Below are 57,671 nucleotides of genomic sequence, written 5' to 3' on the forward strand. Positions count from 1 at the left end.
GGAGTTCGTCGTATGAAGATTTATCATCCTATTCGGGAAGCAACTATCACGAACGCTATCGAACATTTACCATCAACACAAATTCCAATGGAAAAGGAAGCTTCAAACTGAACATTCCTGATGAAGATCGCGGACGTTATCTCATTCACATTTCCGATCCAAAAAGCGGGCACGCTACAGGAAGAACTGCCTACTTCTACAAAAACTGGTGGCGTAGAAGCAACGATGGCAATTCCGAATCAGCTAAAATGTTGATTTTTGCAGCAGACAAAGAAACCTACAATGTTGGCGAACAAGCAACGATTACCTTTCCATCAGGAAAAGGCGGACGTGCGTTGGTCAGTGTTGAAAATGGTACAGAAGTATTGAGTACTAAATGGGTGAAAACATCTAAAGAACAAACAACCACCACAATTCCGATAACGAAAGAAATGGCACCGAATGTTTTTGTAAATATTTCGTTAGTTCAAAAACACGACAATGTTTCCAACGATTTGCCAATTCGTCTATATGGTGTCATTCCAATCATGGTGGAAAATCCAGTGACGATTCTGAAACCAAAAATTTCAGTGCCAGAAACACTTCGCCCAGAAGAATCCTTTACAGTAAAAGTTAGTGAAGAAAACAAAAAAGCCATGACCTACACCATTGCGGTAGTTGACGAAGGCTTGCTAGATTTAACGCGATTTAAAACTCCAAATCCTTGGGATTTATTCTATCAGCGTCAAGCGCTTGGTGTCCGCACTTGGGATATGTATGATGATATTATTGGCGCATTTAGTGGCGATATTGATCAAGTATTTGCCATTGGTGGTGGCGATGACGGAAATGGCGCGAAAAACAAAAAAGCCAATCGGTTCAAACCTGTGGTTAAATATTTAGGACCTTTCCAGCTAAACGCAGGACAAACGAAATCGCACAAAATTGACATGCCAAATTATGTGGGCGCGGTTCGTACGATGGTTGTTGCAGGAAATGCTAAAACAGAAGCTTATGGAAATGCTGAGCAATCTTCAAAGGTAAAAAAACCGTTAATGGTCATTGCAACTGCACCCAGAAAACTAAGTCCGGGCGAAAAAGTAACCTTACCTGTTACGGTATTTGCAATGGAAGATAAGGTGAAAAATGTATCGCTTTCGCTGAAATTACAAAACGGCATTTCAGTGGTGGGAAGCAATACAAAATCGATCAGCTTTAGCAAACCTGACGAGAAAATGGTGTATTTCGACTTGGATGTCGGCGAAATAAAAGGCATTCAAACCATTGAAGTTGTGGCGACAGGAAATGGCGAAAAAGCATCGTACAAAGTAGAATTGGATGTGGAAAACCCAAATCCGATTGCAAAGAAAATTCACGAAATAACCTTGCAAGCAAACGAAACCCAAACACTTAGTTTTGAAACCTTTGGAGTAGCAGGAAGCAACGCAGCTACGGTAGAGTTTTCGACCTTACCACCGATGGATTTTACAAAACGTTTGTCCTATTTGATTCGCTATCCGCATGGTTGTGTAGAGCAAACAACCTCGAGTGCATTTCCACAGTTGTATCTCGCAGATATTTTCGATCTGACGACGGAGAAAAAAGGAGACATCAATCGAAATATTGAAAAAGCCATCAAACGTTTGGCACATTTTCAACGTCCAAATGGAGGCATGAGCTATTGGATGGGTCAAAATTCAGTAGATGTCTGGGGAACCAATTATGCCGGTCATTTTATGATTGAAGCGGAGAAAAAAGGATATATTTTACCATTGACGTTCATGAACAAATGGATTTCATATCAGCAAAATACAGCGCGTACATGGCGGAATACTAGACGAAGCAGTGATGTAACACAAGCCTATCGCTTGTATACCTTGGCGTTGGCAGGCTATCCAGATTTGGCGTCAATGAACCGTTTGCGTGAAACCAATAATTTATCAAACGATGCCAAATGGCGATTGGCGGCGGCGTACGCATTGGCTTCACAAAAAGAAGCTGCTGAAGAAATTGCAAAATCTGCCAATATTAACTTTGCATCTTCGCCTGCTGAAGACTATTACACCTATGGCTCAATAGAAAGAAATCGTGCGATGGCAATGGAAACAATGGTGATTTTAAAAGATCCTAAAACCATCGAATTATCAAAAAGAATTGCCAAAGATTTATCGTCCAATCGTTGGATGAGCACACAAACGGCAGCCTATAGTTTGTTAGCAATGGGCAAAATGGTGACACAAAACGGTGGCAAAAATATCAAGATGCAATTCTCCATTAATGGAGAAAATCAACAAAATATTCAAACAACAAAAGCTATTGCACAGCGCGATTTGAATATCAAAAAAGGAACAAATAGTATTCAAGTAGAAAATAAAGAAGCCAATGTATTGTTTGTGCGTGTGTTGAATACAGGAAAGTTGCCTTTGGGTGAAGAATTGGCGGAGAAACGAAATTTAGACATTCGCGTACGCTATAAAGACAAAGCAGGAAATACGATCGATGTTTCGCAATTAACACAAGGAACGGATTTTATGGCGACGGTAACAGTTTCTAATGATCAACCTGAATTTGTTGGGAATATTGCCTTAACGGAGATTTTTCCATCAGGTTGGGAAATTGTCAATACGCGTTTTACAGATTACGGAAACACGCCTTCAAGTGAAGCCACTCATACCGATATTAGAGACGATCGCGTGAATTTCTATTTTGATTTGCAACGTGGAAAAGCCAAAACTTTTAATGTGTTGTTGAATGCTTCCTATTTAGGAAAGTATTATTTACCAGGCGTTCAAGCAGAAGCGATGTATGACAATGAGTTCTTTGTGCGAACGAAAGGGCAATGGATTGAAGTGGTGAAATAGTTTTAAAAGTAAAAAATATTAGCAAAGTTTAAGTATCTTAGCTATCATTAAATTTACTTCCTCCAACATTTCTATCTAAAGACAAGAAATATTTACAAACCGTATGTCAAAAATTAAAATAGGCTTCATAGTTGTCTTGGGAGTTCTTTCCTTTTCGGGAAATCCTACTCACACAATTTCTACTTCAACATCGGAAGAAATGATGGACCCGATAGCATATGTAATATGTGATGATGACGGTTTTGTTGATATCAATCTGTTAGATATTGAAACGGAAGTATTGGAAAATTTTGGCAACGGTGCTATTGAAGAAGCTGTCATTATTTCTACCTCCACAGGACGAATTATTCAATTGAATGATCTTTCGGGAACCATCACCATTGATGAGATTTGCAATTTAGGCAATCCATTATCAGATGTTGCAGTTGACGAAAACGAAGAAATTTACGCTACTGATTTTGGTTCTATATTTTCGGTAGATGGAACAAATTGTACTACAAGTTTACTTCCAAATATGGGCGCCATTATACCTACAAACTCTTTGTCGTTTGACACGCAAGGAAATTTATATTTTGGCGGTGCCAATAACAGTATTGTATACCGATATGATAGTGATGAAATGAGCGCACCCTATGTATGGCATAATTTCGGAAGCGGCGCACCAAGTGGCGATTTTGTAATTTTAGGAAATAGAATGTACATATCTTGGAACATTGGTTCTGGTGTGCGTTTGTATGAAGTAACGATTGATGCCAATTTTGATTATGTATCGCATGTAGATTTAGGAACCATTCTTCCAGATACGTTTGGACTTGCCAGTGAGCTAGGTCAATTGTACGGCGTTACGCAGTCAGAGTTGTATGAAATTGATTTGAATTCATTTACATTTACCACCATTGCCAACAATGATTTTATATTTGGTTCATGGTTTGGTGCCGCAGGATTGCACGAAGCGTTTAATTATGAAGCTACGTCACATATAAGCCTTACAGACGCAAATAATAATACCAATCCACTTTCCAGTCCGTGGACAAATACACAACAAGGTATGCAAACTATTTATGTGAGAGTTGTAAATACCATCACAGGAGTTGTGGAAGTTGTAGAAGTCAATATTACCATTACGAACAACATACCCGATATTACGATGCCATCAGAATTAGCCGTTTGTGATGACGGAACAAATAGTGCTACTTTTAATTTAACAGATGTTGAAACTGAGTTGCTTCAAAATGTGACCAATGCTGTAACGGTAACCTATCACAATTCAGAAAATGATGCGGAAACAAATAGCAATCCTGTAAATTCAAATTACACCACAACAGCAACTCAAGAAACTATTTTTGTGAGAGTAGACAATGTAAATGATGATTGTTTTGCGACGAGTCAATTTACAATTTCCGTAAATCCTTCACCCGTTATTGTCATGCCAAGCGAAGTTGTACAATGCGAAGTTCAAGATGATGGTATTGTTGATCTTACCCAAGTAGAAACCGAATTACTTCAAAATAACACCATTGCGGTCGCAACAACGTATCACACAAATCTCGCCGACGCCACCAATGGAACCAATGCAGTAAGTGAAAATTACCAAGCTTTTGTGGGACAAGAAACTATTTTTGTGCGTGTAGAAAGTATCGCCAATCCTGAGTGTTTTGAAACTACCGAATTTATCCTTACGTTGAACGAAAATCCAGTAATAGTAACGCCAAGTGACATTGTACAATGTGAAGATGAAAACAATGGCTTTTTTAATTTGACACAAGTAGAAGCCGAATTGCTTCAAAATAATACACTTTCACCTGTGATAATTTCGTATTACACAAGTCTCGCAGATGCTTCTATTGCTGTAAATCCAATCAATAGTAACTATCAAATTCCTCCTGGACAAATTCCTATATTTGTACGTGTAGAAAATACGGTCAACGCCGAATGTTTTGAAATTGCAAGCTTTTTTATTGTGCGCAGTGGAGATTTACAACTGACACCGCCGAGCAACATCACGCAATGTGAAAATAATAACATTTTTGATCTCACACAAGTAGAAGCGGAACTGTTACAAAACACCTCAATAGCTGTAACCGTTAGTTATCACAATAATCCTTCTGATGCCGCCACAGGAACAAATGCTGTAAATACAAATTATCCGCTAACTTCAGTTGGGCAAGAAACTATCTTTATCCGTATAGAAAATTCCGCAAATAATAACTGTTTTGAAACTTCTCAGTTTGACATTATTCTGAATGCAATTCCACAAATTACCACGCCAAGCGATCTCGTGCAATGTCCGAATGAGAATAACGGAATTTTTGATCTTACCCAAGTAGAAGCAGCGTTGCTGGCAAACGTTACGGAAACTGTAAATGTTACGCATCATCCTACGGAAATAGACGCTAATGACAATTTGAATGCGTTGAGCACAAATTTTGATCCAACAACCAATCAAGAAACCGTTTTTGTACGTGTGGAAAATACAAGTTCGAATTGTTTTGACGTGACTCAGTTTCAAGTCATCACGATAGAAAATATACCAATTACACCGCCAAGCAATATCACACGTTGTGAAGATGAAAACTCCCTATTGTTCAATCTTACGCAAGTAGAAACAGAACTATTACAAAACGTAACACAAAACGTTGTCGTTTCTTATCATGCTTCTGCGGTTGATGCCAACACAAATACGGACGCGCTCAACACAGATTACATACTAACTTCTACGCAAGCTACAATTTACATTCGCATAGAAGATACGGACACCGCTTGTGTTGAAATAACGCAGTTTGCTATTGAAATTTTGGCAAATCCCGAAGTTGAATCATTAGTAAACTCACCAAGCGCACGCTTATTGACCGATTGTTATATTGATGCGAATACGGATGGTTTTTTCAATTTAAATGATAGTTATCCGCTCATCATTAGCAATGCAAGTGCCAATTATACCGTTGATTTTTTCCTTACGGAAGAAGATGCCGAACAAGAAATCAATACGATTGATGCTATTTTTTACGCTACAAACGACATACAAGAAATTTTTGCCACCGTGACCAATACGAATGGTTGTAAAAGTATTACCAACTTTTTTGTAGATCCTAATTGTTATACCACCGTAGTAGATATTACAAACATTTATTTTCCTGCATACTTTACACCAAACAACGATTTGACAAACGATATGTGGAATGTGGAAGGAATTTCAATAGCAGTACAGCAAACTTCCATCATGTATATTTTTGATCGGTATGGAAAATTGCTCTTTTACTTTAGACCAGGACAAATAAATGGTTGGGACGGAACATACCGAGGAAGATTGATGCCAAGCAACGACTATTGGTACAAATTTGAAATGGCAGATGGAAAAACCTTTTCGGGAAATTTTTCTTTAGTTCGATAATATGAATTCAGATTTTACTCCATACTACGCCGTCATTTTTACCTCAACACAAACTGACATGTTAGAAGGGTATGTGGAAATGGCGCAACAAATGGAAGCATTAGCCAAACAACAAACTGGATTCATCGGTATTGACAGTGCTCGAAACGCTGTGGGGATTACCGTGAGTTATTGGGAAACTTTGGAAGCCATTCAACAATGGAAACAACATACAGATCATCTTATGGCACAACAAAAAGGCATAAAAAAATGGTATGCGCATTACAATGTGAAAATCTGCAAAGTAGAACGTGAGTATGATTTTATAAAGAAATGATACGCTTATAAATAATTTTAAACGCTTATACAATAATTTTGAATATTTCATCTTTTTTCTTAACCTTCGTAAAAACAATTAAAACCGATTTATGAACCAAAAACTATTTTTTTTAATATTATTATTTTTTACTTCATTGCTAGCTGCACAAGAAACTCCTGTTTCCGCAGCAAATGAAAGTACTGGAAGCAACGGAAGTGTTACCTATTCGGTAGGTTTGATTTCTGTGGAAACCATAGAAAGTACAGACGGAAGCGTAAGTCAAGGAATACAAATTCCGTTAGAAGTAACACAATTACTCAGTATTAATGATCCACAGTTCAACAATGTGAATGTGCAGGTATTTCCAAATCCTACCACGGATATTGTGAAATTAAACGTTGGAAACCATCAAAATTTAAGTTTTCAAATGTATGATATCAATGGAAAACTAATTCAAAAACAAACCAATATTTCTTCGCAACAGATTTCTTTGGGCGCTTTTAAAAGTGGTATCTATCTCTTGAAGGTTCTTCGAGCGAATACAGAAATTAAAACATTCAAAATTGTCAAAAAATAACAAATGAAAAAAACACTACTTTCACTCATAACCTTATTCATTACGATTTCTGCTTTTGCACAATCACCTGAATTGATCAATTACCAAGCTGTGGTAAGAAATGCGGAAGGAGACTTAATTTCGGAAACGAGTGTTGGACTTCGAATGAGTATTTTGCAAACAACTGCAACAGGAACTTCGGTATACACAGAAACCCATTCAGTAACGACAAACACCAGCGGATTGTTCGCAATTATGATTGGTGGCGGCACAAGTTCAGATGATTTTTCTGCGATTGACTGGAGTGCTGGACCGTATTTTATCAAAACGGAAACCGACATCACGGGCGGCACCAACTATACAACTGTTGGCACCAGTCAATTGTTAAGTGTTCCGTATGCGTTGTATGCAAAAAACGGCACAAAATTTACAGAAACTAATGAAGGTTTGGAATACGATGGTGGAAATATCACGCTCACACAACCTGGCGCCACCATTAAATTAACTTCACCAGACGGAACTGTGTACGAATTAGGCATCAATGACAACGGACAATTATCAGTACCAACCTCAAATGCGCCTTCCACTTCGCCTACCAACTTTTACTTGTACGGAAGTTTTAACAATTGGGATGCTTCCACAGCATTGCAATTTGGGAATAATATTGCTCCGTATTCTAATTATATAGGTTTAAAATATTTTCAAGCGGGTGAAGAAATCAAGTTTTTAGCTGCTCAAAACGAAAGTATTGTGTTTGGAGGAGATGGATTCTCTAACGGTACGTTAATTGAAAATGGAAACGCTATTACCATTCCTAGTAATGGTTTGTATCGAATTAGGATTTACTTTACGGGGAATCATTTTGATTACATAATAGAATCAATAAATATTACATTCAATTCAGATTCCTTATCGTATGGCACAGATGGTTCTGGAGAATTTTTCTTCTTTCTATTTCTTCCAGCAAATGACGTGCAAAACAGTGTCAATATTGGAGGTTTTTTTTACGGAGATAACTTAAATGATCAATCTTTAGACGTAAATGGCCCTGCTATTTTTGGCCCTGCTGCTGCATTTGCACTAAAAGTCGTCGTAAACTTCAATGCGTCTATGCTTTACGAATTTCTCTTTTGACGGCAATATTTTCATGACGAATCAACACATAAACTAACATTAATTTAATAAGTAGTATTTAGAACCAAGTTAAAAATGAAAAAAACAATATTTACACTTCTTACTTTTTTGGTCACCTTAACCACATTCGCGCAAGCGCCAGAATTAGTAAACTACCAAGCTATCATTAGAAACTCAGATGGAAACCTTGTGCAAGATTCCAATATTGGCATGCGCGTTAGTATTTTACAAACAAATGCCACAGGAACAGCCGTGTACACCGAAACACATACAGTGTCTACCAATACCAACGGATTGGTGACAATTATGATCGGTGGCGGAACATCTTCGGACGACTTCTCAGCCATTGATTGGAGCACAGGACCGTATTTTATAAAAACGGAAACCGACATTGCTGGCGGCACCAATTATACCATCACAGGAACAAGTCAGTTGTTAAGTGTTCCGTATGCGTTGTATGCAAAAACAGCGGGAAGTGTTTCAGGCGGTGGCAGTAGTAATCAATCTGCAACTCAAAATCCACTCAACTTAAACAACAACACAAGTTTTGCATTCAAATCATCTGATGAAAATAAAATATATGCATGGAGCAACCAAGGAAGTTGGTCGTTTGTAAGCTATACAAATACAGCGTATGGAGCAGGAAGTTTAATTGCTTCCAACGGTAACTTTGCCTTTAAAGCAAGTGACGATAATAAAATGTATGCATGGAGTTTTGTAACGTACAACTGGACAAGTGTAGATTATACAAACACCGCTTACGGCGCAGGTTCAATTACAGCTTCCAAAGGAAATTTTATTTTTAAAGGAAGTGATGATAATAAGTATTTTGTTTGGAATGGAAAAACAGGTGTTTGGTCTTCAATTTCTTATGTAAATACAGCATACGGACCTAATAGCTTAACTGCTTCTGAAGGAAACTTTGCATTTAAATCAAGTGATGAAAATAAAATTTATGCTTGGAGCGCACATACAGGAACATGGTCGTCCGTAAGTTATACAAATACAGCGTACGGAGCTAGTTCAATAACTGCATCTAACGGAAACTTTATTTTTAAAGCACGCGACGATAATATGTATTATGTATGGAATGCAGAAGATGGTGTATGGACAGGAACTAGCTATCCAAACACAGCTTATGGAGCAGGAAACATCGTTGTTTCTCCTCATAACGAAAACTAATATCAAAAATGATCGCCAGAATAATCAAAAAGATTCAAAACAATAAAATCAAAACGATTATTCTGGTTATTCTATTAATTGCGTATTATTTCTGTTTGCCAGAAACCTTATTCAACACGCCAACTTCTACCGTTATTGAAAGTCGTGAAGGGAATTTGCTTGGCGCGAAAATAGCCGATGATGGACAATGGCGATTTCCTCCATTAGATTCGATTCCCGAAAAATTCAAAACCTGTATCATACAGTTTGAAGATGCTTACTTTTACAGTCACCCAGGCTTCAATCCTGTTTCCATAGCAAAAGCCTTGTGGCAAAACCTAACTTCGGGCGAAGTACAACGCGGCGGAAGTACACTTACACAACAAGTTATACGCTTATCGCGAAAAGGGCAAAAACGTACTTATTTTGAAAAAGGCAAAGAAATCATACTCGCTACACGATTAGAATTTCGCTATTCGAAAGATGAAATTTTAAAACTCTACGCATCGCACGCGCCTTTTGGTGGAAATGTGGTCGGACTCGATGCCGCAGCTTGGCGTTATTTTGGCAGAAGACCGCAAGAATTATCGTGGGCAGAAAGTGCAACGCTTGCCGTATTGCCCAATGCACCAAGTTTAATTTATCCTGGAAAGAATCAAATTCGTTTAAAAAATAAACGCGATCGACTCTTAAAAAAGCTACTCAATGAAGAGCTTATTGATCAACTCACCTATGAATTAGCCATTGAAGAGCCATTGCCACAAAAACCATACAAACTGCCACAAACTGCCAAACATTTACTAGACAAAGTTGCAGAAATACACAAAGGAAAACGTGTACAAACGTCCGTTGAATCCTACTTACAACAAGAAGCTAACGTCATTGTAGCCAAACATTACAGTGAACTTCAACAAAATCAAATTTACAATGCTGCCGTGTTGGTATTGGATGTAAAAACACGAAAAGTATTAGCGTATGTAGGAAACACGCCTACGGACAAAGCCCATCAAAAAGATGTCAATATTGTTCACAAACCGCGAAGTACAGGAAGCATTATGAAGCCTTTTTTGTACACCGCCATTTTAGATGCGGGCGATTTGCTTCCAAACACGTTGGTGGTCGATGTGCCCACACAAATTGGGAATTACAATCCGAAAAACTTTAAAGAAACCTATGATGGCGCTGTGACTGCCAAACGTGCATTATCGCGTTCGTTGAATGTTCCTGCGGTTCGGATGTTGCAACAATTCGGACTGGATAAATTTCATTATTACCTGCAAAAACTAGAATTAAAAGATATATCGTATCCTGCCGATCATTACGGACTTTCGTTGATACTTGGTGGTGCCGAAAGCAATTTGTGGGACTTGTGTAAAACCTATGCAGCATTTTCATCCACTTTGACACATTTTGGTGAAAATTCGAGTCAATACTTTACCAATGAATTTTGCGAACCTTCTTTTTTGTGGGATGAAACCATTGATTTTGGATCGCTTACCGCGGAAAAAACCATCTTTGATGCAGGATCAATATATAAAACGTATGAATCTTTAAAAGAAGTAAATCGCCCAGAAGGGGAAGAAAACTGGGAGTTTTTCGATTCTAGCAAACAAATTGCTTGGAAAACGGGGACGAGTTTTGGTTTTCGTGATGCATGGGCAATTGGTACAACCAAAGATTATGTGGTGGGCGTTTGGGTTGGAAACGCTGACGGCGAAGGTCGCCCCGGATTGATTGGAACAGTTGCCGCCGCTCCGATTTTATTTGATGTGTTTGATATGCTACCCAAAAGTGAATGGTTTCCTGTTCCGTATGACGAACTCCAAGAAGTGGAAATTTGCTCCAAAAGTGGGTATCGCGCTTCTGATTTGTGTGAAGAAAAGCAGTTGCAGTTTATTCCGATCAGTGGACTGAAAACAAAGCCTTGTCCGTATCATGTTTTAGTGCATTTGGATTTGGACGAACGCTATCAAGTCAATTCGTCTTGTCAGCCACTGAATCAAATGGTGCATAAAAGTTGGTTTGTGTTGCCACCTTTGATGGAATATTACTATCAGAATAAAAATCCGTTGTACAAAACTTTGCCACCATTTCGAAAAGATTGTACGGCGGAGTTTCAAAAACAGCTAGATTTTTTGTATCCGGAAGAAGCGACAAAAGTGTTTTTACCAAAAGATTTTGATGGCAACACCAATGGCGTCATTGTACGTTTGGCGCATTCCATTCCCGATACTAAAATATTTTGGTATTTAGATGAAACCTTCTTGGGAACTACCGAAACCATTCACGAAATGGAAATCAAACCTGAAACAGGCATTCACAAAATTACGGTGGTGGATGCGTTGGGTAATGAAGCCACACGCACGATTGAGGTTCAAGAATAAAAAGGCGCATTCAGAAAATAGCTCACTTAAAGCTAACAAGAACATAAAAATCCAAGATTTGATCTATTTCAGTTCTTGGATTTTTATTTTGGACTGTTTTTATGTTCTTTTTAGTGAGTTTTGTTAACGATAAGACATACCTATTCCATTGTTTTAGTAAGCTATTTTAAAATTTTATGCTGCTATTTGTTGCTTTTTGTAGATTCTTCTTCCGATTTCTAAGGCATTAGCGGTATGTATACCAAAGAATATCCACAAGGTTTCTGTAAGCTTTGTTTTTGCTTTTATTTTTTTGAGATGATAATACTCTTTCTCCTTGCCAAAGCTACCTTCTAATCGCGTAGCTCTTTCTTTTGTGATTAAGCTCTTTAATTTTTTCTCTTGCTTGTAGTCTTTAGGAGGCCTTCCTTTTCTTTTGAAGTCGGTTTTAATCTTGTGCTTTGTGACAAAGTTTCTATTCTTGTTTGTGGCATATATAGCATCTGCTCCAATGATCTTGGTTTTTCTATGGGTAAGATCTTGTGCTTTATAGATCGTAGCTTGCAGTCGCGTTCCCTCATTGAAGGCATGAAAACTTAGGTGTTCTATAAAGCTAATTCCATCGATTTGTAGTTTGTTAACTTTGGCTCCGAACTCTACGGGTTTGATTTCTTTTCCTCGAACGATAGGTCGTAAGTAGTCCTTTGCAATACTTACAATACGGTCTTTAATCTTATTACCTGTTCTGAAGTGATATTCTTGTTGAGAGTAAACTTTTTTGATGGTGGCTACTCTGCGATAGTATTGTACACTTGCTTGCAAGTTGTACTTTTTACGTAAGTGAGCTTCAAAGTCGATAAACTTCTTTAATAACCCTAAAAGTGAACGTGTTAGTGATTTTCGTTTTGACTTGGTCTTGCGACGCATCTTGCTAAAGCCATGATAACGTAGTTTCCATTTCAAGTATTTACTGCGTATCATTTTTACCCCTACTACTTTAGCATTTTTGCGGAGTTGATTGTACATCCAATGAACAGCTTCCCATAGTAGCTTTTGATTGGTAGGATATCGCAGTTCACTCTCATAACAAGTAGCATCCACAGTGACTTGATCAGGATTCTCTATATAACCAGACCAGTTTACGTATAGACACTTTTCCAAGACTTCAATATCCAAACAGCCCGCTAACTCACATCGTATTTGACTCACGATTTTAGAATTTGTCAACCGATTAAAACCTAAAGAAATGTCACAAAAAAACTGATAGTCAACATTACTGTTAAGTTGTTCTAAAAGACGTTTATCGCTACAACAAGCATAATGTTTTAAAAACATTAAAGCTAGACGACCTTTAGGACTGAAAAGCATATTCCTACCTAGTTTGTGTTCCTTAATATTAAAAGTGGCTACCAAATCGTCCCAAGGAATGGCTGTATAAATCTTACCTAAATCACTTTGCAAAAAACGCTCATAAAACAGCGTGTAATTTTCAGATATCGAAAAAAGAGATAAACGGGTTTGTAAATCAGAAATTCTTTGTATTTTCATGGCTAGAGAAAAAAGAAAACCCCGTTTTTGAACCATATCGGTCATTTTCGGGGTTTTATGTTTCTTTAATTTACAAAGAAATATTAGTATTTAAAAGGCTTTACGTATTTTCTGAATGCGCCTTTAAAAATAAACACAACCGCAACCTGTTTCTGGAAGTACACAAATACGCATTGGTTCATTGCATCCGCCACTACCAGAGCCTCCATTAGCATCTCTATAACATAAACCATCCGGAGCACAACTTGATCCGCTTGGACAATCTCCATTTCTATCGCAAATAGCAATAGGATTACCGCCGTTTATTTGTCTTTGTTCTTTTTTTGTTAGTGCGGTTGCACCTTTTACTTGTAAGATTTGTTTTTTCATGATATTTAATTTTTGGTTAAGTCTTTTGAAAATAACAAAATATTACAGAAAAGTAGTATATCTTTTGAAAGTTTTAACTTTTATTTCTTGTCCTTGTCTTTATCAAAAGTAATTTCAGCTTCCACAAGAGTTCCATCACGATTTACTTTTACCGTCGTTGAACTGCCTTTTTCGAATTGAGATAAAGCTTTCATATAGGTTTTCATATCTGTGATTTCAAATTCGCCCAATTGCACGACAACATCACCTTTTTGCAACCCTGCTTTTTGTGCCGGACGATTTTCGCTTACACCATCAATGCGCATGCCTTTTCCGTCAAATAAATAATCAGGAACTACGCCCAACGTCACTTTGAAGCGCGGAACATCATCTGATTCGTTCACAGTTTTGGTAAATGTTATTTTTCCTTGTGAATTTACTTTTGAAATAATTCTGTGAATGTAGTTTGAAATTTGAAACATTCCGTCGTAATTCAACTTTTCCAAATCGTCTGAAGGTTTGTGGTAATCTACATGCTGTCCTGTAAAAAAGTGCAACACCGGAATATCTTGCAAGTAAAACGATGTATGATCTGACGGACCGACACCTGAAACGTTCAGTTTAAAATCGAATGTATGTTTGCTATTAGCTTTCTTAATGGTTTCTTCCCAAATTGGCGATGTTCCTATTCCGTAAATTGCCAGCGTTTTCGTTTTCTTCAAACGACCCACCATGTCCATATTGATCATGTAATTTACTTTCGTAAGATCAATTGTTGGGTTTTTTACAAAATAATTAGAACCTAATAAGCCCATTTCTTCTCCCGAAAAAGCCATAAACAAGTAATTATTTTCTGTATTGGTGTCGGTTAATTTATCTGCCAAATACAGCATCACTGCTACGCCGCTTGCATTGTCGTCCGCGCCATTGTGTATCATCGGTTCACCTCTGTGTAACGAACCTTCTTGTCCCATGCCCAAATGGTCGTAATGTGCGCCAATAACAATCGTATTTTCAGCTTTGTTGTCAATAAATCCAATGACGTTTCTTCCTGTAATGGTTTTTTTACTAGTTCCTTCGCCGTATTGCACTTCCGCATGCGGATCTGTTTTTGGTGTAAATGTAAATGCCTGAATGTATTCGTTGGTACCTTTCGGCAGAATTCCCAAGTCTTTAAACCGATTGGCAATATACGAAGCTGCCAAAACTTCCCCTTCTGTACCCGTGGCTCTTCCTTGTAAAGAATCGTTTGCCAAGACGGCAATATCTTCTTTAATTCGGTTTTCAATTGGACGTTCTGTCTTGCAAGCACATAGAAATGCTAAAAAAAGAATTACAAATACTGGTTTGTTGGACATAAGAAGTTATTTTTGTGCAAAATTATCAAAATATTAAGTACTTATGACACGTATTTTTGTTTTAATCGTATGCCTTGCCTTTTTTTCATGCAATAAGAATCCATTAATTTATCCTGAAGAAAAATATTTTAAAGACATTCGTCAAGTGACGTTTGGAGGCGATAATGCAGAAGCATATTGGAGTTTTGATGACAAACAACTTATTTTTCAATCGAACAATACCCAATGGAATGTGTCTTGTGATCAAATGTTTTTGATGAATATTGACGAAACATTTAAAGACAACATGCCATCAATGGTGAGTACAGGAAAAGGAAGAACGACGTGCTCATACTTTTTACCTGATAACAAACATATTATTTATTCGTCTACACATTTGGTAGATGAAAACTGTCCAGAAGTACCGTTGCGCAAAAACGGAAAATACATTTGGCCTGTATACGATTCGTTCGACATTTTTGTGGCCGATTTGGAAGGAAATATTGTCAAGCAATTGACCAACGAAAAAGGCTACGATGCAGAACCAACAGTGTCTCCAAAAGGTGATAAAATTGTATTTACTTCTACGCGTAGTGGTGATTTGGAGTTGTACACCATGAATATTGACGGAAGCGATGTACAACAAATCACAGACGAATTGGGCTATGATGGCGGCGCGTTCTTTTCGCCAGATAGCACCAAAATTATTTTCCGTTCATCACGTCCAAGAACTGCCGCAGAAATCAAAGAATACAAAGAGTTGTTGGCAGAAGGTTTGGTGCAACCTACACAAATGGAATTGTACATCTGCAACGCTGACGGAAGCGATTTGCGTCAATTAACCGACTTAGGAAATGCCAACTGGAGTCCGTTTTTTCATCCTTCTGGAGAAAAAATCATCTTCTCGTCCAACCATGAAAGCGAACGCGGATTTCCGTTCAATTTGTACATGATTAATTTGGATGGAACAGGTTTGGAACGCATTACACACGGAGAAACCTTTGATGCTTTTCCTGTATTTTCTAACGATGGAAAAAAATTAGCGTTTTCATCTAACAGAAATAACGGTGGCGGAAGAGACACCAATCTTTTTATTGCAGAATGGCAGGAGTAGTACTTTTCTTTTATCTTTTTAATTCGAAATAGGCTTTAATTAACTTTTTAGGCGAGTAAATTTTCTCAGGCAAACAAAATGGCAGTTTTGTCAGTGTTTGGTCATTTTTCACAGAAAATTATACCGTATTTTTCATATCATAAAAAGTCACACATGAAAAAAAGTTCGAAAAAAATCCAATTAAAAAAGCGTTCTATTTCAACATTAAACGCGCATGAGTTAAAAGGAGGAATTACAAGTACAACTGTAGGAACGACTTCTTTATTAACAATAACGGCAAAGTCTTTTATGCAAGACGGGGAAGACAACTGCGTTTCTAATCAACACTAGTACATCGTTTTGTTTGGAAAATGACATTTTAGAAACGTCATAGCGAATGAAATGAAGCTATCTGCTGCTTGATAAACAGATTACTTCGTCGTTTCTCCTCGTAAAGACGTTTCAAATAATGCACACGTCACTTTCCAAACAATTTTAAGTGCAAATCAACTTAATTTCGCCTGTATTTACAGTAAAAACCATTTGCTGCATGGTAATTCCCATCATCACATTTTGATGTTGTAAAACTTCCAAACACTGTTGTTCTTGTTGTACTTTGTTCGCTCGTAATAATGTTGTTGTTGAATCAAAACGTCCACAGGAAGTAGCTTGCAAAATATTGCCCGCTGCACGTCCATTTTGCAATTGTTTATAATCGTTTGTTACTACGATAAAACCTTCTTCCGAAATCCGTGTTTCGGTTCGTTTTGGCGTACGTTCAATTACTACTTTTTCATGGTGTTTTGTTCCCGAAAGTAACAATAAGCAATCGCAAATAATTGGTGTGTTTTCCAGTTTTGTTTTCGCTTCCTCAAATGATTCACAAGTTTCCAACACATCACGCAATACAAATGAAATTGGCAATGCTAATTCCGCTTGATCTTCACTCAAAACCGCATTTAAAGTAATGGCAAATTTGCGTGGTTTTATTGCCGAAAGTACTCCGACAAATCCTGGCCAACCAACAGATTTAAAAATAGTTTTTCCAGCTTTTTGAAAGTCGAAAATCATAGAATGTGTGCTTAATATATTCTCATCTGTATGCCAATCTAAGTTGCGAGCATGGAACATTTCATTATCATTCCACGTAGCAAAAGCAGTACAACCGAAATATAATTTTAATACATCGTAATACAAATTAGCAACTAAAATTTCATTCACAGAAAAATTAGAAATTTCAGCAATGCTTTGTATTTCTTGAATATAGGTTTCGCTAATAAATTGTTCTTTGTACAACTCAACACCTTCAAAAATAAATTCAGCTCCTGTAAAATCGTCTAAATAACATTGAATCAATTCGTTTACTGCTGTTTTATATTTAGATAGAAATGACCAACGTTTGCTTGGTTGTAAATCTAAATTCACAATATGTGTTTTCATGATTTTATTTTTTAAAAACTTGCACCGGATTTCCCAATTGCAACTCTTTGTGTTGCCTCCACTTTTGCTTTGCTACCGCATTTTGGTGTTGTTTGTTTTGCGCACTAATTGCGATATCTAATCGTACGAATGCTAGTTTTCTGTTTAAAAATTGCGAGCGTTCTTCGCTTGCTTGTACTGTAATTCCCGTAGGAATATGTGTCATTGTTACTGCCGTTTCTACTTTATTTACGTGTTGTCCGCCTGCTCCCGAACTTCGTGCCGTTTTGACTTGAACCTCTTTTGGAGACCACGAAATTTGTGTGGGCATTGCGTATACTTTTACATTCACAAACCAGTTTTTACGCTGATGATGTGCGCGATACGGACTTCTAAAAATGAATTGTATTGTCCCTTGCCAATAGTTTTTAAAGTCAGTCGCATCGCCTGTTACACGTAACCAAACCGATTTGTAGTTTTGGTATTTTGTAGCCACCAATTCAATGACGCTAAATGTAAAATTTGGCAAGCGCATTAGCTTTTCTGTTAAGTATTTTACGGCGAGGCAGCATTCCTCAGGTCCTGAACCTGAGGAAATTTGCACCCAAAATTGATTGTCCATAATTTCTATATTTTCGAATTTGTGTTTTTTGTCATTCCTGCGCAGGCAGGAATGACAAAAAACACATATTGAATTAGTCTAACATGGAATTGAATTTCACATTAGTTTTTGTCTTGTTTTTACGTTTTGTTTTTTTCTTTTTTGACTTTTTTCCAACGTTTATTTTTTCCTTAATACGTCGTAATTGGTTGTCAATAAAATATCTGTGTTCATTGTTTAAAGCCAAGTGTTTTGACTTCTTCAAGCATGTTTTTGCTGCTTTAAATTGTTCTTGTTTCTCTAAAAGAATCGCTTTTATATAGTGCAAACGTGCTTTGTCTGTTTGTGCTAATGAAAATCCAACTTCTAAAACATGTGCTGCTTCTGCGTAATCGCAAACGTCAATTAGTAAGAACGGATAGTAGTAATAGGTTTCTACATATTCGTGATCTATGCATAAAGCTTGATGATAGTATTCGCGAGCATTTTTGTAATCGTGTATTTGTTCATGATAGATTCTTCCCATTAAATTACTAGCACCTGCATGATCATTTCCACCCAATATGTATTGTAATTTTTGCACACATTGTTCTATATCATACGAATAACTTTCTAATGCTTGAATGAATACTATATCGTCTGTATATGTTGCCATTTTTGTGTTTTTTTCTGTACGTCAGTTCGAGGAGAAAACGATGACCTAATCTGTTTTTTATTTTAGCAGATTGCCACGAATTTTTACAAAATTCTCGCAAAGACGTTTCTATGTTATTTTCTTTTTTTTTTGAATCTTCATTAAGAATACTAGAGAAACCTTGAGAACCTTAGTTTCCCTAGTATTTTTGTGAAGATGCAACTCTGCTTCGACTTCTCTCAGCATAACGTACACTGAGCCTGTCGAAGTGTACTATTCCATACGCACAATTTTTGGTGTAAAACTTCCCACAACTTCCACCAATTCCGTTTGATTGCTCATAACTTGGTGAATGTTTTTGTATGCCATCGGCGCTTCGTCAATGCCACCACCAATAAGCGTAACTCCATGCTCTTTTAATTGCTTTTTGATGTCACTTTGCGTGAGCGTTTGCTTGGCTTTTCGTCGTGATAATTGGCGTCCTGCTCCGTGTGAAGCCGATTGCAACGAATGTTTGTTTCCCGTTCCTCGAACGATGAATCCTGGCGCTGTCATAGATCCTGGAATGATTCCTAAGACACCTTTTTGTGCTGGTGTTGCTCCTTTTCGATGTACCACCAATTCTTCTCCGTTGACGATTTCTTTCCACGCAAAATTGTGATGATTTTCTACCATTGCTAATGGTCTTGCCCCTAAAGCTTTCCCCAAACGCTTGTGAATGTCATGATGACAAGCCGACGCATAATCGCCTGCTAAATTCATTGCCAACCAGTATTCTTGCCCGTCATGCGTATTGAGATCGAGCCAGGCTAGGTTTTTCGCTTCTCCTGGTAATGGTGTTTGTTGTATTGCTAACTTTGTATAATGTTTTGCAATGTTAGCGCCCAAACCACGCGATCCGCTGTGTGACAGAATTCCCAAATATTTCCCGATAGGAACCTTAAATTCGTTGTGTACATCAGAAATCTCTACAATTCCAAATTCTACAAAGTGATTTCCACCACCTGATGAACCTAGTTGTGAATACGCCTTTTTGAACAGTTTTTTTACCGTTGGAATATCTTTGAATTCCGAGCGCTCAAAGATTTCATGATCGTTGATGCGCTTGTGGGTTTCAAAACCTCCAAATTTGGTATGTTCTTGCAGCATATTTACATATTTGTCTTTGTGACCTTCCAGATATGAAGCTGGAATATCATAGATTGACAAACACATTCTGCAACCAATATCGACACCAACTCCATACGGAATTACGGCATCTTTTGCAGCTAATACACCACCAATCGGTAGTCCGTATCCTGAATGTCCGTCGGGCATTAAGGCACCAGCTTTTGCGATTGGCAATTTTAATGCCGTGTACAACTGATGTTTCGCTTCTTCGGCAATTCCGTTTTCGCCAAATATGGTAAACGGTGCACGTTTCGTTTCTAATTGTTTTGCTTCTACGTGTACAGGAGTTGTGAGTTCTTCGGCAATTCTGCCAACCATTCCATCTCCTAGATATTTTTCAGGATTTTTCAAGATGGTTTTTAAACGCTGTAACACTTTGTCTTTTCGTTCGCGCTTAAAATTCCGTAGCATTACTTCCATTGCAATACTGATGACTTTTCCTTTTTGTGGATATCCTATTTCTATGAGGTCTTTGCCTCGTAATTTTAATTTTGCCATAATATTTGTTTTACAACCATTTCCCGATTTTTAATTCGTGTTGCGTTGCCCAATCGTACATGATTTTTTTGGCAACTGCGGAAATGGGATTGTTAAATCGTCCTTTTGCTTGGACAATAGTTTGCGATTTTATGTCTAATTCGATCGTCGCTAAGATTTCTAATCCTTTTGAAAAACTGGTGCATCTTAGTGTAAAAATAGCAGCTACTTTTACACAGCACGAACGCGCATACGACGCGACACAATGGTTCATTTTTCGTCCTTCTACAATCAATTCCTTAGAAGAACACAATTCGAACAAACGGTATTTTTTTACATCATTCCCGTCCTTTTTTGTCACTATCAAGGAACTGTCAAGCGTTGGTTTCCATGTAAACATTTCTACCTTACTTGCATTGTGCACAGCTTGTTCTACGTGCCATGCATCCGATTGTCTTGTTAAGGATGTAATGGTTCTTCCTTTGATAGAATAGGCTGCATTATTACGAATACAATCGTTTAAATAATCAATGATTTCTTCCATTTTGTTGAAGTCCAACATTGTTTGTTTCATGAAAAACTGAATCACTGTTTCCCAGAAAGTTTCGTGTTGAAAGTCGTTTCGACTTAATCCTGTACACGCAATGCGTCCTGCTAATAATTCATCAGTTCCAAACGCTAATGCTTGTGCTCTACGCAGTGCCATTTCAATCGTATAATTGGCTGGTGCTTGCAAAAATTGATGCGCTCCTTTTTTGGTTAAACGCACTGGCATTTTTGACAAACTTTTTACACTTTGTCCGCGCCCTAAATCAATAAACCAAGAAATGTATTTGCGATTGTAATCCAACCAAGCTTCGTACATAAACGCTGGCACTTCGTATTTTACAAAACAGTGTTTTATGATACTTTTCAGTTGCTTATCTGCGTTGTGACTTTTTCGTTTCCACGTTTCTATGTCTCTGATTCCCGCAGTGCTAAACCAAGCAATTTGATAGATGACACGTAAATATTCTTCGTTTCGTAATAGCTTTGTACAACGCTTTTTGTACAAGTGCAATAGGATGTTTCTAAATGCTACACGTCTGCGTGGTTGCTTTTTTTTGTGTAACGCACTGAAATGATTTTCCAAGATATACGCCAGCGAATTGGATTCATAATTGCTTCGTTCTTTGCCTTCGTAGATCTTTTCGACCATGGCTGGAAACAGTACTTTTTTTGCTTTGTTGTGTTTTTGTAAGCTTTCTTGTAGTGCTGCTTCTTTAGCTTTTGCCGCCAGTTTTTCCTTTAATCTTTTGGATTTCGAAATATGCTTTCGATGTATGTATTGTGTTTCCATGACTGTCTCTTTTGAGTGTTGTTTTCAGTAAAAATTTTAATTCGTGTGTTTTTGCTTCTTGTCGCATGTTTGTTTTTTTGTGGATTAAAAATTCTTTTTTGTTAGTACTGAAAACACACTCCCGAGTTTACAGTCGTTCCATTTGTTTGATTATATTCATTTTTCGTTGTTTTGTGTTGCTACACGATTTCTAGGTTTTTATTTTTCAAAGGTTCTTAAAACAACAAAGCCCGATTCTTAGGTAGAACCGAGCTTTTATACTGTTGTATATATATTCTTTATTCCAAAGAATAGTTTGGTTCTAAAATGAACAATTCCTGCATGTTTGCAGTGTTTGTTGCGATATATGTTGTTGCTGTTTTGAGCATACTTTTTAAAAAATAAGCATTAAAAAACCCGAGCCTTTTGGGACTCGGGTTGTTTTATGATGATCTATTTCTACTGAAATGTACAACTGGTAAAACCCAAGTCGCGCATCGGAATGTTTCCAATACTGTTTCGATATGTGAGTTTTATTTTTTGCACGTTTTCGTTTTTTGTTACTAATTAATTTTGTTGCGTTTCAACGGTTGCAAATATAGAAGATCATTTTTCAATTTTCCAAATTTATTTTTTCTCGACCTCATTTTTGAGGTACATTTTGAGCATGGAATGATCCGATTTCCAAGTGTTTATTTTTTCTGTTTTTAGAATTTGTAAATCTTTGGAAACCCAGATATGATCGAGGGACAGCAGTGGAAGATTCCAAAACCAAGTTTCGCGAAATCCATTGCCTTTTTCTGTAAAAGCATGTTGATAATTTTTTTTGAAATTTTTAAAGAATAGGGACTCAATTGGTGTATTAAAATCACCTAAAATGATGTTTTTCTCCTCCGTTTTGATTTCAGAAATGATACTTTGCAGCATTGGTTTTCGAAAATGTCGCAAATCTGAAGAGACATCTATGGCATAAAAATGTGTGTTTTTTGTGCTAAAATGAACGATAACAACATGATCTTTTGTTTTTACTTTTGAATGAATTTTTAGAGGTGTTTTTGAAAAAATACCTACCTTTTTTTCTGTCAGTTCAAAGTGGTAGTTTGGATATTTTTGAATGATTTTTTGATAATCGTGTTCGTCACATTCAATCAAAACGAGCACATCTGGTAAGTTTCCGTTGACTTCAAACGCATCTTCAAAGTTTCGAATTCGATAGGCATTCCACAGTACAATTTCCAAGGAATTGGACGTATCTACATCTTCCGAATACGTGTAGCTTCTGTTACACCAAATTACGGTTATAATTACAGCCAATATCACATAGTATTTTCTGGCGGAAGCTTTTGTAAACAGAAGTAAAAACAATACTCCGAGTACAATCAGCGGAAGCGGTGTTGCATAAAATAACAACGCGGAAATATAAAAAAAATCCTTTATGGTAAACTGCACTATAATGGCAATGCACAAGAAAATTTGCAATGATTTTTTAAAGTAAATCCTAAATTTCATATTATTTTACGTCAGCTCGAACATAGATTAACGCAAGTAATACCCTTTTGCTGCCCACCAAGGATGCATTTCAATTTCAAGTCGCCCAGCTTTTACAGAAGGATCGGCATTTGCCAAGCTGTCCGCTATTTCTAGCGTGGGCACATTGTAAATGGTTACGCCGCGAATGTTACCATCCAATTCGCCAAAAGGTCCAGAAATATCCGCATGTCCTAAATCGTACATTTTTTGGAGATGCGCCAAGTGCAATCGCTGCAAACTGTCGCCGGTTTTTGGGTTTTGTAAGGTATCTTTTCCTTTTTTTAAAAACGCCATAAAGTATTGCTGCATTAAGAGTGTATCTTTTGTTTTTGGATCTACAAATTCCAAAATTTTATAACCTTCGTCAAGTAATTTTTGTATGTGTGCTTTGGTAAATTTTTTGTTTCCAACGTGCGTTTGATTGTTGTTTGATGTTTGGTTTTCGGTAGAATTAGTGCACGCTATGCAGAAAATTCCAGCTAAGAATAGATAGATGTATTTATTCATGATGCCAAGTTTTATACGGTTTTTTACTGAGTTGTGAGTTGTAATATTTTCTATGTCCTGTGACTTCTTCGCCAAGCCAAGTCGGTTTTTGAAATGCTTCATGTTCCTGTTGCAATTCCACTTCTGCAACAATTAATCCTTCGTTTTCGCCGAAAAATTCATCTACTTCAAACACGTGATTTCCGAGCGGAATGTTGTAGCGAATTTTTTCAATGATTCCTGATTCGCAAAGTTGTAAAAGCTGCGTTGCTTCTTCAATAGGAATTTCGGTTTCCCACTCAAAACGACTGGTACCACTTTCGTTCGATTTCCCTTTGATCGTTAGAAATCCTTGCGTTCCTTTGATGCGAACTCTTACCGTACGTTCGGCGTGCGTATTGAGAAAACCTTGCGCTATTGGGAAAGAATTGCTGGCTTCTTCTTTGAATTTTAGACTGTTTACGAGAAATTTTCGCTCTATTTCTTGCATGTTTGTTATTATATAGGCTAAAGATATCATAATTTTGAATATGGATTTCGATTTCCCTTTGCGAAAAATTATTCACGTAGATATGGACGCCTTTTATGCGTCTGTAGAACAGTTGGATAATCCTGAGTTGAAAGGAAAACCGTTGGCTGTTGGCGGCGGATCAAAACGCGGTGTGGTAAGCGCGGCAAGTTATGAAGCGCGAAAGTTTGGCGTACGCAGTGCCATGAGTGGATTTTTAGCCAAAAAACGCTGTCCTGAGTTGATTTTCGTTCGTCCACGATTTGATCGTTATAAGGAGATTTCCACCCAAATTCGCACTATTTTTTATGAATATACCGATCTCGTAGAACCGTTGTCGTTGGATGAAGCGTATTTGGATGTTACTCAGAATAAAAAAGGAAATCCCAGTGCGTCTTTGATTGCGGAAGAAATTCGTGCTAAAATTTTAAAAGATGTCGGTTTGACCGCTTCCGCGGGAATTTCCATTAACAAGTTCATTGCCAAAGTTGCCAGTGATTATCATAAACCTAATGGACAAAAAACCGTTCCGCCAGAAGAAGTATTGGAATTTTTAGAAAATTTAGACATTCGCAAGTTTTATGGCGTTGGAAAAGTGACTGCTGAACGCATGTATCAACTCGGAATTTTTACAGGAAAAGATTTAAAAACGAGAGACGTTGATTTTCTCACAGAACATTTTGGCAAATCGGGAAACTTCTATTACAATGTTGTGAGAGGCATTCATCTGAGCGCTGTAAAACCGAATAGAATTGCAAAATCGGTTGGTGCCGAACGTACATTTTCTAACAATTTGACCAGTGAAATTTTTATGTTGGAGAAGCTGGAAAATATTGCTCAAGAACTCGAAAAACGCTTGAAACGCTATGATGTTTCTGGAAAAACCATCACACTGAAAATTAAGTATAGTGATTTTACCACACAAACTCGCAGCAAAACCATTCTCTATTATATTTCGGATAAAAGCCTAATTCTGGAAACTGCCAAAGAGTTGCTGTATCAAGAGAAATTGAAAGATTCCGTACGTTTGTTAGGCATTTCTTTGAGCAATTTGAACACTGATAAGAAAGAGAAAAAATCTTCTAAAGTGGAAGAAAAAAAGAGTATTTCAGTTCAGTTGAAGTTTGATTTTTAGATTAGAAACGCTAACGCTTTTAGACTGCTGTCACTGTTAGATTTTTAGACGCGCTTTGCTTTTAGACTTGTTTCTTGGAACTTAATTGACCTTACAACTTGACTAATCCCTAATTCCCAAAACCTAATGTCTGATTTCACTCTTAAACTTTCATAAAACGTGTGTCATTCCGCATTTGATGGGGAATCCACTTTGAAACACGATGGATTCCTGTCTCCGCAGGAATGATAATGAAACGTCACTTCGAGTGGTTTTTCGTAGAAAAATTGTATCGAGAAGTGATTTGAATTGATTTATTTTCATATTACTTCTCGATACAAAATTCTTGCAGAATTTTACTCGAAGTGACGATTGCAATATTTTTTAGTGATTACACCGAAACCTTAGACATTACATACAACATTTCTGTTCCGATTTGTTGGCAGCGTTCGTCGTATTTTTCGGTTTCTTTTGGCGTTTTGTCAAAGGCTTTGGGATCTTCATACGGAAGTGCAATTCTAAAGTCAGTTCCTGATACTAACGGACAACCTTCATCTGCTTCCGTGCATACCATAATTGCCGCAAATGCTTGTGTTGGATTTGGCGGTTCTTCAAAACGTTTGGAAAACGCATGATACGGATATTGCTGTTCTTTCCATAGAATTTTATAGATTGGATTTTCCGCTTCAACCAATTGTGAAATTTTAAAGCCAATTCGCGCAACAGCGTTGACTGCATTTGGATGAAACGCCGTTGCTTCTGTTCCTCCTGAAAAAGTTTCGATTGCAGGCAGTTTGTAGTAATCTGCGGCTGCGGCAAGCCACAACTGACCTAAGTGACTTCTTCGTGAGTTGTGTGTACAAATCACAATCAATTTTGGCGTTTTTTGATCGTTGTATTTTTGCTGAATGTATGCAGATAGCGTTTCTAATTGCGCTTTTCTATCGGAAGGAATCGAATCAAAATTCTGTGTAAGTTTTTCGATGTTTTGGAGTAATTCTGAGAAAATCATGTTGTGTATATTGTTCAATAGTTAACAAATTATTCTTCTGTAACTTTTTCACCGTAGAAAGGTAGTAACATTTTATCTATACTGTAACCGTCGTACCCTTCTGGAGAATGTGCGTCATACGTTTTATCTCCCGAGCGAATTGCAATATAGTATTCATCAATTCCTGTTTCATCTTCTACATACGAATAGCAACCTAAAAGTGCTTCAATAAATACATCTGTAGTAGAAGATTCTACGGTTTCTAACTGTGAAATTTGTAAAATCACCAACAACTTCCCATCATTTTGCTTGGTAAAGTATTTTATAGCTTTTTTGTTAAGTCTTTTTTTCGCTTTCTTAGTTTTCTGCAAAAACTTTTTCTCCTGAGTTTCAATGTAAATTCCTGATTCTACACATTTTTTGGCAATCAATGTTAACGGATCGTCTTCAGAAACTGTATTTTTCACTTTTTTCATGTCTGCATATAAGTATTGATATCGAATATCCTTACTTTCTTCTGCTTCTATGCTTTTATCAGCACAATAACCAATAATCATCATTATCACCAAGAATGTTAAACAGCCGTATCCACCTTTTTTAAGGTTCTTTGTTATTTTTGCGTTGTATTGTTCGTCATTTACAGGTTTATTTGCGCTATTTTCTGCCATAATTTATGCAATACTAAGAGTTATGAAAAAGTATACTTCAACACTAAAAAATGTCAAAGTATACGGTATTTTATGTTTTTAGAATAATTATACCAATTTTACAGTAGATTTGGTATTATTCAATCAGCGAAACACGCAAGGTATTTACCATTCCTTTGTCGGTAATTGGCATCGCTGCTAAGTTGATGAGCATGTCATCTTTTTTGACAAATCCTTTTTCTTTGGCTATTCGGTTTACATCTTCCACGGTATCATCGGTACTGACAAATTTGTCGTAATAGAATGCTTTTACGCCCCAAAGTAAACTTAATTGTGTTAAGATTCTTTTGTTGGATGTAAATACTAAAATGTGTGAAGCTGGTCGCCAAGCGGAGATTTGAAACGCTGTATATCCACTATTTGTCAACGTACAAATGGCTTTTGCTTTGATTTCATTTGCCATGTGCGATGCATGGTAACATACTGATTTGGTAATGTATCGTTTGGTGCGAATGTGCGGTGGCGAATGTGGTACTTGAATCAACGGAGAATCTTCTACACTTTTGATGATTTTCGTCATTTGTTGAATGACTTGTACTGGATATTTTCCAACGGAAGTTTCACCAGAAAGCATTACAGCATCAGCGCCATCCATCACAGAGTTGGCAACGTCATTTACCTCAGCCCTTGTTGGTGTTAAACTCGTAATCATAGTTTCCATCATTTGTGTCGCAATGATTACTGGAATTCTAGCTTTTTTAGCTCGCAATACCAATTGCTTTTGAATTAGTGGTACTTCTTGCGCAGGTACTTCTACACCTAAATCGCCACGAGCAACCATTAAACCATCACAATAGGCAACAATTTTATCAATATTTTCTACCGCTTCTGGCTTTTCTATTTTGGCAATGATTGGAATTTTATGTTCCGAATGTTCGTTGATAATAGCTTGCAAGTCCATTAAATCTTGACTGTGACGTACAAACGAAAGTGCCATCCAATCTACATCTTGACTAATCGCAAAAATGGCATCATTGATATCTTTTTCTGTCAAAGCTGGCAACGAAATGTTGGTATTTGGCAAGTTGACTCCTTTTTTAGACTTTAACGGTCCGCCTTGAATGACTTTGGCAGTTACTTCTTGAACGCCATCGGTTTCTACAACTTCAAAAATAAGTTTTCCGTCGTCTAATAATATGCGTTCGCCCGCTTTTACATCTCTTGGGAAGTTTTGATAGTTCATGTACACTTTTTCAGAAGTTCCTTTGAATTCTTCTCCTGTACAGAATTTTATGTGATCGCCTGGTTCTACAATCACATCTTCTGACATGATGCCTACTCTTAATTTTGGCCCTTGTAAATCGGCAAGTATGGACGTATTAAAACCATATTCTTCACTTAATTCTCTAATGATGGCAATACGTTCAGTTACGTCTTCATAGTTAGCATGCGAAAAGTTGATGCGAAACACATCTACGCCTTGCTCTATCATTTCTTTCATAGTTTCTCTTGATCCTGATGCAGGGCCAAGCGTCGCTACTATTTTCGTCTTTTTTCTTTTTGGCATTACTCAAAAATTAAATTGTTTTTAGATTTTAGTTGATTTGCATCTAAAATATACGCGGTAATTACTTCGGCTACGGCATTTATTTTAGATAGTATAATTTTAGGGGATTTCACCTGATTTTCGCTTGATATTTTCACAAAAAAATCAACTTTTTTTCGTTCTGGGATTAAGAATTTGGAAACGGTTCTTTTTCCTTGTTGATTGGAAAATAAAGATCCTGCACTTGCTACTTGTTCTACTTCTTGGCGGCTTGTATTGGCGACCAAATTCCAAGTGACAAAGTTTTCATCATCATTCCATTCGTAAATTGAGAAAGAAGCTTCCATATAATTATAATCCAAATCTTCCTGTTTTCGTGCTAATTTTAGATTAAGATTGCTGTTCAATAAATACGCTAGTCGATAATCTTCTGCTGAACAATGAATTGCGATCAGCATGTAATTATCTTCTTCAAAATCATCCTCAAAGAGTTTATGAATTGCCATAAATCTTATACTTAACAATCGTAAATATATGATTTAATGACTACATAGCTGTTAATTTTTGGTAATGTTTCTAAAGATTTCGCAACGAAAACGTTATCGCTGAATGATTCTTTTTTTGAAATCGCAAAATCACCGCTTTGTTATTTAGAATTTTGGAATAAAAGTGAGAAATGACCTGTGTTTTTTAGGTCATAATTTGTTTTTGAAAGGCAAAAAATGCACGTTTGGATGCTTTTTCTTCTGCTTTCTTTTTGGAAGTAGCGCGCGCTTTTCCCGCCACGCGATTGTCAATAAAAAGTTTGACTGCAAAATGTTTCAATTCGTCATTTCCGGTGTCTTCGTATACGTCGTATTTGAAGTTTTTCTTTTCTTTTTGGCACCATTCAATGAGCAAACTTTTATAGCTGATTACTTTTCCTTCCAAACGTTCAATGTCTACATACGGAGAAATGACACGCAATTGAATAAACTTTTCGCAGTATTTGTAGCCTTTATCCAAGAAAATAGCACCAATTAAAGCTTCAAATAAATTTCCGTGAATGTTTTCACCAAAATTGTCTTTCGGAATGCGAGATCGCACTAAATCAATTAACTTTAAATCACGCCCTAATTCGTTTAAATGCTCGCGACTCACAATTTTAGAGCGCATTTTGGTCAAATAGCCTTCATTTCCTGAAGGAACTTCGTTGAAAAGATAGGCAGAGATGACACTGCTCAACATAGCATCACCTAAAAACTCTAGTCGTTCGTAGTTTACAGAATTCCCTTTCGAGTCTTTCTGATTCATCGAACGATGCGTAAAAGCTTTCTTATATATTTTCTTTTTTTTGGTTTTAAATCCGAGAATATCTTCAAGTTCAACAAAAAAATCCCCATCTACTTCAGATCGGGACTTTAATATTTTGCGAACGAAATTCATCTGCTAGTCTAACTTTTTAAATAATACACACGCATTGTGCCCACCGAAACCAAATGTGTTGCTCATGGCGACTTTTACGTCTCGTTGTTGGGCTGTGTTCAGTGTTAAGTTTAAACTCGGATCAATATTTTCATCTACCGTAGAATGATTTATTGTTGGCGGCACCGTTCCATGCTCAATGGCAAGGATGGACGCAATTGCTTCAATAGCGCCTGCTGCTCCTAATAAATGTCCAGTCATGGACTTGGTAGAATTGATGTTTATGTTTTTAGCGTGATCACCAAATACTTCAGAAATCGCTTTCAGTTCTGCTACATCACCTAATGGCGTTGATGTTCCGTGTGTATTGATATGATCTACTTCTTCTGGCTGCATTCCTGCATTTTCCAAACAGTTTCGCATTACAGCAATCACTCCAATTCCATCAGGATGTGGAGCTGTCATGTGATACGCATCGGATGACAATCCGCCACCAATGACTTCCGCATATATTTTAGCACCTCTGGCTTTCGCATGCTCATATTCTTCTAAAATAATGGCACCTGCGCCTTCTCCTAATACAAAACCGTCACGGTTGGCATCAAATGGTCTGGAAGCTGTTTGTGGATCATCGTTTCGTGTCGACATGGCGTGCATAGCATTGAAACCGCCCATACCAGCAATGGTTACAGCAGCTTCACTTCCACCTGTGACAATCACATCACAATGTCCTAATCTAATATAATTTAAAGCATCAATCATCGCATTGGCTGATGATGCACATGCAGATACCGTCGTGTAATTTGGCCCCATAAATCCATGTTTGATGGAAATATTTCCAGGCGCAATATCTGCAATCATTTTCGGGATAAAGAACGGATTGAATTTTGGAGTTCCGTCACCGTTGGCAAAGTTGATCATTTCTTCTTGAAATGTTTCTAAGCCTCCAATTCCTGCGCCCCAAACCACACCAACGCGTAATTTGTTAATGCTATCCATGTCAAGTTTCGCGTCTACAATAGCTTCATCAGAAGCGACCATTGCATATTGCGAAAACTTATCCATTCGTCTTGCTTCTTTTCTGTGGATAAAATCTGTGACTTCAAAATTTTTGATTTCACAGGCGAATTTTGTTTTAAACTTTTCAGGATCAAAATGTGTTACTGGCGCGGCTCCGCTTTTTCCAGCTATAAGCGCATTCCAATATTCCTCAACGGTATTTCCGATTGGAGTCAGTGCTCCTAAACCTGTAACTACAACTCGCTTTAATTCCATCTTTGATACGTTCGTTTAAATTTAAGAAGAAATTCCTTCTAATAAAACATTAGAATGCAGAGTCTGCATTCTAATGTCATTTTTAATATAGAAAATTTATTCTTTCCTTACTTTTTAGCTTCTTCAATGTAAGAGATAGCTTGACCTACAGTTGCAATGTTCTCTGCTTGATCGTCTGGAATTTGAATATCAAATTCTTTTTCGAATTCCATAATCAATTCAACAGTATCCAGTGAATCTGCTCCTAAGTCGTTTGTAAAGCTTCCTTCTGGAACTACTTCGTTCTCATCTACACCTAATTTGTCTACGATAATCGCTTTTACTCGTGATGCAATGTCTGACATAATCTTATAGTTTTTAAAATTTAATTGTTGGCAAAAATAAAAAACTTTAGTTTAAAACAACATTTTGTACAAAAAATGTGTTCTAATTTACTAAATTTTTAGGATAAGTAATTTGCTTTTGCCTTCATTTTGTTAATAATTATTCTTTTTTTTGTCGAAACAACAGTCACTAAATTTCACTCTTTGTATGAAGCGCATCGCAATTTTTGCTTCAGGTTCCGGAACTAATGCTGAAAATATTATTCGATATTTTCAAGAGCAAAATACTGCTTCCGTTGTTCAAATCTTGACTAACAATCCCCATGCCAAAGTTTTAGAACGAGCTAAAAATCACAAAATCAGTGGTTTAAGCTTCAATAGAACCGCTTTATATCGCAGTGATGATGTTCTTCATTTGCTGCAAAGTGCTCAAATTGACTTAATTGTACTGGCTGGGTTTTTATGGAAATTTCCAAAACACATTCTGGCCGCTTTCCCCAATAAGGTGGTGAATATCCATCCTGCTTTGCTTCCAAAATATGGAGGAAAAGGCATGTATGGAAAACACGTGCACACTGCTGTCATTGCAAATAAAGAAAAAGAAAGTGGTATAACGATACATTTTGTCAATGAAAATTATGATGAAGGTGCTATTATCTTCCAAGCAAAGACAAATGTTATCGAAAATGACACACCCGAAACGCTAGCAGAAAAAATTCATCAACTCGAATACAAACACTTTCCAGAAGTTATTGCGCAAGTGCTTACAAATTCATAATTATGGCAGACGTACATATTTACACAGATGGTTCCTCTAGAGGAAATCCAGGCCCTGGCGGTTATGGAATTGTCATGGAATGGGTTGGAAAACCGTATCACAAAGAATTTTCGGAAGGATATCGAAAAACGACTAACAATCGTATGGAATTGTTGGCGGTCATAGTAGCCTTAGAGAAATTAAAGTTTATGCATACAAATGTAAAAGTGTTTACCGATTCTAAATATGTGGTAGATTCCGTTGAAAAGAAATGGGTTTTTGGTTGGGAGAAAAAAGGATTTTCTGGAAAAAAGAACACGGATTTGTGGATTCGTTTTTTAAAAATTTACCGAAAACACATCGTACGTTTTCAATGGATTAAAGGGCATAACAACCATCCACAAAATGAACGTTGCGACTTTTTAGCCGTAGAAGCTTCTAAAAAAGAAAAGGTTAAAATTGATACTTTCTTCGAAAATGAGCAGCGCAAGTTGCTATAAATAGTGGTTTCATTTGATTAATTCGTATTTTTGCAACTCTAAAATGCTCAAAATCAAACATGAAAATTCACATTGCTATTCTTAGTTTACTAGTCTTTTCGCCCGTTTTTTCACAAAAAAATTGGAAACTCAAAAAAGACAAAGACGACGTAAAAATCTATGTAAAATCTACAGAATCGAGCAGTTTGAAGCTTTTTAAAGCCGAAATGACTGTTAAAAGTTCCTTAAATGATGTGTTAAATGTCATTCTGGATGGCGACAAGCTAAAAGATTGGAATTACAAAGCATTGGACAGCAAATTATTGAGTAAATCTTCAGAAAACGATTATTTACTTTGGTTGGCACTCGATCTTCCTTGGCCCGTTCGCAACCGCGATGTGGTGATTGCTTTAAAAATATTGAGAATTACGGATGATGTTGTAAAAATTGACATTTCAGCAGCTTCCGAACGGTATGCCGAAAACGACGATTATTTGCGCATCACCACGTTTGAAGGCTATTGGCTGTTAGAGCAAATTGGAGATTCTGTAAAAGTGACACATCAAATGTTTGGCGATCCAGGTGGAAGCTTGCCAAACTGGTTTATAAATAGTACCATTACCCGAGCGCCACATTATAATTTTGTGGCTTTAAAAGAATTGGTAGAATAGTATTTTTAAATACACTTTCCATCAAAAAAAATATCCACGCAAACAAGCTATTTTTCTTGGAAAAATTTTATGTAAGTTTGCAAAAAATTTTAATTCATAAAATGAGCAAATTATTAATTGTAGGAACGGTTGCTTTTGATGCTATTGAAACACCTTTTGGAAAAACAGATAAAATCTTAGGAGGCGCAGCTACATATATCGGATTGTCTGCAGCAAACTTTAATGTAGATTCGGCTATTGTATCCGTAGTGGGAGAAGATTTTCCGCAAGAATACTTAGACATGCTAGCAGCAAGAAATATTGATATTTCGGGAATAGAAGTGGTAAAAGGCGGAAAAACATTCTTTTGGAGTGGAAAATATCACAACGATATGAATTCGAGAGATACCTTAGTTACGGAACTCAATGTATTGGCAGATTTTAATCCTGTAGTTCCAGAAAATTATAAAAATGCGGAAATTGTGATGTTAGGAAACTTACATCCTGGCGTCCAAATGAGTGTGATCAATCAAATGACAGAGAAACCAAAACTAATTGTATTAGATACGATGAACTTTTGGATGGATTGCGCTTGGGACGATTTGCTCGCCGTGATCAAAAAAGTAGACGTAATTACCATTAATGATGAAGAAGCACGTCAATTATCTGGCGAATATTCTTTGGTAAAAGCTGCACAAAAAATTCATGAAATGGGCCCTAAATATGTTGTGATTAAAAAAGGAGAACATGGTGCGTTGATTTTCAATGATGGAAATATTTTCTTTGCACCAGCATTGCCTTTAGAAGAAGTATTTGATCCAACAGGTGCAGGAGATACCTTTGCAGGAGGTTTTTCTGGATACATCGCAAAACATGAAGACATTTCGTTTGAAAGCATGAAAAACGCCATCATTTATGGTTCTAACTTGGCTTCATTTTGTGTAGAAAAATTTGGAACACAACGAATGGAATCGCTCACAAACGAAGAAATTTTAAGTCGCTTGCAGCAGTTTAAACAACTGACGCAGTTCGAAATAGAAGTAAACTAAAAAAATGCGCTCAAAACTGAGCGCATTTTTTTGTCACAATAACAAGCAACAACAACACAACAAACTACGACAATGAGTGACGCTTTGAAACACGAGTGCGGTATTGCACTTTTAAGGCTATTAAAACCATTAGAATACTATAAAGAAAAATATGGTACTGCATTTTATGGCATCAATAAAATGTACTTGCTAATGGAAAAACAACACAACAGAGGGCAAGATGGTGCCGGATTGGCAAGCATTAAGCTCAATATGAATCCTGGAGAACGCTATATTAGCCGCGTTCGTTCCAATCAACAACAACCGATACAAGATGTTTTTGCACAGATAAATGAGCGCATTAATGATATCATGGAGGAAACTCCTGGTTTAAGCGAAAATGTTGCACGCCAAAAAAAGGAATTGCCGTATTTGGGCGAATTGTTTTTAGGACATGTTCGTTATGGAACTTTTGGTAAAAACAGCATTGAAAGTGTGCATCCGTTTTTAAGACAAAATAACTGGATGCATCGTAATTTGATCGTGGCAGGAAACTTTAACATGACCAATGTAAATCAGCTTTTTGAAAAATTGATCACGATCGGACAGCATCCAAAGGAAAAAGCCGACACCATTACCATTATGGAGAAAATTGGTCACTTTTTGGATGATGCAGTAGCTAAATTATACAAAAGACTGAAAGCGGAAGGCTATAACAAGCAGCAAGCTTCGCCGTTAATTGCGGAACGCTTGAATGTTGCTAAGATCTTAAAAAAATCTTCTAAAGATTGGGATGGCGGCTACGCGATGGCGGGATTGTTAGGTCATGGAGATGCGTTTGTATTGCGTGATCCGGCGGGAATTCGTCCAGCGTATTACTATAAAGATGATGAAATTGTCGTCGTTGCGTCGGAACGTCCTGTGATTCAAACCGTATTCAATGTAGATTTTGAAAATGTACAAGAAATTGAACCTGGAAATGCATTGATCATCAAGAAAGATGGAACAGCACATACCAAAGAAATTATACCTCCGTTACCACGCAAAGCCTGTTCATTTGAACGCATTTATTTTTCGCGCGGAAGCGACGCAGAAATCTACAAAGAGCGGAAAATGCTTGGAAAATTGCTACTTCCAAAAGTATTGAGTTCTATTGGCGATGATATCAGAAATACGGTATTTTCCTTTATTCCAAATACCGCAGAAACTTCATTTTTTGGACTGACGGAAGCTGTAGAAGAATATTTGAATGAGCGCAAAACGAAAGAGATTTTAAACGGGCAACGTTCGCTATCTGCCGAAAAAGTACGTGAAATTCTTTCGGAAAGACCGCGTGTGGAAAAAATTGCCATCAAAGATGTAAAACTCCGTACATTTATTACCGAAGATAGCAGTCGTGATGATTTGGTAGCACACGTATACGATGTTACCTATGGCGTAATAAAACCCGAAGATAATTTAGTCATTATTGACGACAGTATTGTGCGTGGAACAACCTTGAAGAAAAGTATCATTAAAATGATGGATCGTTTGCATCCAAAGAAGATTGTGGTGGTTTCGTCTGCACCGCAAATTCGCTATCCAGATTGTTATGGAATCGACATGGCACGTATGGAAGACTTAATTGCCTTTAGAGCCGCCTTAGCACTTTTAAAAGACCACAATCAATACGATTTGGTGGAAGCAGTATACAAAAAGTGCAAACTGCAAGAAAATTTAAAAGATATTGAGGTGAAAAACTTCGTAAAAGAGATTTACGATCCTTTTACGGATGAAGAAATATCGCAAAAAATAAGTGAACTTATCAAAACGGACACTGTGAATGCTGAAGTAGACGTTATTTTCCAAAAAGTAGCCAATTTAAACAAAGCTTGCCCAAATAATTTAGGCGATTGGTATTTTACGGGGAATTATCCAACCAATGGAGGAAATCGTGTAGTGAACAAAGCATTCATCAACTTTTACGAAGGAAACAAAGAGCGCGCATACTAATTACCAATTCTACTATAAAATACAACAAATAAGCTCGTTCATTCAGCATTCTATTTCCTTGCGACTATTTTCCGTAGCTAAGGCTATGCAAAACATTCGCAGCGTTCTATAATGCCAAAGCAACTTCGCTTCTTATAGTAAAATTGGTATAAGTTTTTGAAACTCAACAAAAAACGAAATTATTTTTGTAGGAAATTTACTAGAGTCATTCGTAATTTCTTAAATAAAAGTTAAATCATACACTTAGTCTAAAAAAGAGGTATTTGGTCTGATTTATTAGTGCTGTTTTAACGAGTCTACTTACATTAGCAATGCCATAGCATAAGTAGGTTAAGTTCATGGTAAGATTTGGGGCAAAAAAAGGTGGTTTATTCCACCTTTTTTTATGTTTTGTTGTGAAATATAAGATCGCTTCACTTCGACAAGCTCAGTGTAAACGCTTTTAGATGCTTACTCAAAGGTATTTGTCATTGACTTCGTCGAATCTTCGATTTCCTGCGTGTCACATTGAGCGCAGTCGAAATGTAGGTAGGAATCTCATTTTTGTGTGATGCAATATCGTCAAATCGTGATTTTTGAAGAGCAGCGAAAAAATTGTATCGAGATTTGCTTTGAAAAAATAACATTTCAAACACTACAAAAATAGCATCTGAAAACTTCTTGACTCTTGATTCCAAAAATCCTGACTCCAAAAAAAAAGACGAACATCGCTGCTCGCCTTCTCATATAATTTAAAGAAAGTTACTTCTTATTTACTTGCTGCATAACGTCTTTCAACTTCATTCCAGTTAATTACATTAAAAAATGCTTTAATATAATCTGGACGTCTGTTCTGGTAGTTTAAGTAATATGCATGTTCCCAAACATCTAATCCTAAAATTGGGGTTCCTCCACAAGAAACTCCTGGCATTAATGGATTGTCTTGATTTGGTGTAGAACATACTTCAACTTTTCCTCCTTTGTGCACACAAAGCCATGCCCAACCAGATCCAAACTGAGTTGCTGCCGCTTTGCTAAATGCTTCTATAAAAGCATCTTTAGAACCAAATTCAGCTTCAATCGCGTCTTTTAATTCTCCTGAAAGGTATCCACGACCTTCTGGATTCATTACTTCCCAAAAAAGGCTGTGATTATAAAATCCACCTCCATTGTTACGAACTCCTGCATTGCTCATGTCTAAGTTTGTTAAAATATCTTCGATAGATTTTCCTTCTAAATCTGTTCCTTCAATAGCAGCATTTAACTTGTTTGTATATCCATTATGATGTTTAGAATGGTGGATTTCCATTGTTCTAGCATCAATATTTGGTTCTAAAGCATCGTATGCGTATGGTAATTTTGGTAATTCAAAAGCCATTATATCTTCTTTTATTTAGTTAAACATTAGTTTTTATGTTTACAAATTTAATCATAACAGTCGACAAAATGAAGTCACGAAAAAAGATTATGATAATATTCACATAAAGTTAATCTATTCTATAAGAATCTTTTCGACAAGCAACAATCTTAATTTTCTGATAGCTTAAAACAATTACAACGCTTCATTTTTTAATATACGTACCTATTTTATAGTAAAATACTGTAAATTGAAGCATCCGCTTTTTAGAATATTTTCGTTATTTTATAAAAGGGTTTCAGCCTAACCTACTGAAAACCTGTAAATAAATCATTAACTATAAATATTTTAAATCATGAAAAAAAAGAATCTAATTAAGAAATTACAATTCAAGAAAACACAAGTATCCAACTTTAATAAAGATGGAGTTGTCGGAGGTTTGGGAAGTTATAAATATATTTGTGAGCCTATTGATCTTTCTGTTGTAGAAACTTGTTTGCCAGGTTGTGATCTTACGGTGAATTGTACAAACTACACAAACTGTAATGAAGTTACGTTTGCAAATTGCACCGTAAATAATTGCGCAACCAACAACTGCGGCACAAATAATTGTGGAACGAATGATTGCAATCCTTCTGGCGGAATTTCATGTCCAGGATACGTTTGCTAAGAAAAAAATCGTACAAATTTAGAAAGTCTGGCTTCATTTGGAAGCTGGACTTTTTGTTTTTTTCACTACTTTATAATTTAAACTATCTTTGTTTTAGTTAAAAAACCTTCTGTGTCTACACCTTTCATCATTTACAACGCTTCCGCGGGATCGGGAAAAACCTATACACTCGTCAAAGACTATTTGCGCATTTTACTTTCTTCTGTTCAGAAAGAAGCGTACAAGCAAATTTTAGCCGTTACATTTACAAATAAAGCAGTGGCTGAAATGAAAGCGCGAATTATTGAAAACTTAAATGCATTTGCGTTTGATGAAACTGCGAAAAATTCGCCAATGTTTGTAGACTTGACGTCAGATTTAAAATTGCATCCAGCGCAGTTGCAACAAAAAGCGAAAGAAGTCCTAAAAAGTATTTTGCACAATTATGCGTTTTTTGAAGTCGCTACGATTGATAAATTTACGCACAGTGTCATTAGAACGTTTGCATACGATTTGAAACTTCCCTTGAATTTTGAAGTAGAATTGGACACGGATGCCTTGCTCAATGAAGCCGTAGATCAATTGATTTCAAAAGCAGGTGAAGACAAATTGATTTCAGAAGTATTAATCGAATATGCACTTGAAAAAGCCGATGACGACAAAAGTTGGGACATTGCGTTCGATTTGAATAAGATTGCCAAATTATTGTTGAACGAAAACGAAAAGCCACATCTGCGTAAGCTAAAAGACAAAACGCTGGAAGATTTTAGTGCGTTGAAAAGTTTATTAAAATCTAAAATTCAAGATGCTGAAAAAGCCATTGTACACATTGGCGAAGACATTTTAGCGACGATTAATGAACACAACTTGGACTTTAAAAGTTTTTCTGGCGGTTATGTCCCGAAGCATTTTCAAAAATTGGCACAAGGCAATTTTAAAGTAACTTTTGGAAGTAGTTGGCAAGAAAAGTTGCTTCAAAACGAAACATTGTACCCAAAACGCGAAGAAAATACCGCAAATGCGGATGCAATTGACACCATTCAACCAAAACTGATCGCAGCTTTTATTGAAAGTAAAGAAATTGTAATGCTGTTGTTGTTTCTAAAAAATTTCTATAAAAACGTAACGCCACTTTCTGTCTTAAACGCCATTCAACATGAGCTAGAAATCATTAAAGAAGAGCAAAATTTACTATTAATTTCCGAATTTAACACTTTAATTAGCGAAACCATCAAAGATGAACCTGCGCCGTTTATTTACGAGCGTTTGGGCGAAAAATACAAACACTATTTCATTGACGAATTTCAAGATACGTCCGAAATGCAATGGCAAAACTTAATTCCGTTGATTGCTAACAAGCTTCAAACGGAAGCGACAGGTGCCAAAAGTGGTTCGTTGACGATTGTGGGTGATGCCAAACAATCTATTTACCGTTGGCGCGGCGGAAAAGCCGAACAATTTATTGGATTGAACAAAGATGTGAATCCGTTTTTTGTGGAAAAAGATCCGCAAAACTTGCCTAGAAACTATCGCAGTTATGATGAAATTATCAATTTTAACAATGATTTCTTTCAACATGTTGCTTCATTTTTTCAACAAGAAGAATTTAGAGACCTTTATAAAATTGGTGCTACACAGCTTACAAATGACAAAAAAGGCGGATTGATTTCTTTCGATTTTATCGAAGCCAAAACAGTAGAGGAAGAATTTGAAATCATTCCTAAAAAAGTAGTGACTAAAATTCAAGAAGTACTTCAAAAAGGTTTTCAACATAGAGATATTTGTGTACTCACACGCCGAAAAAGTGAAGGAATTGCCGTAGCTGACGCCTTATCTGCTCATGAAATTCCTATTATTTCCTCAGAAACCTTACTCATCAAACGTTCGCAGGAAGTGCAATTTATCAATGATGTTTTAAAATTGGCAATTCAACCCAAAAACAATGAAGTCAAATTGCATTTATTAAACTATTTGGCAACTGAAAAATTACAGCTTCCTCAAAAACATCAATTCCTTAAAAAACATGTTGGTTTAGAACCAGAAAAACTATTTGAAGCGTTGCAGGACTTTACGTTTGACTTTACTTATTTCTTGCAATTATCGTTGTATGAAGCCGTGGAATATTGCATTCGCGCGTTTCAACTTACGTACGAATCTGACGCGTATCTTCAGTTTTTCTTAGATTTTGTATTGGAATACACACAGAAAAAACAACTCGGTTTTGCTGGTTTCTTAGAGCATTGGGAAAAGAAAAAAGATCATATCAGTATTATGGCTTCTGGTTCGGAAAATGCAGTGCAAATTATGACGATTCACAAAGCAAAAGGCTTGGAATTTCCTGTGGTAATCTTCCCATTTGCCAACACCGATATTTACAAAGAAATAGAACCGAAACTTTGGTATCCTATCAACGCAGCCGATTTTAATGGTTTTGAAGAAGCGTATTTAAACCTAAACAGCAGCATAAAAGAATATGGCGAATTGGGCGAAAGCTTGTACAACGCACGCCGATCGGAATTGGAGTTGGATAATTTTAACATTCTGTACGTTGCCTGTACGCGACCTGAACAACAATTGCACATCATCACCAAAAAAGATATAGATAGTAAAGGAAATGAGCGTTTGCAAACCTTTTCAGGGATTTTTATCAATTATTTGAAAACAAAAGAAGTCTGGAATGATGAACTTTCCACCTATACATTTGGGGACTCTGAGGCAAATCTCGCGGAAGCGGACACCATAGCAGACATTCACACGATTACACAGGAAAAATTTATCAGCACCGCCAAAGAAGATCACAACTTGCATTTAATGACCAAACAAGGTTTATTGTGGGATACTTCGCAGGAAGCGGCAATTGAAAAAGGAAATCTGATCCACGATGTGTTGGCAGAAATAAAATATCCGTCGGATTTAGAGTTTGTGTTGGATGAATATATAAGTAAAGGAATTATTGACGCGCAACAACGTGAAAAATTGGAGGAAAGTATCAGTTTGGTGGTAAATCATGTGGAAATTGAACCCTATTTTCACCAAGATAATACGGTGTACAACGAAAAAGACATCATTTCAAAAGCTGGAAAAATTCTGCGTCCCGATAGAATTGTAGTGAATCCGAATAACGAAACCATCATTATTGATTACAAAACGGGCAAACACGATCCGTTTTACGTCGAAAAAATATACGAATACGGCGATACGTTGGCGGAAATGGGCTTTTCGGTCACCAAAAAAATACTGTTGTACATCAACGAAGAAATTATTGTGAAGTATGTGTAATATTGCCCTTTATTTTGAATTTATCATAAAAAATCATGTAAAAAAGGGTGTTGTATTGCGGTAAATTCAAAAGATGCTATGGTTACTTCAAAAATCGTTACTATTTTTGTAAAAATCTAAAGAACCATGTACGGAAGCATTCAACAACACTTACAAAAAGAACTTCAAGAAATAAAAGACGCCGGATTGTATAAAAAAGAGCGTATTATTACGTCCGCTCAAGGCGCAGAAATTACGATTAATACTGGAGAAACTGTGATTAATTTTTGTGCGAATAACTATTTGGGATTGTCTTCGCATCCAGAGGTAATTCAGGCAGCAAAAGATACGATGGATACGCACGGGTTTGGAATGTCTTCAGTACGATTTATCTGTGGAACGCAGGATATTCACAAAACATTAGAGCAAAAAATTGCAGACTATTACGGTACAGAAGATACCATCTTGTATGCAGCTGCATTTGATGCCAATGGCGGTGTTTTTGAACCATTATTAACGAAAGAAGATGCCATTATTTCCGATTCGCTCAATCACGCCTCTATTATTGATGGTGTGCGTTTGTGTAAAGCGGCGCGTTATCGCTATCAAAATAACGACATGACCGATTTAGAAAAGCAATTGCAACAAGCCAATGCGGATGGCGCACGTTTTAAAATCGTCGTAACAGATGGTGTATTTTCTATGGACGGTTTGGTAGCTCCACTCGATGAAATTGTCGCTATGGCGGAAAAATACGATGCCATGGTGATGATTGATGAATGTCATGCTACTGGTTTTATTGGAGAAACTGGTCGCGGAACCTTAGAAGAAAAAAATGTAATGGGCAAAATTGACATCATTACGGGAACACTTGGAAAAGCGATGGGCGGTGCCATGGGCGGATATACCACTGGAAAAAAAGAAATCATTGAAATATTGCGTCAACGCTCAAGACCGTATTTATTTTCAAACTCGTTGGCACCAGCTATTGTAGGTGCGTCAATCAAGGTATTTGAAATGTTGGATACCGATACTACCTTGCGTGACAAACTCATGGACAATACTGCATATTTTAAAAAAGGTATTAAAAATGCGGGGTTTGATATTGTAGATGGCGACTCTGCTATTGTACCTGTAATGCTGTATGATGCGAAATTGTCTCAAATTATGGCAGACAAATTATTAGAAAAAGGAATTTATGTAATTGGGTTCTTTTACCCCGTAGTTCCTAAGGAAAAAGCAAGAATCCGTGTACAGCTATCAGCGGCACATACTAAAGAACATTTAGACAAAGCAATTGCCGCATTTACTGAGATTGGAAAAGAATTAAACGTCATTTAAAAGTTTAAATCTTAATATTTCTTAAAGGATTCTAAAAAAATTAATATATTTGTCTTTGTTAATAAGTATTAACAACTTACATTTGTCCTTTAATTAACACTTAAAATTAAATAATTAAACATGAAACATCTTAGCAGATTTTTAGTTGCTTTGTTGCTTGTAGTAGGATTCAGCAACGTAAAAGCTCAAGACTCAAATAACCCGTGGCAGATTAACATTAGCGTTAATGCTGTTGATTTCTATCCAACAAACGATATGGAAGCGGCAGGAGTTACAGGAAAGTGGTTCGACGAATACTTCAATTTAGGAGACCACTGGAATATCCTACCAACACTTTCAGCAATCAGCGTTTCTAAATATGTTGGAGACGGATTTTCTGTAGGAGTAAGAGGTTCTGTTAATAGAATTGAAAAGTTTGGATCTCAACGAGTAGAAGATTTAACGTATTACTCATTTGATGCATTAATCAAGTACAACCTTAATGAACTTTATGACTTAGGAAAATTTGATCCTTATGTAGAAGTTGGTGGTGGTTATGCTTGGGTTGATGATATCGGAGCAGGTACTGTAAACGGAGGTTTAGGTATCAACTACTGGTTCAACGAAAACATTGCATTAAATGTACAAACAACATATAAGCACTCTTTTGAGGACTATTTAGCTCCTCACTTCCAACACCTTGCAGGTATCGCTATCAAGTTTGGTGGAAAAGATACTGATGATGATGGAATTTTTGACAAAGATGATGCTTGTCCAGACGTAAAAGGTTTACCAGAATTCAACGGATGTCCTGATACTGACGGTGACGGAATTGAAGATAGTAAAGATGACTGTCCTGATACAGCTGGTTTAGCTGCATTAAACGGATGTCCTGATACTGATGGTGACGGAATTGCTGATGGTAAAGATGACTGTCCAGAAGTAGCAGGTTCTGCTGCAATGAACGGATGTCCTGATACTGATGGTGACGGAATCACTGACAAAAAAGATAACTGCCCAACGGAAGCTGGACCATCTGCAAACAAAGGATGCCCATGGACTGATAAAGACGGTGACGGAGTATTAGACAAAGATGACAGATGTCCAGAAGTAGCTGGTGTTGCTGAGAACGACGGATGTCCTCCAATTCCAAGAATGACTGTAACTGAAATTACTGAGTTAGGTAACTTAGCTAGAACAGTATACTTCAACTCTGGTAAAGATTCTTTCAAAGCTGAAACGTATGCTATTTTAGACAAAATCGTTGAGTTAATCAAAGGTTTCCCTAAAGAATCATTCGAAATCGGTGGACACACTGACAGTGTAGGATCTGATTCTTTAAACCAAAAGTTATCTGAAAAGAGAGCTAATGCTGTTAAGAAATACTTAGAATCAAAATTATCTAATAGCTTTACTGCTAAAGGATATGGTGAAGCTGAGCCAATTGCATCTAACAGAACAAGAAAAGGTAGAGCACAAAACAGAAGAGTAGAGATTAAATTGAAAAACTAATTTAAGATCTCAATAACATTATAAAAAACGCCTCGATATATCGAGGCGTTTTTTTATTTTTACAACATGAAGTCATTTCTTTCACATGTTGTTCACTACATTTTAGAAGCAAACACCGATATTAGCAATCTTACGTTGGTGTTACCAAGTAAAAGAGCTGGTGTCTTCTTAAAACACGAACTTTCTCAGCAAATTCAACAAACGTCTTTTGCACCTGATATTCTCAGTATTGAAGAATTAGTAGAACAAATTTCTGGCTATACTTCCGTGAGCAATACCGAACTACTATTCGAATTTTATACCATTTACAAGGAGTTAACCCCAAAAGATGCACAAGAACCGTTTGATTCTTTTTCCAAATGGGCACAAATATTATTGCAAGACTTTAATGAAATTGATCGCTATCTCATTTCGCATAAAGAAATTTTCAACTATTTAAGCGCCGTGCAACGCATTCAACAATGGTCGCCAGATAAGGAACCGAGCGATTTGATGAATAATTATTTGAAGTTTTGGGATAAATTAGAGCAATATTACGATGCACTTACTGAAAAAATAACGCAAAAAGGAATTGCCTATCAAGGATTGGTATACAGAGAAGCCGTAGATAGTTTGGAATTTTATCTGCAAAAAAATGAAAAGAAAAAACATTACTTCATTGGATTCAACGCTTTAAATACTGCCGAAGAAAAAATTATTCAAGAGTTTTTAGAAGTCGGTTTGGCAGAAATTTTATGGGATACAGATCATGTTTTCTTTGACGATCCTGAACACGATGCAAGTTTGTTTTTGCGCCGCCATCGCTACGAATGGAATTATTTTGAAAAACATGACTTTTCGTGGGTTGCAGATAACTTTTCAGCCAAGAAAAATATTGAAATTATTGGGGTTCCTAAAAATATTACCCAAGCCAAATACATTGGAGAAATTCTTCAAACCTTACAAAGAGAAGATGAAACGTTGCAAGATGTCGCAGTGGTTTTGGGTGATGAACAATTATTAATTCCGTGTTTAAATTCGCTTCCACAAGCCATAGAACGGCTCAATATTACAATGGGATTTCCGCTAAAAGACATTCCACTCGCCACAACGTTCAACAATTTATATCTGCTGCAAGAACATCAAAGAAACGATACGTTTTACTATAAAAATATCATCAATGTGCTGTCGGACACAAATTTACGACCACTTTTTCAACAAAAAGACAAAAATATAGCCGCAGAAATTATTGAGTATATTCAATCGAACAATATCATTTATGTAGCTACAGAAAATATTGTAGCACGTTTTCCAAAGGCACTTCAAGAAATTGCACAGCTTTTGTTTACCTATTGGAATGACAAACCAAAAGTTGCCATTCAAAATTGTATAAAATTAATTCGTTATTTAAAGGCAATATTGATCGAAGATCGAGAACAACATTTACTCTCACTAGAATATTTGTATCGTTTCAATGAAGTCTTCAATCAATTGCAATTGTTGACCAAACAACACAATTACATCTCAGATATTAAATCTTTATTGGCGTTATACAAAGAAATTATCAGCACAGAAACACTCGATTTTAAAGGCGAACCACTCCAGGGATTGCAATTAATGGGCATGTTAGAAACACGTGTACTCGATTTTAAAACCGTGATTCTTTCCTCAGTAAACGAAGGCATTTTGCCTTCTGGGAAAAGCAACAATTCGTTCATTCCGTTTGACTTGAAAAAACAGTTCAACCTGCCAACATATAAAGAAAAAGACGCCATTTACACCTATCATTTCTATCGATTATTGCACAGAGCGGAAAATGTATATTTACTCTACAACACAGAAGCTGAAGGACTTGGTGGTGGCGAACGCAGTCGTTTTTTAATGCAATTGGAAACGTACAACATGCCAAATCACACTTTAACGCAGAATGTAGTGATTCCGAAAATGCCTAAAATTGAACATGCACCGCAAGTGGTACAAAAAGAAACATCTGTCATTGATCGCCTAAAAGATATAGCCAACAAAGGATTTTCACCTTCTGCGTTGACTTCCTACATTCGAAATCCGATCGATTTTTATTACCAAAAAATATTGGGCATCAACGAGTATGAAGCAGTAGAAGAAACGGTTGCTGCAAACACGCTTGGAACGGTTGTACACGATACCTTAGAGTTATTGTATAAACCATTTGAAGGCAAAATTGTCACGACCAACGACATCAAAGCGATGTTTGGCAATGTAGAAGAATTGGTGGTGAGAAATTTTAAGAAAACCTATGGAGAAGGCAACATTCACCGGGGAAAAAACCTCATCATTTTTAATGTTGCCAAACGCTATGTGACTAACTTTTTACAGCAAGAATTGCAAACCTTGAAAAGTGGAAAAACACTGCGAATTCTTCAAATAGAACAAACCTTAAAAGCAAAAGTAGAAATTCCGGAACTAGATTTTCCTGTATTTATTGGCGGAAAAGTGGATCGTGTAGACGAATTGGACGGCGTCATGCGTATTATAGACTATAAAACGGGAAAAGTAATGCAAGGCGATGTAGAAATTGTCGATTGGGATTTGCTCACACAAGATTATAAATTTAGCAAAAGCTTTCAAGTGTTGGCGTACGCGTATATGATGCAGCATGAACAAGGATTACAGCCAGAAACCGAAGCAGGCATTATATCGTTTAAAAATTTACAAAGCGGATTTTTAAAATTTGGCACGAAAGAATCTTCAAGAGCACGCACCAAAAATCAAGCAGTGACTACAGAAACCTTAGATGTTTTTTTAGTGGAGCTAAAACAGCTCATTCTCGAAATTTGTAACATAGACATTCCATTCACCGAAAAAGAAGTGTAAGCATGATACAGAAGCTCAAAAACACCATTTTAACACGCAAAAACGACAAAAACATACTGATTGATTACTTTTTTAAAAAGAACGATCAGCCGAAACCTGTGGTCATTTTTTGTCATGGTTATAAAGGTTTTAAAGATTGGGGCGCATGGAATTTGGTGGCAGAAGCCTTCGCGGCGGCGGATTGTTTCTTTGTGAAATTTAATTTTTCACACAACGGCGGCACAATGCAACAACCGATCGACTTTCCAGATTTGGAAGCGTTTGGCGAAAACAATTATAGTAAAGAATTGAACGATTTGCACTATGTGATCAATCACATAATAAGCGATACGTTTGTTCATTCTGCGGAAGCGAACACACAATACATATCCTTAATTGGACATTCACGCGGCGGCGGAATTGTAACAATCAAAGCTGCAGAAGAACCCAAAATTACCCAACTTATTTCTTGGGCTGGTGTATGTGATTACGCAACTCGATTCCCAAAAGGAAAAGCTTTGGAAGACTGGAAAAATTCAGGTGTTTTTTATGTCGTGAATGGCAGAACCAAACAAGAAATGCCACATTTCTATCAGTTTTTTGAAGATTTTCAATCAAATTCAACGCGTTTGAATATTGAAAGTGCCGCTAAAAATATTGAAATTCCACACCTACTCATTCACGGAACTACCGATACCGCAGTTCCTGTGGAAGAAGCAAAAAAAATCCAGCAATGGAATCCAAAAAGTAAGTTGCAGCTTATTGAAAATGCTGATCATGTATTTGGCGCACGACATCCGTGGAAAGAAACCAAACTGCCAAAAGATTTACAAGAAGTGGTTGAAACGACGATTGAGTTCATTAAAAAGCAAAAAAGCGAGTCCTAAAACCCGCTTTTTCTACAACTACTATTTTTCTTATTTTGGTGGCCCCATACATGTTTCCTGGTGGCAACTATAAACAGGAGCTGTGTCTCCACTACACGGATCGCCTGTAGCGCCTCCAACCTTTGCTGTCAAGTCTTTTACTTTAAACTCGCTAATTACTTTTTTGCGTAATTGCAAGCTCTTCAAATTTTGTTTTTTCATGATTTAAAATTTTTGGTTAATTCTTCAAGTTACAAAATATATGAAGAAGCTTTCCAACGTTGAAAAGCTGCAAACAAAAAAAGCTGCTCAATGTGAAGATTGAACAGCTTTCATCGTATAAAATATTTCTTTTCTTAGTCAGTTCCTTTTAAAACCAATAAAGGCAAACGACTTTCAAAATCGACTTTCTTTACAGAGTTTTGCTCCCACAATTTTTTGAAAAATCCACGTTTGCGTCTAAACACACAAATCATATCTGGATTATTAGCATTTAAATGCTCTAATACACCTTGAAATAACGTAGAATTTTCAGAACTTCTGTATGCAGATGTAATGGCTGCCAATTCTGAATGAAACTCTAAATCTTCAGGTAAAAAATTCGGTGTTTTTATTTGTAGCAAGCGCATTTTTGCTCCAAAAACTTCTAAAATCGTTTCCAACGGCTGCAGTACTTCTTTTCGTTTGATCACACCAGATTTAATCGCTGTCAACACCTTTTTAATTGGTTTAAATGTATATCCTTCTGGCACCACTAATACGGAAATATCCGTTTGTTTTACGATGCTCCCTGAAGTACTTCCCAAAAACATTTCTTCTTTAATAGAGTTGCTTCGTGGCCCCAAAATAATCAAGTCAATTCCTAGCTCTTTATCAATAGAATTAATGCTATCAATGACATTTCCTTTCGCAGAAATTACAGATACCTCAACATCTTTCAAGTCTACACTATTTACAACTTCTTTTACGGATGTCGTTACTTCACGACTTACGATTTCATCGACATTTAAAATCGTTCCTGCTTTAGAAAGTACTTTAAATGCTCTAAATACAAATACTTTGGCGTCTACAGCTTGCGCAAAATCAATCGCGTACTGCAACGTATTCTTTGCATTTGTAGATTCTCCTATAGGAACTAAAATATGGTTCATTGTCTTAAAATTTCTGCAAAAATAATCATTTTTTAATTCAAAGGTCATTTTTCAAATTTTTAAAATATCTTTAAATGCCGAAAATATTGCATATTACTATGAATCTGAACATTCGCAAAGCCACTTCTCAAGACATTCCTGTGCTTCTGAGTATAACCAAAGCCTGTGCAAAATTTATGATTCAAAAAGGAATATTTCAGTGGAATGAAAACTATCCAAATCGCGCCGCATTTGTACATGATATTGAAAGAAGTGAATTGTATGTTTTGCTAGAAACTGACGAAATTATTGGCTGCATTGTCATTTCTACCTTGATGGATGAAGAATATAAAGCTGTCAATTGGCTTTCGCCAGATGGAGCAAATCTATACATTCACCGATTGGCAATTCACCCCAAAGTACAAGGAAAAGGTTGTGCTCAATTTTTGATGGAATTTGCCGAAAACTACGCGATAGAAAATAATTATCGTTCCATAAGATTAGATACCTTTAGTAAGAACCCTAGAAACCAAAAGTTTTACGAACTTCGTGGCTATAAAAAACTGGAAGATATTTACTTTCCCAAACAAAGTGTATATCCTTTTCACTGTTACGAACGCATTCTTTGAAAACAAAAATCACCACATCACTCGTTAACAAACTCGCTATTCCTGCGTTAATTGCTGGAGTTGCCGAACCATTGCTTTCTATCACAGATACTGCCGTGGTGGGAAACGTAGCTATAGACGCCACTGAAGCTTTGGCTGCTGTTGGAATTGCGGGCGCGTTCATTTCCATGTTGGTGTGGGTTTTTGGACAAACACGCAGCGCTATTTCCGCATTGGTTTCACAATACTTAGGAGCCAATACATTAGAAGACATCAAAACCTTGCCTGCACAAGCCATTGCCATTATTCTGCTCATCAGTTTTGTGCTGATTGCCATCAGTTATCCGTTTGCCGAATATATTTTGAAATTTTACAATGCAGAAGGCGTCACATTAGATTATAGTTTTTCATACTTCCGCATTCGCATCTTTGGCTTGCCATTTACCTTGCTCACCTTTGCCATCTTTGGCGTATTTAGAGGTTTGCAAAACACCTACATTCCTATGATTATTGCAATTTTGGGAACCTTACTCAATATTGGGTTAGACATTGTCTTGGTGTACGGAATCAAAAATTTCATTCCTGCCATGCATGTAGATGGCGCGGCGTATGCAAGTATCATTTCACAACTCTTTATGGCAATACTATCTGTAATATTATTGTTGAGAAAAACACAAATTCCTTTGACGATCAAATTGCCTTTTCACAAAGAATTACCCAAAATGACCGTCATGATTCTCAATTTAGTTATCAGAACTATTGCGTTAAATGTAGCCTTATATTTCGGAACTTCTTTTGCAGCAAAATACGGTGCGCAATACAGTGCAGCGTATACTGTCTTGCTAAATATTTGGTTGTTTGGCGCGTTTATCATTGATGGATATTCCAGTGCTGGGAACATTTTATCAGGAAGATTATATGGTGAAAAAAACTATACCGAATTGGTGCAACTCAGTCAACGATTGACAAAATATGCCATCATTGTAGGTGTAATTATGTTGATTCTTGGTAGCAGTTTATACTATCCTATCGGACGATTATTTACACAAGAAACTGCTGTTTTAAAAGAATTTTACGCTGTTTTTTGGCTCGTTTTAGCAATGCAACCTATTTGTGCCGTTGCGTTTATTTTTGATGGAATCTTTAAGGGATTAGGGAAAATGGCAACCTTGCGAAACGTATTGCTTTTTTCAACGATATTCGTATTTGTCCCAACTATTTTGGTGTTAGATATCTTCGATTTAAAACTCTACGCCGTTTGGATTGCCTTTACCTTCTGGATGATTGCACGCGGAATTCCGCTTATTTATTTATTTCGAAGAGAATTTGTGCCGAAAACGAAAGTGTAACCTTTTTATGTTGAATGTTGAATTGATGCGTACTCTTGAATCTAGTTCAACATAACATTTCTTCTCTATTTTACATTTTGTCATTCCGCATTTATTGCGGAATCCACTTTGAAGTATTATAGATTCCTGTCTTAACAGGAATGACATCTGAAAAAATCTCAATACTCATATCTAAATTCTCACTACTAAAAATATCTTCCTATTTTTGCAACACAAAATCACACATCATGACCACCACACGAAGCAACGGAAGTTTATACACCCACATTCAAAATAATATAGCAACGATCGAATTTGGACATCCTGCCAGCAATTCATTTCCAGGCGAATTGTTAGATAGATTGACCAATGAATTGAAGAAACTCTCAGAAAACGATGCTGTCAGTGTGATTATTTTAAAAAGTGAAGGCAATCGTGCGTTTTGCGCTGGTGCTTCCTTTGACGAACTCGTTGCGATTGATAATCTAGAAGACGGTAAAACGTTTTTCAGTGGTTTTGCCAATGTCATCAATGCCATGCGAACCTGCGGAAAATTAATCATTGGTCGCGTACAAGGAAAAGCTGTTGGCGGCGGCGTAGGATTGATCTCAGCGTGCGATTACGCTTTAGCAACCGAAGCAGCTTCCATCAAACTTTCAGAATTAACCATCGGAATTGGTCCGTTTGTCATTGCACCAGCCGTACAAAACCGAATTGGAAAAGCAGGATTTTCAGAATTAAGTTTGGCACCAAGCGAATGGAAAACTGCCTATTGGGCAAAAGAAAAAGGCTTGTATGCCAAAGTCTTTGAAACACAAGCCGAATTGGACAAGGAAGTAGAACTTTTCGCAGAAAAACTCGCTTCCTACAATCCAGATGCGTTGGCAGGCATGAAAAAAATATTGTGGGAAGACACTGAAAACTGGGATGAACTTCTCGCCGAACGCGCCGAACTTTCAGGAACATTGGTTTTATCAGACTTTACCAAAAATGCTTTGGCGAAGTTTAAAAAGTAGTTGTTTGTTGTTTGTAGTGCTGAACTTGATTCAGCATCTCATCATTAATTTAACAACTTGCTTCACGATTAGATACTGTCAGTTCGAGCGCAGTCGAGAACAAATTGAAAAATCTCACTTCTATGCTAAAAAGTAGGCTATACAACTATTTTTTCGAAAGAAAATAGATACATTTTTGTATTTTAGTGGTTATCATAATACTTTTATTGCATGACTGCTAAAACATACAGCTTCCATCCTGAAATATTAGAAGCAATTAAAAAAGATAATCTTGTTATGTTTGTTGGAGCTGGACTATCTTTTAATCTTGAGAATAAACAAAATCAAAAAATTGGTGACTGGAATAATTTAGTATTACTGATTTTAAATGATCTAAAAAACCAAAATTATGAAGATGCTGATTTACTCATTCCACTTATTGGTAAGTTTGATCCAATTGATATTTTAGATTTAATCGAAAAAAGGGAAACGATCAACATAGGAGTTATTAAAAACTTTACAAAAGGATTTTTTGATTTAAAAGAGGATAATGATCTATCATTACATGATAAAATTTGTAAATTAACGAATCAAATTATTACAACTAATTATGACTGTGCATTTGAAGAAGTAAACCCTATGCTTCGAAAAAACATAGCACATACTGGAAACAGACACGAATTAGTAAATTTTACAAAATCTACTATTCCTACCTTATTTAAACTTCATGGAACTTATGAACGTTCTGATTCTATGATTTTATTCTCATCTGATTACGATTCTCTTTATACGAATCCCAATAATGATGCAGAGTTAACGCTATTAACACTGAGAAACACTATTTTAAGTAAAACTGTATTGTTTATTGGCTGTAGCATGAGTGACTTTCAAATCAATGAACTATTTCAATACATTAAAACCCTAAAAGGTATTCACAATCAAAAACATTTTATTATCACAAAAAACACATTGGATAGTTCTTTAAGTTTTTTAGAAGCTATTACTATTGAAGATTATTCAGAAACTAACTTAGTAATTGAACAATTACTAAAAGAAAAAGAGCGCTTTACTAGCCAAAAAACACCTGAGCAGGAGTTATTAGAACAACAAATCAATGAAACAGAAAAAAAAGTAATTTTTCTAGAAAAAAAATTAGACAATGTTAAAAATGAAAGTGAACGTAAAAATACTTTATTAGAGCTTGGAGCTATAGAATTTTATAAGAAAGGCAGAGAATTTGAATTGAAGAAAGATTATGATAAAGCTATTGAAAAATACAAAATGTCTAACAAATTACATCCCAAAAAAAGTATTGTTTATACAAGCTGGGCTGAATGTTTAAAAGCTATTGCTAAACCAAAAAATAATAAAGAATTATACGCGAAAGCCATTGAAAAATATGAAGAAGCTATTGAGTGTGATCAAGAAAATATACTTGCTATCAATAATTTAAGTGATGCCCAAAATACATTAGGGAATTTAAAAAATGATGAAAAACTTTTTCTAAAAGCCATTGAAAATTGTAAAAAAGTTTTAAAACTTAATTCCAAATATGAAAATGCTTTTGTTAATTGGGGAAACAGCTATTTATTTCTGGGACTTTTAAAAAGTGAAGAAAATTTATTTTTGAGTTCAATTAAAATGTATGAAAGCGCTATCGAAATAAACACAAATAATTGCGCGAGTTACAGTAACTTAGGACATGCATTGTCTCAATTGGGACATCTAAAAAATGATAGAAATCTAATTAAGTTAGCGATTAAAAATTGTAAAAAAGCGATTAAAATTAATCCTAATTCAGTGGAAGGCTATAATAATTTAGCTGTAGCTTTAACTTCCTTAGGTATTTTAAAGAATAAAAAAAAGTTTCATTTACAGGCAATAGAATATTGTGAGAAGGCTATTGAAATTAATCCTAATTTTACAAAACTTCATTCTAATCATGCACTAGCACTTGGTAACCTTGGACAATTAAAAAATGACCAGAATCTTCTAAAAAAAGCAATTGAAAAATATAGCTTAGTAACGAAAGACGATCCTATATATTCCTCAGCAATATATAATTCGGGAAACTTTTTATATTATTTAGGAAAAATAAATGATGATGAAAAACTAATTAAACAAGCAATTGAAAAATATAAATCAATATCAAGCGATAAACAATTTAATTTAAAAATTAAATACAACTTAGGGACTTTATATAACTTTCTTGGTAACTTAAAAAATGATGAAAAACTAATTAAACAAGCAATTGAAAGTTACAAAAAAATACCTGATTCTAAATATTTAAGAACTACCTATAAGTTAGGAAATGCTTTGTATAATTTAGGTAATATCACAAAAGACAAAAAGAGTTATCAAAAAGCACTAGAAAAGTTTGAAATAGCATTAACAATAGAAAAAAATAATCCCTACATCTATGTTGATAGATTAAATACCTTAATTGAATTGACTTGGCTAAAAAAAGATATTAACTTATTGAAATTAGTAAAAGAAAAAAATGAAGAGTATTTTAACCTTTTCGGAGACATAAGGTATCATACATTTGAAGCAAAAATTTCTGAAATAGAAAATCGTTTAAGCCATTCTATTCTTAAAAAACCCAAGAACTAAAACCAATTTTAACACAAAAAATCCAGTTGTAGCGTTTAGATTCCTGCCTGCGCAGGAATGACAAATGGTAAAATATTCTATCTTTGCCGCATAATTGAGGACTCATGAGTAAAATTCGCATTACAAAGCAATTTAATTTTGAAACCGGTCACGCGTTATACGGCTATGACGGGAAATGTAAAAACGTACACGGACACAGTTATAAACTTTCTGTAACCGTGATTGGAACACCAATTTCAGACAATACCAACGTGAAATGGGGAATGGTGATTGATTTTACCGATCTGAAGAAAATTGTAAAAGAAGAAGTAGTAGACGTATTTGATCACGCAATTGTTTTTAATAAAAATACACCGCATAAATCATTAGCACTAACGATGCGCGGAGAAGGTCACAATGTAATTTTAGCCGATTACCAACCGACAAGCGAAAACATGGTGATTGATTTTGCAGAAAAAATCAAAAATAGACTTCCTAAAGAAATTCAACTGTTTTCATTGCGCTTGCAAGAAACCGATTCGTCATGTGCAGAATGGTTTGCCAGCGATAACCAATAAAAAAAGTAAGAGCGCTGAGTGAAGTCGAAGCGCTTTCTTATATTTACACCATGAACATTCCTGAAGGAAAAAAAATATACTTCTCTTCCGACAATCATTTGGGTGCGCCAACGGCGGAAGCTAGTTTTCCGAGAGAGAAAAAATTTGTAGCATGGCTGAACGAAATTGAACACGATGCTGCTGCTATTTTCTTGTTGGGAGATTTGTTCGATTTTTGGTTTGAATACAAAACCGTAGTTCCCAAAGGATTTGTGCGCGTACTAGGAAAATTGGCAGATTTGAGCGATAAAGGCATTCCAATTCACTTTTTTGTGGGAAATCATGATTTATGGATGCGTGATTATTTTGAAAAAGAACTCAACATTCCTGTCTACCGAGAACCAAAAGAATTCACGTTTAACAATACTACTTTTTTGATTGGTCATGGAGACGGATTGGGTCCTGGTGACAAAGGATACAAACGCATGAAAAAGGTGTTTACCAACACGTTTTTTCAATGGTGTTTTCGCTGGTTACATCCAGATTTAGGTGTGCGATTGGGACAATACATGTCGGTAAAAAACAAACTGATTTCAGGTGATGAAGACGCCAAGTTTTTAGGCGAAGAAAACGAATGGTTGGTGCAATATTCCAAACGAAAATTAGAAACCAAACACTATGATTATTTTGTGTTCGGACATCGTCATTTGCCGCTAGAAATTGACCTCAACGAAAAAAGCCGCTATGTAAACTTAGGCGATTGGATTCAATATTACACCTACGGAGAATTTGATGGGAAAACGCTGTCTTTGAAAACGTTTGAACCGAAGCAGTAATTTTTTTGTGAGCCAAGACTGTTGGAGGCTGGAATCTAAACGCTTTCAATGATCATTCCTTTATCCTTGAGAATATGTACTATTTCAAAGTAGATTTCGATACAATTTTCTATCGAAAATCGAACAGACGGAGGACAATTGCTTCTTTTTGAAACATCATTGCGAAAGTTTTGTAAAACTCGTGGCAATCTGTTTGTTTCCAACACTATTTTTAGTGAGAATTAGAAACAGATTCCTTCGTCGTTTCTCCTTGGATGACGTATTGAAAAATTCAACATCAAACATTTAAAATAAAAAAAGATGAGTTATATAATGGTAGACATAGAATCTGACGGACCAATTCCGGGCGACTATTCTATGATATGTTTTGGAGCTGTTTTAGTAGATCCTTCGCTTGACAGAACCTTTTACGGAACCCTAAAACCTATTTCTGAGCAATTTGATCCGACAGCGTTGTCAATTTCGGGATTTTCACGAGAAGAAACCTTAGCATTTGACAATCCGAAAACGGTGATGAGCAATTTTAAAACATGGATTCAAGAAAACTCCAAAGGACGACCTATTTTTATCAGTGATAACAATGGCTTCGATTGGATGTTTATTTGCTGGTACTTTCATCATTTTATCGGCGAAAATCCATTTGGCTATTCTTCAAGAAGACTTGGCGATTTGTATTGTGGATTGGAAAAAGACACGTTTGCCAAATGGAAACATTTACGCAAAACTGTACACACGCACAATCCCGTTGACGACGCCATGGGAAATGCTGAAGTATTATTAATGATGAAAAAAGAAATGGAGTTAAAGATTAGTTTGAAGTAGTTTTTTTGTTAGAGCCAAGACTTTTAGAATCTAGATTCAAGATGTTTTCTGATATCATTCCTGCGTGTCACATTGAGCGTAGTCGAAATGAAGGCAAGAATCTATACTATTTCAAATAAAATTTCGATAGTCGTGTTGATTTGGAAATCTTTAAGAGCGACAGTGATCTAAACCCAAAGTTTCTAAAGTCGGACTTTTTGATAGAAGATTCAAAAACGATTGACTTATTTTATAAAAAATCCAACATTTAAAAACGTAACATTATAAAAAAGTATAAAGGCGCTTACGCTGAGCGTGTCGAAGCCTGTCCAACATCCAACATCTTTTTTTCAATAATCGCTTCAAACTGTTCCAAATACATCTCTGTAATGCGTTTTATAGGAAAGGCAGTAGCAGCTTGATAATTGGTTTTTCCCAACGAGATTCTGTATGCATCATTGGTCACAATCGCTTCAATAGCATTTGCCAAGCTGTCTATGTTTTCAGGCTCAAAAAATTCGCCTCGATAGCCTTCATCTTTTACTAATAATGCTAAATCGCCCAAATCTGGCATCACAACCGCTTTTCCGTAACTTCCTGCTTGGTGCAATACTCCAGAACTTCCCGTGGTAGCTGTATATGGAAATACAACCA

50 protein-coding genes (2 of these 50 cut by a window edge) are annotated in these 57,671 nt (G+C 36.3%); 28 read left to right on the forward strand and 22 right to left on the reverse strand.

Annotation, left to right across the window (positions count from 1 at the left end; genetic code table 11):
- From KORDIASMS9_RS04665 to pbpC, 7 genes are all read left to right on the forward strand, one after another.
- Nucleotides 1-2,840: the 3' portion of an alpha-2-macroglobulin gene (locus tag KORDIASMS9_RS04665; protein ID WP_114901727.1), read on the forward strand. The gene continues 2,731 nt to the left of window position 1, outside the view; only the last 2,840 of its 5,571 coding nucleotides appear in the window; its start codon lies off the left edge, out of view; its stop codon occupies nt 2,838-2,840.
- 103 nt (nt 2,841-2,943) lie between these two features.
- Nucleotides 2,944-6,231 carry a T9SS type B sorting domain-containing protein gene (locus tag KORDIASMS9_RS04670; protein ID WP_114901728.1) on the forward strand — a complete coding sequence of 1,096 codons (3,288 nt, stop codon included), beginning with the start codon at nt 2,944-2,946 and terminating at the stop codon, nt 6,229-6,231.
- Nucleotide 6,232: 1 nt separating this feature from the next.
- Nucleotides 6,233-6,547, forward strand: coding sequence for an antibiotic biosynthesis monooxygenase (locus KORDIASMS9_RS04675; RefSeq protein WP_114901729.1), 315 nt, complete (start codon nt 6,233-6,235; stop codon nt 6,545-6,547).
- A 91-nt stretch (nt 6,548-6,638) separates the two neighbouring features.
- Nucleotides 6,639-7,106, forward strand: coding sequence for a T9SS type A sorting domain-containing protein (locus KORDIASMS9_RS04680; RefSeq protein ID WP_114901730.1), 468 nt, complete (start codon nt 6,639-6,641; stop codon nt 7,104-7,106).
- 3 nt (nt 7,107-7,109) lie between these two features.
- Nucleotides 7,110-8,219: a hypothetical protein gene (locus tag KORDIASMS9_RS04685; protein ID WP_114901731.1), complete on the forward strand. Its 1,110-nt coding sequence runs from the start codon at nt 7,110-7,112 to the stop codon at nt 8,217-8,219.
- Between the two features lie 75 nt (nt 8,220-8,294).
- The gene (locus tag KORDIASMS9_RS04690) at nt 8,295-9,401 is read left to right on the forward strand and encodes a WD40 repeat domain-containing protein (protein WP_114901732.1); all 1,107 of its coding nucleotides are present in this window, start codon (nt 8,295-8,297) and stop codon (nt 9,399-9,401) included.
- Between the two features lie 8 nt (nt 9,402-9,409).
- Nucleotides 9,410-11,764, forward strand: coding sequence for a penicillin-binding protein 1C (gene pbpC, locus KORDIASMS9_RS04695; RefSeq protein WP_114901733.1), 2,355 nt, complete (start codon nt 9,410-9,412; stop codon nt 11,762-11,764).
- Between the two features lie 174 nt (nt 11,765-11,938).
- Here pbpC and KORDIASMS9_RS23810 read toward each other — a convergent pair whose 3' ends face one another.
- The 3 genes from KORDIASMS9_RS23810 to KORDIASMS9_RS04710 all read right to left on the reverse strand — a co-directional run bounded on the left by KORDIASMS9_RS23810 (nt 11,939) and on the right by KORDIASMS9_RS04710 (nt 14,997).
- Nucleotides 11,939-13,291 carry a transposase gene (locus tag KORDIASMS9_RS23810; protein WP_162819764.1) on the reverse strand — a complete coding sequence of 451 codons (1,353 nt, stop codon included), beginning with the start codon at nt 13,289-13,291 and terminating at the stop codon, nt 11,939-11,941.
- Between the two features lie 123 nt (nt 13,292-13,414).
- Nucleotides 13,415-13,660 carry a hypothetical protein gene (locus tag KORDIASMS9_RS04705; protein ID WP_240321129.1) on the reverse strand — a complete coding sequence of 82 codons (246 nt, stop codon included), beginning with the start codon at nt 13,658-13,660 and terminating at the stop codon, nt 13,415-13,417.
- Nucleotides 13,661-13,740: 80 nt separating this feature from the next.
- Nucleotides 13,741-14,997, reverse strand: coding sequence for a M28 family peptidase (locus tag KORDIASMS9_RS04710; RefSeq protein ID WP_114901735.1), 1,257 nt, complete (start codon nt 14,995-14,997; stop codon nt 13,741-13,743).
- A gap of 43 nt (nt 14,998-15,040) precedes the next feature.
- On the opposite strand from KORDIASMS9_RS04710, the gene KORDIASMS9_RS04715 reads away from it, so the two are divergent.
- Entirely contained in the window at nt 15,041-16,090 is a 1,050-nt protein-coding gene (locus tag KORDIASMS9_RS04715; RefSeq protein ID WP_114901736.1) for a PD40 domain-containing protein, read from the forward strand.
- Nucleotides 16,091-16,243: 153 nt separating this feature from the next.
- On the forward strand, nt 16,244-16,420 hold the full coding sequence (locus tag KORDIASMS9_RS04720; RefSeq protein ID WP_162819765.1) for a hypothetical protein: 177 nt from the start codon (nt 16,244-16,246) through the stop codon (nt 16,418-16,420).
- A 144-nt stretch (nt 16,421-16,564) separates the two neighbouring features.
- Here the strand turns inward: KORDIASMS9_RS04720 and KORDIASMS9_RS04725 are convergent, their stop codons facing one another.
- The 8 genes from KORDIASMS9_RS04725 to KORDIASMS9_RS04760 form a co-directional block, all read right to left on the reverse strand.
- On the reverse strand, nt 16,565-17,509 hold the full coding sequence (locus KORDIASMS9_RS04725) for a C45 family autoproteolytic acyltransferase/hydolase (protein ID WP_114901738.1): 945 nt from the start codon (nt 17,507-17,509) through the stop codon (nt 16,565-16,567).
- Between the two features lie 4 nt (nt 17,510-17,513).
- On the reverse strand, nt 17,514-18,110 hold the full coding sequence (gene prfH / locus KORDIASMS9_RS04730) for a peptide chain release factor H (RefSeq protein WP_114901739.1): 597 nt from the start codon (nt 18,108-18,110) through the stop codon (nt 17,514-17,516).
- Nucleotides 18,111-18,183: 73 nt separating this feature from the next.
- Nucleotides 18,184-18,744: a hypothetical protein gene (locus tag KORDIASMS9_RS04735; protein ID WP_114901740.1), complete on the reverse strand. Its 561-nt coding sequence runs from the start codon at nt 18,742-18,744 to the stop codon at nt 18,184-18,186.
- Nucleotides 18,745-18,996: 252 nt separating this feature from the next.
- On the reverse strand, nt 18,997-20,391 hold the full coding sequence (locus KORDIASMS9_RS04740; protein WP_114901741.1) for an RtcB family protein: 1,395 nt from the start codon (nt 20,389-20,391) through the stop codon (nt 18,997-18,999).
- 10 nt (nt 20,392-20,401) lie between these two features.
- A complete protein-coding gene (locus KORDIASMS9_RS04745; RefSeq protein ID WP_114901742.1) occupies nt 20,402-21,709 on the reverse strand; it encodes a PcfJ domain-containing protein in 1,308 nt (435 codons plus the stop codon).
- Between the two features lie 606 nt (nt 21,710-22,315).
- A complete protein-coding gene (locus KORDIASMS9_RS04750; protein WP_114901743.1) occupies nt 22,316-23,197 on the reverse strand; it encodes an endonuclease/exonuclease/phosphatase family protein in 882 nt (293 codons plus the stop codon).
- A 27-nt stretch (nt 23,198-23,224) separates the two neighbouring features.
- Nucleotides 23,225-23,725: a YciI family protein gene (locus KORDIASMS9_RS04755; protein ID WP_114901744.1), complete on the reverse strand. Its 501-nt coding sequence runs from the start codon at nt 23,723-23,725 to the stop codon at nt 23,225-23,227.
- Entirely contained in the window at nt 23,718-24,194 is a 477-nt protein-coding gene (locus KORDIASMS9_RS04760; RefSeq protein WP_114905147.1) for a CYTH domain-containing protein, read from the reverse strand. The genes KORDIASMS9_RS04755 and KORDIASMS9_RS04760 overlap by 8 nt, the downstream gene beginning before the upstream one ends.
- A 40-nt stretch (nt 24,195-24,234) precedes the next feature.
- Here KORDIASMS9_RS04760 and dinB point away from each other — a divergent pair, with 40 nt between their 5' ends.
- Nucleotides 24,235-25,347, forward strand: a complete 1,113-nt coding sequence (gene dinB, locus KORDIASMS9_RS04765) for a DNA polymerase IV (RefSeq protein ID WP_114901745.1) — start codon at nt 24,235-24,237, stop codon at nt 25,345-25,347.
- Between the two features lie 370 nt (nt 25,348-25,717).
- On the opposite strand, the gene KORDIASMS9_RS04770 is transcribed toward dinB, so the two are convergent.
- The 7 genes from KORDIASMS9_RS04770 to KORDIASMS9_RS04800 all read right to left on the reverse strand — a co-directional run bounded on the left by KORDIASMS9_RS04770 (nt 25,718) and on the right by KORDIASMS9_RS04800 (nt 31,533).
- Nucleotides 25,718-26,338: a hypothetical protein gene (locus KORDIASMS9_RS04770; protein WP_240321130.1), complete on the reverse strand. Its 621-nt coding sequence runs from the start codon at nt 26,336-26,338 to the stop codon at nt 25,718-25,720.
- A 29-nt stretch (nt 26,339-26,367) separates the two neighbouring features.
- Complete coding sequence (locus KORDIASMS9_RS04775; RefSeq protein ID WP_114901746.1) at nt 26,368-26,985, reverse strand: hypothetical protein; 618 nt, start codon at nt 26,983-26,985, stop codon at nt 26,368-26,370.
- Between the two features lie 115 nt (nt 26,986-27,100).
- A complete protein-coding gene (pyk, locus tag KORDIASMS9_RS04780; protein WP_114901747.1) occupies nt 27,101-28,531 on the reverse strand; it encodes a pyruvate kinase in 1,431 nt (476 codons plus the stop codon).
- Nucleotides 28,531-29,016, reverse strand: coding sequence for an IPExxxVDY family protein (locus KORDIASMS9_RS04785; protein ID WP_114901748.1), 486 nt, complete (start codon nt 29,014-29,016; stop codon nt 28,531-28,533). Before KORDIASMS9_RS04785 ends, pyk begins: the two co-directional genes overlap by 1 nt.
- Nucleotides 29,017-29,200: 184 nt before the next feature.
- On the reverse strand, nt 29,201-29,935 hold the full coding sequence (gene rnc / locus KORDIASMS9_RS04790; RefSeq protein ID WP_114901749.1) for a ribonuclease III: 735 nt from the start codon (nt 29,933-29,935) through the stop codon (nt 29,201-29,203).
- A gap of 3 nt (nt 29,936-29,938) precedes the next feature.
- Nucleotides 29,939-31,189 (reverse strand): beta-ketoacyl-ACP synthase II, encoded by a 1,251-nt coding sequence (gene fabF, locus KORDIASMS9_RS04795; RefSeq protein ID WP_114901750.1) that lies wholly within the window; start codon nt 31,187-31,189, stop codon nt 29,939-29,941.
- A gap of 107 nt (nt 31,190-31,296) precedes the next feature.
- Complete coding sequence (locus tag KORDIASMS9_RS04800) at nt 31,297-31,533, reverse strand: acyl carrier protein (RefSeq protein ID WP_114901751.1); 237 nt, start codon at nt 31,531-31,533, stop codon at nt 31,297-31,299.
- Nucleotides 31,534-31,720: 187 nt separating this feature from the next.
- Between KORDIASMS9_RS04800 and purN the strand changes: the two genes are divergently transcribed.
- From purN to KORDIASMS9_RS04825, 5 genes are all read left to right on the forward strand, one after another.
- Nucleotides 31,721-32,290, forward strand: coding sequence for a phosphoribosylglycinamide formyltransferase (gene purN, locus KORDIASMS9_RS04805; protein ID WP_114901752.1), 570 nt, complete (start codon nt 31,721-31,723; stop codon nt 32,288-32,290).
- A gap of 2 nt (nt 32,291-32,292) precedes the next feature.
- Nucleotides 32,293-32,769, forward strand: a complete 477-nt coding sequence (rnhA, locus tag KORDIASMS9_RS04810; RefSeq protein ID WP_114901753.1) for a ribonuclease HI — start codon at nt 32,293-32,295, stop codon at nt 32,767-32,769.
- Nucleotides 32,770-32,828: 59 nt separating this feature from the next.
- A complete protein-coding gene (locus KORDIASMS9_RS04815; protein WP_114901754.1) occupies nt 32,829-33,419 on the forward strand; it encodes an START domain-containing protein in 591 nt (196 codons plus the stop codon).
- 101 nt (nt 33,420-33,520) lie between these two features.
- A complete protein-coding gene (locus tag KORDIASMS9_RS04820) occupies nt 33,521-34,447 on the forward strand; it encodes a PfkB family carbohydrate kinase (RefSeq protein ID WP_114901755.1) in 927 nt (308 codons plus the stop codon).
- Between the two features lie 72 nt (nt 34,448-34,519).
- Nucleotides 34,520-36,418 (forward strand): amidophosphoribosyltransferase, encoded by a 1,899-nt coding sequence (locus KORDIASMS9_RS04825; RefSeq protein ID WP_114901756.1) that lies wholly within the window; start codon nt 34,520-34,522, stop codon nt 36,416-36,418.
- A gap of 748 nt (nt 36,419-37,166) precedes the next feature.
- Here the strand turns inward: KORDIASMS9_RS04825 and KORDIASMS9_RS04830 are convergent.
- Nucleotides 37,167-37,775, reverse strand: coding sequence for a superoxide dismutase (locus KORDIASMS9_RS04830; protein ID WP_114901757.1), 609 nt, complete (start codon nt 37,773-37,775; stop codon nt 37,167-37,169).
- 334 nt (nt 37,776-38,109) lie between these two features.
- Here KORDIASMS9_RS04830 and KORDIASMS9_RS04835 point away from each other — a divergent pair, with 334 nt between their 5' ends.
- The 6 genes from KORDIASMS9_RS04835 (at nt 38,110) to KORDIASMS9_RS04860 (ending at nt 48,191) form a co-directional block, all read left to right on the forward strand.
- Nucleotides 38,110-38,424 (forward strand): hypothetical protein, encoded by a 315-nt coding sequence (locus tag KORDIASMS9_RS04835; protein WP_114901758.1) that lies wholly within the window; start codon nt 38,110-38,112, stop codon nt 38,422-38,424.
- 111 nt (nt 38,425-38,535) lie between these two features.
- On the forward strand, nt 38,536-41,682 hold the full coding sequence (locus KORDIASMS9_RS04840; protein ID WP_114901759.1) for an exodeoxyribonuclease V subunit beta: 3,147 nt from the start codon (nt 38,536-38,538) through the stop codon (nt 41,680-41,682).
- 126 nt (nt 41,683-41,808) lie between these two features.
- On the forward strand, nt 41,809-43,002 hold the full coding sequence (kbl, locus tag KORDIASMS9_RS04845) for a glycine C-acetyltransferase (protein WP_114901760.1): 1,194 nt from the start codon (nt 41,809-41,811) through the stop codon (nt 43,000-43,002).
- 120 nt (nt 43,003-43,122) lie between these two features.
- A complete protein-coding gene (locus KORDIASMS9_RS04850; protein WP_114901761.1) occupies nt 43,123-44,493 on the forward strand; it encodes an OmpA family protein in 1,371 nt (456 codons plus the stop codon).
- 66 nt (nt 44,494-44,559) lie between these two features.
- Entirely contained in the window at nt 44,560-47,325 is a 2,766-nt protein-coding gene (locus KORDIASMS9_RS04855; protein WP_114901762.1) for a PD-(D/E)XK nuclease family protein, read from the forward strand.
- A gap of 2 nt (nt 47,326-47,327) precedes the next feature.
- Nucleotides 47,328-48,191, forward strand: coding sequence for a S9 family peptidase (locus KORDIASMS9_RS04860; RefSeq protein WP_205318031.1), 864 nt, complete (start codon nt 47,328-47,330; stop codon nt 48,189-48,191).
- Between the two features lie 30 nt (nt 48,192-48,221).
- Here KORDIASMS9_RS04860 and KORDIASMS9_RS23090 read toward each other — a convergent pair whose 3' ends face one another.
- Both KORDIASMS9_RS23090 and KORDIASMS9_RS04865 read right to left on the reverse strand, forming a co-directional pair.
- Entirely contained in the window at nt 48,222-48,392 is a 171-nt protein-coding gene (locus KORDIASMS9_RS23090; RefSeq protein WP_162819766.1) for a hypothetical protein, read from the reverse strand.
- Nucleotides 48,393-48,526: 134 nt separating this feature from the next.
- On the reverse strand, nt 48,527-49,321 hold the full coding sequence (locus tag KORDIASMS9_RS04865; protein WP_114905150.1) for a universal stress protein: 795 nt from the start codon (nt 49,319-49,321) through the stop codon (nt 48,527-48,529).
- Between the two features lie 74 nt (nt 49,322-49,395).
- Here KORDIASMS9_RS04865 and KORDIASMS9_RS04870 point away from each other — a divergent pair, with 74 nt between their 5' ends.
- The 7 genes from KORDIASMS9_RS04870 to KORDIASMS9_RS04900 all read left to right on the forward strand — a co-directional run bounded on the left by KORDIASMS9_RS04870 (nt 49,396) and on the right by KORDIASMS9_RS04900 (nt 57,038).
- On the forward strand, nt 49,396-49,929 hold the full coding sequence (locus tag KORDIASMS9_RS04870) for a GNAT family N-acetyltransferase (RefSeq protein ID WP_240321131.1): 534 nt from the start codon (nt 49,396-49,398) through the stop codon (nt 49,927-49,929).
- On the forward strand, nt 49,926-51,257 hold the full coding sequence (locus KORDIASMS9_RS04875; protein WP_114901763.1) for an MATE family efflux transporter: 1,332 nt from the start codon (nt 49,926-49,928) through the stop codon (nt 51,255-51,257). The genes KORDIASMS9_RS04870 and KORDIASMS9_RS04875 overlap by 4 nt, the downstream gene beginning before the upstream one ends.
- Before the next feature lie 227 nt (nt 51,258-51,484).
- A complete protein-coding gene (locus tag KORDIASMS9_RS04880) occupies nt 51,485-52,252 on the forward strand; it encodes an enoyl-CoA hydratase/isomerase family protein (RefSeq protein WP_114901764.1) in 768 nt (255 codons plus the stop codon).
- A 210-nt stretch (nt 52,253-52,462) separates the two neighbouring features.
- Nucleotides 52,463-54,844 carry an SIR2 family protein gene (locus tag KORDIASMS9_RS04885; RefSeq protein WP_114901765.1) on the forward strand — a complete coding sequence of 794 codons (2,382 nt, stop codon included), beginning with the start codon at nt 52,463-52,465 and terminating at the stop codon, nt 54,842-54,844.
- A 104-nt stretch (nt 54,845-54,948) separates the two neighbouring features.
- Nucleotides 54,949-55,401: a 6-carboxytetrahydropterin synthase gene (locus KORDIASMS9_RS04890; protein WP_114901766.1), complete on the forward strand. Its 453-nt coding sequence runs from the start codon at nt 54,949-54,951 to the stop codon at nt 55,399-55,401.
- Between the two features lie 50 nt (nt 55,402-55,451).
- Nucleotides 55,452-56,216, forward strand: coding sequence for a UDP-2,3-diacylglucosamine diphosphatase (locus tag KORDIASMS9_RS04895; RefSeq protein WP_114901767.1), 765 nt, complete (start codon nt 55,452-55,454; stop codon nt 56,214-56,216).
- Nucleotides 56,217-56,516: 300 nt separating this feature from the next.
- A complete protein-coding gene (locus KORDIASMS9_RS04900) occupies nt 56,517-57,038 on the forward strand; it encodes an exonuclease (protein WP_114901768.1) in 522 nt (173 codons plus the stop codon).
- Nucleotides 57,039-57,321: 283 nt separating this feature from the next.
- Here KORDIASMS9_RS04900 and KORDIASMS9_RS04905 read toward each other — a convergent pair whose 3' ends face one another.
- Nucleotides 57,322-57,671 carry the 3' end of a glycosyltransferase gene (locus KORDIASMS9_RS04905; RefSeq protein ID WP_114901769.1) on the reverse strand. The gene runs 865 nt beyond the window's last position, so only the last 350 of its 1,215 coding nucleotides appear in the window; its start codon lies off the right edge, out of view; its stop codon occupies nt 57,322-57,324.

The organism is Kordia sp. SMS9 (genome assembly GCF_003352465.1).
Taxonomy (GTDB): Bacteria; Bacteroidota; Bacteroidia; order Flavobacteriales; family Flavobacteriaceae; genus Kordia.

Coding starts and splice junctions, on each gene's coding strand:
- KORDIASMS9_RS04670 (WP_114901728.1), top strand. CDS start 2,944: ATGTCAAAAATTAAAATAGGCTTCATAGTTGTCTTGGGAGTTCTTTCC.
- KORDIASMS9_RS04675 (WP_114901729.1), top strand. CDS start 6,233: ATGAATTCAGATTTTACTCCATACTACGCCGTCATTTTTACCTCAACA.
- KORDIASMS9_RS04680 (WP_114901730.1), top strand. CDS start 6,639: ATGAACCAAAAACTATTTTTTTTAATATTATTATTTTTTACTTCATTG.
- KORDIASMS9_RS04685 (WP_114901731.1), top strand. CDS start 7,110: ATGAAAAAAACACTACTTTCACTCATAACCTTATTCATTACGATTTCT.
- KORDIASMS9_RS04690 (WP_114901732.1), top strand. CDS start 8,295: ATGAAAAAAACAATATTTACACTTCTTACTTTTTTGGTCACCTTAACC.
- pbpC (WP_114901733.1), top strand. CDS start 9,410: ATGATCGCCAGAATAATCAAAAAGATTCAAAACAATAAAATCAAAACG.
- KORDIASMS9_RS23810 (WP_162819764.1), bottom strand. CDS start 13,291: ATGAAAATACAAAGAATTTCTGATTTACAAACCCGTTTATCTCTTTTT.
- KORDIASMS9_RS04705 (WP_240321129.1), bottom strand. CDS start 13,660: ATGAAAAAACAAATCTTACAAGTAAAAGGTGCAACCGCACTAACAAAA.
- KORDIASMS9_RS04710 (WP_114901735.1), bottom strand. CDS start 14,997: ATGTCCAACAAACCAGTATTTGTAATTCTTTTTTTAGCATTTCTATGT.
- KORDIASMS9_RS04715 (WP_114901736.1), top strand. CDS start 15,041: ATGACACGTATTTTTGTTTTAATCGTATGCCTTGCCTTTTTTTCATGC.
- KORDIASMS9_RS04720 (WP_162819765.1), top strand. CDS start 16,244: ATGAAAAAAAGTTCGAAAAAAATCCAATTAAAAAAGCGTTCTATTTCA.
- KORDIASMS9_RS04725 (WP_114901738.1), bottom strand. CDS start 17,509: ATGAAAACACATATTGTGAATTTAGATTTACAACCAAGCAAACGTTGG.
- prfH (WP_114901739.1), bottom strand. CDS start 18,110: ATGGACAATCAATTTTGGGTGCAAATTTCCTCAGGTTCAGGACCTGAG.
- KORDIASMS9_RS04735 (WP_114901740.1), bottom strand. CDS start 18,744: ATGGCAACATATACAGACGATATAGTATTCATTCAAGCATTAGAAAGT.
- KORDIASMS9_RS04740 (WP_114901741.1), bottom strand. CDS start 20,391: ATGGCAAAATTAAAATTACGAGGCAAAGACCTCATAGAAATAGGATAT.
- KORDIASMS9_RS04745 (WP_114901742.1), bottom strand. CDS start 21,709: ATGGAAACACAATACATACATCGAAAGCATATTTCGAAATCCAAAAGA.
- KORDIASMS9_RS04750 (WP_114901743.1), bottom strand. CDS start 23,197: ATGAAATTTAGGATTTACTTTAAAAAATCATTGCAAATTTTCTTGTGC.
- KORDIASMS9_RS04755 (WP_114901744.1), bottom strand. CDS start 23,725: ATGAATAAATACATCTATCTATTCTTAGCTGGAATTTTCTGCATAGCG.
- KORDIASMS9_RS04760 (WP_114905147.1), bottom strand. CDS start 24,194: ATGCAAGAAATAGAGCGAAAATTTCTCGTAAACAGTCTAAAATTCAAA.
- dinB (WP_114901745.1), top strand. CDS start 24,235: ATGGATTTCGATTTCCCTTTGCGAAAAATTATTCACGTAGATATGGAC.
- KORDIASMS9_RS04770 (WP_240321130.1), bottom strand. CDS start 26,338: ATGATTTTCTCAGAATTACTCCAAAACATCGAAAAACTTACACAGAAT.
- KORDIASMS9_RS04775 (WP_114901746.1), bottom strand. CDS start 26,985: ATGGCAGAAAATAGCGCAAATAAACCTGTAAATGACGAACAATACAAC.
- pyk (WP_114901747.1), bottom strand. CDS start 28,531: ATGCCAAAAAGAAAAAAGACGAAAATAGTAGCGACGCTTGGCCCTGCA.
- KORDIASMS9_RS04785 (WP_114901748.1), bottom strand. CDS start 29,016: ATGGCAATTCATAAACTCTTTGAGGATGATTTTGAAGAAGATAATTAC.
- rnc (WP_114901749.1), bottom strand. CDS start 29,935: ATGAATTTCGTTCGCAAAATATTAAAGTCCCGATCTGAAGTAGATGGG.
- fabF (WP_114901750.1), bottom strand. CDS start 31,189: ATGGAATTAAAGCGAGTTGTAGTTACAGGTTTAGGAGCACTGACTCCA.
- KORDIASMS9_RS04800 (WP_114901751.1), bottom strand. CDS start 31,533: ATGTCAGACATTGCATCACGAGTAAAAGCGATTATCGTAGACAAATTA.
- purN (WP_114901752.1), top strand. CDS start 31,721: ATGAAGCGCATCGCAATTTTTGCTTCAGGTTCCGGAACTAATGCTGAA.
- rnhA (WP_114901753.1), top strand. CDS start 32,293: ATGGCAGACGTACATATTTACACAGATGGTTCCTCTAGAGGAAATCCA.
- KORDIASMS9_RS04815 (WP_114901754.1), top strand. CDS start 32,829: ATGAAAATTCACATTGCTATTCTTAGTTTACTAGTCTTTTCGCCCGTT.
- KORDIASMS9_RS04820 (WP_114901755.1), top strand. CDS start 33,521: ATGAGCAAATTATTAATTGTAGGAACGGTTGCTTTTGATGCTATTGAA.
- KORDIASMS9_RS04825 (WP_114901756.1), top strand. CDS start 34,520: ATGAGTGACGCTTTGAAACACGAGTGCGGTATTGCACTTTTAAGGCTA.
- KORDIASMS9_RS04830 (WP_114901757.1), bottom strand. CDS start 37,775: ATGGCTTTTGAATTACCAAAATTACCATACGCATACGATGCTTTAGAA.
- KORDIASMS9_RS04835 (WP_114901758.1), top strand. CDS start 38,110: ATGAAAAAAAAGAATCTAATTAAGAAATTACAATTCAAGAAAACACAA.
- kbl (WP_114901760.1), top strand. CDS start 41,809: ATGTACGGAAGCATTCAACAACACTTACAAAAAGAACTTCAAGAAATA.
- KORDIASMS9_RS04850 (WP_114901761.1), top strand. CDS start 43,123: ATGAAACATCTTAGCAGATTTTTAGTTGCTTTGTTGCTTGTAGTAGGA.
- KORDIASMS9_RS04855 (WP_114901762.1), top strand. CDS start 44,560: ATGAAGTCATTTCTTTCACATGTTGTTCACTACATTTTAGAAGCAAAC.
- KORDIASMS9_RS04860 (WP_205318031.1), top strand. CDS start 47,328: ATGATACAGAAGCTCAAAAACACCATTTTAACACGCAAAAACGACAAA.
- KORDIASMS9_RS23090 (WP_162819766.1), bottom strand. CDS start 48,392: ATGAAAAAACAAAATTTGAAGAGCTTGCAATTACGCAAAAAAGTAATT.
- KORDIASMS9_RS04865 (WP_114905150.1), bottom strand. CDS start 49,321: ATGAACCATATTTTAGTTCCTATAGGAGAATCTACAAATGCAAAGAAT.
- KORDIASMS9_RS04870 (WP_240321131.1), top strand. CDS start 49,396: ATGCCGAAAATATTGCATATTACTATGAATCTGAACATTCGCAAAGCC.
- KORDIASMS9_RS04880 (WP_114901764.1), top strand. CDS start 51,485: ATGACCACCACACGAAGCAACGGAAGTTTATACACCCACATTCAAAAT.
- KORDIASMS9_RS04885 (WP_114901765.1), top strand. CDS start 52,463: ATGACTGCTAAAACATACAGCTTCCATCCTGAAATATTAGAAGCAATT.
- KORDIASMS9_RS04890 (WP_114901766.1), top strand. CDS start 54,949: ATGAGTAAAATTCGCATTACAAAGCAATTTAATTTTGAAACCGGTCAC.
- KORDIASMS9_RS04895 (WP_114901767.1), top strand. CDS start 55,452: ATGAACATTCCTGAAGGAAAAAAAATATACTTCTCTTCCGACAATCAT.
- KORDIASMS9_RS04900 (WP_114901768.1), top strand. CDS start 56,517: ATGAGTTATATAATGGTAGACATAGAATCTGACGGACCAATTCCGGGC.